Source organism: Neochlamydia sp. EPS4 (assembly GCF_000813665.1).
Taxonomy (GTDB): domain Bacteria; phylum Chlamydiota; class Chlamydiia; order Chlamydiales; family Parachlamydiaceae; genus Neochlamydia.
Window position 1 is genome coordinate 1 of sequence record NZ_JSDQ01000068.1, and the last position, 56769, is coordinate 56769.

Sequence of the window (56769 nt, forward strand, 5' to 3'; positions counted from 1 at the left end):
TAGCGCCTCCTTAGAAAACTCGCCTCCTTGCTTTGCCACTGTTCCTAAAGCATCGGCAGCATGCTCTTTGGCAATATAATCGCCCTCCTTGAGAACTTGGACAAGAGTATCTAGCGCCTCCTTAGAAAACTCGCCTCCTTGCTTTGCCACTGTTCCTAAAGCATCGGCAGCACTCTTTTGGGTACTATCATCGCCCTCCTTGAGAACTTGGACAAGAGCATCTACAGCTTCCTTAGGAAGCTTGCCTCCTTGCTCTGCCACCTCTGCTAGGAAAAAGTTAGCAAGCAACCTGACATGAGGGTCCTCATTGTCCTTAAGAACCTTGTCCTTAAGAACCTTAACAATCAATCTTACTATTTCTAAAGATAATCTTTTTCCTGTTGTTATGAGGTTTATTAAGTTTCTTAGCATATTTTTTATGGCGTGTGAGTCGGATAATAATCTTTCGATAGCATGCATTATTTTAGGATGATTAAGGAGATTTATATTTCTAAGCAACTCTTCAACGTTTAAACCTAACAATGATAGACCTATCATATAGTCTTTTACAAGCTCAATGAAGCCCTCGTACTGCTTCACCTGAGCAGGATTTTGACACTCTTCAAAACAATTCGCAATCAAATGGAGTTCGCTTCTGACAGCTAGGTCATGAGGTTCAGCAAAAAGATCATCAAAAAAAGATTGTAGCGGGTTTGTATTTAAATTCAAATAGAACCGATTATTGGTGATAGAAAGGGAAATATAGCCAGAAATCATGCGCAAAACTAGGCTATAACGCGGTTCAAATTTGTAATTCAGTAAAAAGCTTTGGCATGCTTGTCGATTTTCTCCTTGAAGATATTGATTGGCAACTTTTGAAGCTGTTAAAAATTCTTGAAAGGTTAAGTGAATAAAATACCCTTTTTCTTTGGGGATGCGGAGAAGTCCACAATCTGTAAGCTCGTTGGATGTGATGGCGTTACCTCTAAAGTGATCAATTTCTCTTATCTCCAAATAAAGGGTATTTTTTTTTATGGCAAAATCAGCCATTTCTTCAAAAGCTGTGGCTATTTTGGCTACTTCTTGATTATAACGCAGGTTGTTCTCTGTAAGAATTTTCTCCTTAGTTTGACTGGATCGGCCTTGATCAATTCTTCTTAAAAGAAACCATTTATACATCCAGTTAACAATGCGTTCGTAAATAGCCGTCATTGTAATGGATTGAGTAGAATCAAAAACCTCTGGATCTTCGTTAAAGAGGCAGCAAAGAAGAGTCAAGTTAATGGGAATTTGCGCAAGACTTAAGACCTGGGGAGAGCTTTGTAATAAGTGGGAAAGTTTTTGTTTTTTTTCTTCTGCTTGAACTTGTTTGAAAAATCTATCGATATAACGTTCGACCCCTTCTTTATCAAAGCCTAAAAGCTCTAGCTCACAAGAACGGTTAAAAGAGCAACTTCCAGGTCGTGAGGTAATTAGAATATGGGGAAATAACTCTTTTAGCTCCTTAAAGGCTGTAGCCAGGCTTGTATTTCCTTGAGCTTCTGCAGAAAGCTCATCATAACCATCTAAAACAAGAAGAGTTTTCTCTCGCAAAGTGGCATCGTTTATGCAAGCCTCACTTGCTCTTAAATCAATTTTGCCTGCATATTCCCTAGCAATAAGATCAGCGGGAGTATACTCTTTATCAGCAGGATATTTCTTTAAAGTAAGGTTTCTTAAGGGAATCCAAAAAAGATAAGAAAAAATGCCTTGCCAAAGCTCTTCTTTTGCCCAGCGATAGGCAATGTAGTGGCATAAAGTGCTCTTACCAATTCCTGCCGCGCCTTGAATGTAAATTCTTTTAGCGTTTTCTTTTTCAAGGCTTTTGTGCTCGAAAAGCTTTTCAATTTCAATATTCTCTTTAGACTCATAGATGGTTTCAGAAGTTGGGATGTGATCATCTTGTAATTGCTCAGAATGTTTATCAAGTGCTTGGTCACGCACTCTTCTTTCTTTGCTTTCAATGATCGCTAAACGTACATAAATCTCTTCTAAAGGAACTTTAAATTCCCACTCTTGCTCTGCTTTGATCCTAAAAATAGAAAGAGTTTTCTGAGAAAGGTAAAGGCTTTGAAGGGAGTTAATGAGAGTTTGTGGGTTTAGGGGTACTTGAGACAAGGGCTGCAAGGCATGGTATTGAATAATAGGTTTAGATTCTATATGCAGCGTTGCATATTGCTCTAAGTGGATTTGACTAGCGTTAGCCTGGACATTAAAATGTCCAGGCGTAGTTTGCAAAGCTGTAAGACTGTGCTCACAACCATCTAACCCATCAGCAGAGCGCTGTACTGATGGGCTGCTTACTTTGGGTAGTTTCCAAATACCCCCGCGGCTAGCAGTTGAGCCGTTTTGTCAGAAGGATTGGCCACTACTGCGGATTGAGAATGAGACTCTTGATCCATCTGGCTCACCCTTGCTTTTCCTCCTTTTATACCCATTACCAAGTTTTTTGCATGTGGGCCTATCCTATGATATTCATCTATAGCACTCCCTTCAGTGGCAGGTTCTAGAAGCTTGGGAGTTTGCAGAGGCACTGGAGGGGGAATAACGGATGGTGAATCTTTTATCTCTTCTTTTTGCTCAGCTTTAAAAAGGATGCGTAAGTTTTTTCCCCATAGATAGCCCTTTTGCTCTAATCTAGAAGCGCAAACCAGGCCGATTAATTTAGCGCTAATCGATAAATAAAGCTCTTTCTCCTGTTCAAAATAACGCGTTTTTTCTTCTTCGGTAGAAAGAGCACGTAATTGTTGTATTAATTCAAGTGTTTTTCTAGGTTTTTCAGCATCTAAAATCGTAGGGTTTGATTTAATACGTTGGATAATTTTTGCTTGATCATTTAGAAGAGCTAACTCTTTCTGTTTAAAAGTGCTATAAGCATTGTGTCTTACCTGTTTAGCTTTAAGATAGGTAAATTTAGGTAAATCCTTTCCTTTTTTACCTTGGGCTAAACGTTTTATGATCCCATCATCTAATTCTGCATTGCGTCCACTAAAAATAAGGTTAAAAAGTCGCTGTCCATACTTGGCTGTATAATAAGCGACTTCTTCAGAAGAATAACCTTTATGCATTAATTCTTTACTATGTAAAAGCTTAAAGCCTACCTGCTGCAGAGCTGAGCCTAGTAAAGTTTGTTGTGAGATAGGAAGGTCTGCGGCACCGCTTTGCCCATTAACGACATGATACACAGCGGACCGACACACATAAGCTTCATTAGCAAATGTGCTTGCTAGGATTTGATAACCTTGATGCTCTGTTTGCAGCTGAGCTGTTTTTATAATGTTTTGGCGTAGTGAATCTTTTAACTTACGGCAACTTTCTTCCAATACAGCGCAATTCTTTTGCTTTATTTCAATCAGCTCTTGGATATCTTCATCGTCACTATTATGGTCTAATTTTTTTAAGTCGGCCAATTTTTTATCTAATGCTTGCTTTTTTGCCTCTAATGTATTTATTAAATGCTTTCTTTCACTCTTTAAAACTAGAATTTTTTCATAGCACTCTGTACATTTCTCTAAATGTTCAACATAGAGTCTGTTAAGAGCTGCAATGGTAATGTCTTGTTCATGTACCAATAGGGGGCCTAATTGACGTAACTCGTGCTTTTTCTCATCAAGGACTTTCAAATGATGGCTGCGTATGTTTTCTACCCCTTGAAAAATGGTATCATAATCCTGTTGGCAAAGTGAGATGTGGGCTCCTTGGGCATCATTAGGCAATTCTATTTCAAGAATTTTACCTAACCTTTTTTTAACAAAATCTTTAAATACTTGCCATTCCTCTTGCTCCAAGCTAGCATGCAGAGAGAATAAACTTGCCGCCATTTCTTGAACATGTTTTTGATATTTATACTCTTTAAATATCTTGGTAAATTCTTCTTCAGAAAAAAGCCTCTCTCCTTGAATTAAGGGATTATTTTCTTCATCATGAAGAAATTTGGGATAGATTTCTTTATCTTTGGCTATAGTATCTGTATACGCATTAGAATCTCGTTGGGAAGCAGAGGTCATCTTGAATAGTTCTTCCGAAATGCTATAAAAACCATCAATAATAGCATTAGTGATCCGACCTTCCAAATCGAGCCCTTCCCTTTTAATCCTTGCTTCTACATGTTCAAAAAAAGAGTTTTCTCCTGTAAAGGTGGTTAGAATAGAAGTATCAATATCGGAGGTTAATTTGCGGCTGCCAGGAGCTTTAATAGCAATCTTGCACTTTTGCGACTTTTCTACACCTGTAGGCACATGAGCTGTTTTTTGGGTGACTATAAATTCATACCATTTCGCCGTAAAGGTATAGCCATCAGTAGGTGTTTTCGCTATCCTACCTGCTATTCCTGCTGCTAGATTAAAATAAGAAGAGGGAAATATTCTTAAAATTGCTTCTCGGTAGCTGGCATAGTCGACTATATCGCGGTCCTCTATGTGGGCTTGCATCTTCTGGGCGGCTTGCTCTTGAGCCCCCTCCTCTAGGCGTAAAGTTGTAACGTAGTGTTTTTTAAGGGTTTCCCAATCGGTGTCTCCTAGTTGTTGAAACCGCTGGATTGCAGAAAAATCTTGTTGAATAGACATAGACATAGTGACCTCTTTGGTTAATTTAATACTATGTTATGAAAAAATGAGTCTCCTAATAAACAGGGAAAAGGTAATTAATTTCCTCCCATTCTTTGATTTACTCATAACTAAATGGTAGTTAAGAGTTTTAGTTTCATGCAAGTTTTTTTTTTACTTGAGCATAATTCTTTAGCATTAAAAAATATCTTTATTAAAGACTTTGATGATCTACCCCACATTCGGTAAGTTAATTTCCATGAGTATATAATTTCTGAAAAAGGGTCCTCAAACTTGTAATATATGTTTTATATTAGAAGTTAAATTAAGGATTAACTCTTTCATACCTTCAGGGGTACATTTTATCAAGAGATAAACACCTTTAAGAACTCGGAAGATCCAACGCAGAATGGGCATCTTTGGGGAGGCTTTCCTAATTGATTAATAATAGAGGTAGATAATCATTGTAATTGTTGACGCAAGTGAAGTTAAGTAAAGATATAGACCAGCAAGCAAAGACACATAATTACGGCTAAAGCTATAATCCTTTGCTCATTTTTAAAGAATGCCAAATAGATCTAGTGACGAGCAGATGCCCTTGCTGCCATCTATAAACACGCCCTGAACTTACAGAAAATGAGCCATTCTTGCTCGGCCCTAGATTGGAAGTTTTTATTAATCTGCTGATGGGCTAATTTTTCTTTTAACTGGGCTTAAAAAATTAAAAACCATGATTGTTTAAATCATGGTTTTTAAAATTTCTGGATAGAAATAAGGGCGTCTATTAATCGTAATTTCTATCACGATTAGAACGCTGTCCTCCTCTAGAATAGGAATCTCCACCGTTGCCACGAGGGCTTCTACTATCACGGCCACCACCTGCACCTGGTTGGCGCTCTTGGGCGGGACTTAAATGAAGATTACGCTCTAAGAAAGGCTTTTCATTAAGTTCGTGGATGCATTTTGCAGCTTCATCATCAGCTTCCATTTCTACAAATCCAAAACCTTTAGATTTGCCTGTATACTGATCTTTAATAATTTTGATAGAGACAACAGTTCCAAAAGCTTCAAAAAGAGGCTTTAAAGTCTCTTCACTTGCTTTCCAGGATAAATTGCCTACAAAAATTTTCTTCATATGGACTCCGTTTGAAATATTATAATAATTTTTTACTGTATTTTTTTATGTTTAAAAGCAAGTATTTAAAGGTAAGAAGAGCTAGCATTAGGGTGGTAAGCAACCGCTCTCCTTTGCTAACTTTTACTTAAATGCTTAATTTATAAATTTTTAGATCCTTGTGGCTTACAATCGTAAGGATGTGAAAGAATATTAAAAAAATTTAGCATGAATTCTAGTAATTTAATAAAGTAAGATTATTTTATATAATTGATAATGCTTCTATTTACCTGTATTTCTAGCTTCTATACTTTATTTAATAACTAAATCTGCCTACATCGTTTTATTCAAGCTGCGAAGTTAAAAAATTGGAAAAACCATGGCTTAAACCATGGTTTTTAGAAATCGTTTAAGATCGATAATCTTATTACTCAGATGCAAAAGATCTATCTCGATTAGAACGTTGACCACCCCGGTGATAGGAGTCCCCACCGTTGCCGCGAGGGCTTCTATTATCACGACCACCACCTGCACCAGCTTGACGTTCTTGGGCGGGGCTCAAGCGCAAATTACGCTCTAAGAAAGGCTTTTCATTAAGCTCGTGGATGCATTTTGCAGCTTCATCATCAGTTTCCATCTCAACAAATCCAAAACCTTTAGATTTGCCTGTATACTGATCTTTAATAATTTTGATGGAGACAACAGTTCCAAAAGCTTCAAAAAGAGGCTTTAAAGTCTCTTCACTTGCTTTCCAGGATAAGTTGCCTACAAAAATTTTCTTCATATGGACTCCATTTTGGGTTGGTTAACAACTGCAATACTAAAGGAGAAAAAGAGAGATCTATAAAAAGCTCTTAAGCGCTAAGAAAGAATGATTTATAAGATAAAGGCTATTGGTACGAGCCCTTAGACTTTATAAGTAAACTCTGTTGGGAAATCTTGAAAATTTGACATCTAATGAAGCCCAAACATAGTCCAAGAGAAGATTAAAAGATTTAAAATTCTCTAGTTTCATAATTTTTCTTACGACTTTAAATACTTATTAGATACTAGCTCGCCTCATTAAATTGCAGATACTCAAATTATCAGCTTTTTTTAGATTAATGTCTACAGATTTGTAAAATTATAATTTTTAGCCTAGCTGATTCTTTTATAAAAGTTTTATCAGCCTACTGAACTTTATACTTTAATTTTTGAAAATAAAGAAATCTATTCACAAAATCTTCTGTTAAACCATTAAGAGTTTTAGTTAATAAATCGGAAAAATCTTTTTTTGGTGAAGTAATCAGCTCTTGTTTCTCCCAGGTAATTGCTTGATAAATAATTCCTTTTTCCAAAGAGACACGTTTTAGAATAACAGGTTCAAATAAACGACATGAACAACTAGCAGTATAGAACTGGTCGATAGAATCAACTAACACTAGGACATGAAACAGAGGTAAGAAAGGCTGGTTAGCTTCATGCAAAGTTGTTGAGCTAATCCCTATTCTGGCAAGTTTTTCTTGAATATGCCCTTTCAGTTCTTCTTCATTAATGTCAAAATTCTTATTCTCGCCCTTCACTAGCTCTAAAGTTATGCGAATATTTGGTTTTAAGTTATATAAATTATCGCTTCCCACCCACTGATTGTCTTTTAAACTTACGATCCCTGGCAAGGTAAAAGGGAAGCCCTCACTTGAAATAGGATTTAAAGGCTTTTTAAAGGAAATAAGAGGAGCTTTTAATGATCCAGAAGCTTGAGCAGTAGAAATAGCCGAAGGATGGTGATTAACTGAAGAAGAAGGTGGATCTGCACACACCATACTCGCCTTCAAATGCACCGCTAAAATAAAAGCATAAACTATTCTTATCATAGACTTCCTTAAAATATTAGTTTTTCGTAGAAAAAGACAACAGACTAGGAGAGCTATCTTTATTTATTGTAAAGGATTTAAAGAAGTATTCGAATTCTAAGCTAGGATCAGCTGCCGATTTAGACAATACGGATAAAACATAGAGTTTGTTTTTAGCTAAAAAGGCACGTCCTTTAATAGTATAAGACTCATTAGTAATTAAAAATTCTACATTTTTAATATCCTCTAGGCTTCCTTGCTGAAACTTTTCTAATCTGTTTCCTGGATTTGATACTACCATGTCATCGACAATATTTTTTAAAGCCTTTTCACTATCTCGTATTTTGTTTACGTCTAAAAAGGATATTACGCTAATCATAAAGACATGATCATTATTTTCTGAGACATACATCTCATATTGCTTAGATTCTTTAGTTTTACTATCTAAGGCCCGATCGGTAGCGTGCTGGGGTATACTAGGAAATTTTGAAGTAAAGCTTTTGGAAGCTGGTATATAATCTATCCACCCTTCAAGAACAGGCTCAGAAACGCTGCCATTTGCTTTATAGGAGTTCTTTGAAGCCAGAAACATGTCGTCTACAATATTTTTTCCGTATCCATACAAAGTAAAAGCTCCAATTAAACTTACAATAATACTACCCACTAGAAAACTTTTGAACATAGACCATCCCATCCACTTGTTGTATGATTAAATTTTTTTATAACGGATCCCTCATAATGCTACAACAAAAATAAGAAAGGAAAAATTTTTGCTATTTTTATCAGCAGAAAATGCTAGCTAAATTTACTTTACGTCTTTAAAAATAATTCATTTGCTTTGAGTGATAAATAGATAGATTTAAATAAATTAATTAATTGAAAAACAAGGCTTTTATCTTTATTTTTAAGCTTGCTGGAAAGAATAGCTGCTTGGCTTGTATTTGATTAATAGACCTTGCACACCGTCTGGTTTTGCAGGAGGAGGAGAATAGATATGAAAGAAAATTTTTCTTTACTCGCACTTATTATATTTTTGCTTTCAGCTTGCCAAAATGAAAAGGTGCCTAAAAAACAAGAAGCTATACTTAGATTGGCTTACGAGGAGTCTCCCTCCAGCATGGACCCACGCTATCCAGCTAATTTAATTACTAAAAATCTTTTGCATATGCTCTATGAGGGTTTGATGAAGATAGATCATCAAGGCAACGTTATCCCGGCAGTAGCCCTATCTGTAGAAGTATCTGCTGATTTAAAAACTTATACTTTTGTTCTCAGGGATACAAGATGGAGTGATGGCACTCCTTTAACAGCAAAAGATTTCGAACAATCATGGATGAGTGTTTTACTCCCTTCTTTTCCAAGCAAAAACCTTGATCTATTCTATATAATTAAAGGTGCCAAGGCATTTAAAGAAGGAAGTGGCTCTGCAGAAGCAGTAGGCATTAAAGCGTTAGATTCTAAGCATCTAATGATCCAGCTGGAAAAACCTACTCCTTATTTTTTAAAGGCTGTAACCACCCCTCTGTATTTTCCCGTTCATCCTTCTCTAGGATTCGTACAGAAAAAGGAAAATTATCCCTTAGCCACTAATGGCCCCTTTAAAGTTAGGGAATGGAAACCCTCAGAAAAAATTGTTCTCGTTAAAAATTCCAGTTATTGGGATGCAAAAGTGGTTGCTATCGACGCTGTTGTCTTGTCGGCAAAGGATGGAAACAAAGCTTACAAAATGTTTGAAAGAGGAAAGGTGGATTATGTGGGCTCCCCTTTAAGCCATTTACCCTTACAGGCTGTGCCGACCTTAAAACACCAAGAGCTATTAAAGATTAAGCCTGCAGCAATTATGCATGGGCTACACTTCAATACAAAAGCTAACTTCCTAAGCAATGTCAAAATACGTAAAGCTTTTAACATGGCCCTAAATAGAAAAGTTATTGCTGAGCTGGCTACCCAAGGAACTAACTTGCCTGCAACAGGGATAATTCCACCCCTAGCAGATTGGGAAGCTATAAACTACTCTCAAGACAATGATCTTCCAGCAGCTTGGCAATTATTTCAAGAGGCTTTGCAAGAAATGAAAATGGATAAAGATTCTCTCCCTCAGCTTACCTTAACTTATGCTAATACAGACATACAAGGAACAATTGCTCAAGCTGTGCAGCAGCAGTGGAATCATGCATTTGGCTTTACCATTCAGCTACAAAAGCAAGAACCTGAAGTTTTCGCCCAATCTATTGAAAAAGGAGATTACCAAATCACGTTGAATTCATGGGGTACAAGATTTAGTGATCCTCTAGGCTTTTTAGAAAACTTTAATTATAAAATTTACGATCTCACCCTTAGCCAGAACGAAAACGCAAAATATCTTGATTTATTAGCTTCTTCTTACTGGGAAAAAGATAGTGATAAACGTAGAAAATATTTAGAAAATGCTGAAAAGTTTCTTATGGACTCCCTGCCTATTGCTCCTTTGCTTTTTGGTTCTTTCCCTTATGTAGAAAGCGAAAATTTAGGAGGTATAGGACTATCAGACATAGGGATTTTAGACATTAAATATGCCTTTTTAAAAGATATAAATGAGGGTCCTCCTTAATCTTTTAAGCCTATTATTAACTTTAGCAATAAGCCTAAGAAGGCAGTCCTGATCAAAAGGAAAAGGCTTTTCAACCTACTCCCTCTCCATTTAAAGGAGTTGCTTCAAGATAACTACATAAGCGGCTGTTTAAAAACATTGGACGAGGTTCTCTAAATTTTATTTTTTTATTTAGAGATCTCCTTTTTGTCCTCAAAAAGCCTTTCCTTTACTTCAATTAAAATATATTTATCACTTTTTTCTGCTATTACGGCCTATTGCCTCCCCCCTCCTTGCCTAGTTTAGAATATCTTTATAAAAATCTTCTCATAAGCGTTAAAGCTTGCCTATCTGCTATTTTTTGTTCATTAGAGTAAAAGGCTTGCTATGGGTGATTTCTTCAGGGCCAAAAAACTGCATAGGGCCAGGATTGATATAATCATCATTTAAGCGCCATTTGACACTTTCTTGCTTAAAATAATTAAAGATAGGGCTTGTTAATTCGACTAATGCTTTTTTAATCACCGGCTTAGTTTTTCCATGGCGTTCTTCTAAATGAATCATAGAAACAAGAGGCACACCACAAAGTTCCCAATTTTCTATAGGCTCATTCAATTTTTGTATGCATGCCATATAGCCAGTTGCTCCCGCCTGAATCAATAATGTAGCTAGATGACCTAAGGTATAACAGTATTGGCTATCGAAATTAGAAGGTAAGCAAGCGCGACCTTCATAACCGCAAAATAGAGGCTGAGGATTAAATTTTACCACGGAATTTTGAGCTAATCGTTTTGTTAACTCTTGACGGACAGTTTCAATAAGAAGACGCTCGGTATCAATTTTAGCTACTTGTACATTGCCATGAGGGTCACGATCCAGCAATAACTGCATTTGAATATCTTCGGGTAAAGTTTGTAAGCTTTGCTGAGCTTTTAAAGAAAGAAAAGATTTAATATAATTAATTTTTTCTTGGTTAGGTATTAAAGATTCAATTTTTTCAGCATATATTGGCTTTGTGCTTAAGAGGGTATTTAATTCTTTGATGAGGATTTTGTATTCTGGAATAAATTCAATAAGCCCTTCAGGGATCAATATGGCGCCATAGTTTTTGCCACTTTTAGCACGTTCAATTATTAAGTCCGCTATTATATGGGTAATATCTTGAAGAGTCCATCCTTGCGCTTCAACTTCTTCTCCAATAAGAGCCAAATTGGGGTGGGTGTTCAGGGCCACTTCGAGCACAATATGAGAAGCTGTTCGCCCCATAAGCTTGATAAAAAATGTATATTTCTCTGCCGATAAAGCATCGACAAGAATATTTCCTACAAATTCAGAATATGTTTTTGTGGCCGAATCAAACCCAAAAGAAAGTTCAATAAATTCATTTTTTAAATCCCCATCAATTGTCTTGGGTACACCAATTACTTTAGTAGCCATTCCCTGGCTTAAAAAATACTCTGCAAGCAAAGCGGCATTTGTATTAGAGTCATCCCCACCCACGACAACCAAACCATCGAGCTTTAAATCTTTTACAGTTTGAGCAGCTGCTAAAAATTGCTGTGAGGTTTCTATCTTTGTCCTACCTGCTCCAATTAAATTAAAGCCCCCTTGATTTCGATAAGAAGCTAAAACTTCCGCATTAATTTCTATATATTTATTTTTAACGATACCATCTGGCCCTCCTAAAAACCCAAAGAGCTGGCTATCGACATGCAATTTTTTTAAAGAATCGAACAACCCAGAAGCAATATTGTGTCCCCCGGCTGCTTGACCTCCAGAGAACACAAAGCCTATACGCATAGGAAATTGTTCTTGAATTTGGCTCTTTGCGACTTTTAAGTGAGGTCGCTGATAAGTATGGGGAAAGAGATGTGCTAAGGCAGAATCTTTCACCACTAAATTGCCGGTAGGAATAAGAGCAAGTGAATGGATGTCATTTAATAAAGGAGGTAACAAAGGTTGATATTCCATGCGGATTTTCTGTAAGGTGCTAGGCATAAAAGCTCCTGCTCTATAAATTACTATTTATTTCTTCACAATGTGGCTTTAAACCAATTGACTGTTTCAGCAATAACTAACTCTTGATCATTCTTATGGGTAAAATGATGGTCCCCTTTTGGTATTTTTATAAATTTAGAGGTTGCTCGCGCAGTTGAGCGTTTATTTTCATATAGGTTTGCATGATCTACTTTAACCACGCTATCTTTTAGCCCGTGGATATGCAACAAAGGCACATCGGCTAAGGCTTCTAAAGTAGGTGCTAGATCAACATTGAAGAACTCCTCAAAAAATATAGGGCTACCTTGTTGTCCCTCAATGCTTAGCAATTGTTCGCGTACCTTTGCAGGTGTATGAACGTCATGGAAAATGCGCCAGGCCTCTTGCCACTGTGCTGTGTTATATAGAGGAGCCCATAAAGCAAGGCTTTTAATGTTCTTATGCGAGTGCGCTGCCATAAGAGCTATGGCCGCACCGAAAGAGCGGCCCATAACACCTAGACGATAAGGATCAATACGGGCATGCTTTTGCAAATAGCTTAAGCTGGCGCCGGCATCTTTTAACAATCCTTTCACACTTGCTTCGCAAAAATCTCCATCGCTATCGCCACAACCTCGAAAGTCTATACGAAGGGATGCTATTCCCCTCTTTGCTAATTCTTTAGCTAAAGTGACAGCAGTGCGAAAACGACCTATCTTATTTCCTGCTAAGCCATGGCACATTAAAATACCAGGAACTTTTTCTCCCTTTAAAGGAAGGTGTAAAACACCAAAGAGCTTGTATCCTTCCACTTCAAGAACGATAGCTTCTTTCTCCTCTACTCTTTCCATTGAAATCTTTCCTTTACATTCAGGCAGGTTAAAAGCTAAGCCTCTGAGAGCTACGGCTTATACTTCAATTAACTAATTACAGCGCATAGCTATCTAATAATTTCCTAGCGATATAGACAGGAAGAATGCAGATGCATGGCCTGCCTGGTTTAGCAAGACCACTAATATATTGCCCTTAATGCGTACAAGTACAATAAAAAGTAGATATGCTTTAGATGCAAAGCCTCTTTCTTCTTCTTAAGCAATCTGATTTACCTTTAATTGCACGCCTCAATCGTTAGTTTTTTCTTTTTTCTTCACTTTTGCAATTAAATTGTCTTCAAATGTTTTATATATTACGTCTATAGGCCCGGCTGTCAACAAAAAGATGCAATTATTATCTTTAGCGGATGAAACCAACGAGCTAGCAGCTCTATAAATAAACATTAAAAAACATTTTGCTAGGACTAAACTTCTTGATTTTAACTACCAATGAGGTCTTACCTCTAGCGAGGTAGAAATAGTAGTTGCTTTATTATTTTTACTGTCAATTGAACGCACTCATCTACAGATATCAGAAGAATACTATTTCCTAGCCACCTTGAAAAGGTGGTGCATTATTTATTAATTAATCGATTTAGTAAATCTTTGTTTAAAGGACCGGTCAAGTATATCCTTTGAAAGACCGTTAGCGCTATTAATACTTTTTACGACCTGATCAATATCCAGCATGGCTAGGTAAGCCTAATCTTCTTTCTTAAAGATTCAAAGGATTTTATGAGTAGTAGAAGAGGCATTTAAAAGCCGATCAAACAATTCTTTTTCAACAGCATAAATTTTTTCCACATTAGATAGCCTATCCAATCTGTTTTTTACACTTGTATCATGGCTAGAAGTTCTTTTATTGGCGCTACCTATGCTATTTTCCTTTGTATATTCCACACAGCCTTCCTATATTTTAACTTTTACTCACAGGAGGCAAATAAATGCCTACATAGTGACGTTTCCACCAATTGCCTGACTCTTTTTTCTCTTGAAGTGTTGTAAAATGGTATTCATAGAGATTAGCTCGCATATATGTAGGAGGCTTATCAGGAAAAGGATTATTTTTCATCAATTTTACAACTTCTGGCGAGTTTTCCATTAATCGATAGATAAAACGTGTAAACCAGGGATTGTGTTTAACTTCTCCAAGGGCAGCAAACCAAAGCTGCCAGTCTAATCGTGGCTGATAAGGCGCTGCCTGGCGAGGAGAAATTTTAAGATTCCCAGGCTTCCATTTAAATTCATATATTTTCCATGTCCTACCATCCTCACTTCCTTGCACTTCAATTTCATAACGCCGAGTAACCATACATGAAAACAGGCCATATTTATTGACAAGATAAAACGGACTTATTATAGCAAAAACCCGCTCTACCAAAGGTAAAGAGCGAAAAAGCTGGACAAGTTGGAAAAAATTTAGCACGATCAAAGATATGGCTGAGATAGAGACCCAAAGAGAAGTAGATAGTTCTCTTGGAGAATTAGAAAGTGGAAGGTAGGGTTGCAACCAGGGCAAATAATTATCTTCCAAAAGCATAAAACTAAGCGCAATCGTAAGCCCATTAAAAAAAGTAAAATTACCTGTTAAGATTAGGATCGATTGGAACAATACAAGGATAAGAAAGGTATAAACTCTGAAGTCTGGATTAGTAAAAATAAAGAAAGGTAAAATAATTTCAAAAAAGAAGACAGCAAGCGTGGATAGTTGAGATAACCATTTGGGTTGATGATGAAAGAAATAAGCTATTTTATTAGGAAGCGGCTGCGTTTCATAATGATATTGCATGGCAGATAGATTCCTCCATTCCTGGCTCCCTAATAGAAATTTCACTATCCCTGAAGAAAACATTAAACGAAAAAGGATAACCCACAATAAGAATACAGCAATAGGTAAAGGAGGCGATTGTAAAGATAAAAGGAAACCAGCAAACCCTACTTCTATCAATAAAACATCCCATTGAAAAGACAAAAAATAAAGAGAAGGAGAAACATAAGATAGATACAATAAACAAAGAATAAAGAGCATCCAGCTAACAGCAACCCCACAAAGCACTAGGCTTGCCCCTATTATTCCTACTAAGGCTACTCCCTTTAGCATTCTGTCACTCGTACTTATCCAAAATATAGAAGGTGTTTTTAAATAATGCGTATATGTTTTGCTCCTTCGCATGCCGCTAAAAATCTCCTTCATAGGAAGGATGCCTTTAGACCCATATAAACCTTTCACTTGAATAAATAAGGACCAGAAAGCAAGGAGGTAACATAAACCTAACAATTTGATAAATGCCCACTGCCCTGCTATAAAAGTAGCATTTGACTCTATAAAATCTTGCATATACCAGCTTAATGTGTTAATTGATAATTATTTATTAGCAAATTGCCTAAATAATCAGCTCAAATAAGTGAATTCTTTATTGAGTCTTTTTTATATTATTTCATCTCTTTAAAAATTTATTTTCCTTGCAGACTATGGCCCTGCTCTCACCTATTAAAGGAGATAATAATTTCAACTTTTTCTTCCCTAGTTAGGCCCATCATCCATATAAAATATAGAGGGCAAACATTTCAGTTTCCTGCTAAAAATTGATAGTAGCCTGCTGGGTTATATAAGTATTACTCTCCCCCTTTGAGCCCGCACTTATCACCTTTTAATTCATTTGCAATGATATAAGCATACTTTCTTATCCGTACTGACTTAAGAAAAATTCTGTAATCAAGCAAAGCTCCACATATTTAGTTTTCTATACACTATACTGCTTAATTGATTGAGTATAATTTTTCTTTATTCTTTGTCTAATTTTTGCATAGAGAAAATGAATAACATCTTAAGTGCTTTATCATAAGCATAATATTACTAATAAATGGCTTTTAAGCCTTGCCAGTAGAAAGCTGAGCTAAAACAAAAAATATTAAGCTAATCTTAATATTCAAAAATATTTCTCCATCTCTACAAAATTTTATATAAAAGTAGCCTAAGTGATAATAAGGAAAAATGGCGGAAAATCCCCAAATAAATTCAAATCTTGCCAGAACAAAACATTATTTAGACAATAAAATAGGATGAAGCGTTTGAGAGGAAAGTCCTTCAATACGAACGATTTTTAGGCGAGCAGTTTTTCCTTGCACAATCTGCAAAGAAGCTTTAGGGATACCTAAAGTATGGGAAAGAAGCCTAAGCAGCTCATCGTTCGCTAGCCCTTTTTCAGGAATAGCGGAAAGACGTATTCTGAGGCGATCATTTTCCCAGCCTGCTATTTCACTTTTTTTGGCTTTCAAAACGACTTTAATAGGCAGATAGATGGGAGCTAAATTGCTTTTAAACATATTAAATATATTTTACAGATTATGCGTTTATAAATTAAGCTTAAGGATAGCCATAAAATATCAATGAAGTTGATGAATAAGGAGGCTTTTCCCATGAATATTTTACAAAAGTATCGCATAGCTTTTATTGTGGAAAGCATTTTGTTAATTATTTTAGGAGGGATAGCTATTACTGCCCCTTTCATAGCGACCTTAAGTATTGAATTAATGGTAGGGAGTATTATTCTTTTAGGAGGGGGCGCTCAACTTTATAAATCTTTTAAAGCTATACATGAACCCGGGGGAGCCTTATCGTTGGCTTGTGCAATTATCTCTATGTTAGTAGGGGCTTGCATGCTTATCTATCCTATGGCAGGTATGCAAACTCTTACTCTATTAACTGCCCTCTTTTTTTTAGTTGAAGGCATCATTAAAATAAGCATTAGTCTTGAAATAAAAGGTACACCCAATTGGGGATGGCTGCTTTCTAGCGGAATTATTGCCCTTTTGATGTCAGGTATTATTCTTTCAGGTTGGCCCGAAACTTCTCGATGGATAATTGGCCCATTGGTAGGAATTAATATGACTTGGTTCGGGTTTTCACTCTTAGCGCTCGCTATCCACATTCCTACCACTAAGTGATAAAGCCGCTCTGCTTCTATATTGAGACGCATTAATGCAATAAAATTAATAAAGGGGGGATTAAAAGGAATTAAAAGAATTTCGCCTTAATACTAGCCAAGTGTGCTGGGCCAGCTTATAGTGTTAAATATAATAAAAAGGACTTCACGCCCTTTCATTAACCTATCTTTAAAAAAAATAATTTAACTTTCCTCCGGTTTAAAAAAAATTTTAAGTAAAATGCATCTATTCTTTATCCTTTGGCTTGTTTACCTGGCAAACAAGTAGTAATATTGATGACTAGGCAACTATTCAAAATTTGATATTATATTTATCCTTCCTTCATGAATGCTAAAAGTTTCCTTCCTCTTCTAGAGCTTTTACAAAACCTTGAGGCCTACGCTTACCATTTAGCTTACTTGCCTGTAAATACTCCCTTGCAATAAAAAAAGTTTGCCAGACTATTTAATCATCTAATATACTCATTTTTATCCACATCATTTTAGCTTATAGCTTAAATATGCCTGAGCTTCCAGAAGTAGAAACTATCGTACGAGAACTTATCGCGACTGGCTTAGTCGGTAAACAAATAGCAATCGCCTATGTACAGTGGCCTAAAATAATTGATACTTCGGATGATCAAGTATTTATACATCAAATCCAAGGTCAGTCTATTAATCACTTAGAAAGACGTGGAAAGTATTTGGTATTTACTTTGTCACAAAGTACTTTGTTCGTACACCTGCGTATGAGCGGTAAATTTGAATGGCTCGCCAACCCGTTGCCTATTAAAAAGCATGAACATGTACGCCTAGTTTTTACAGATGGAACAATCCTACGTTATGAAGATCCCAGAAAATTTGGACGGTGGTCTTTATATAGTGACCCCCTAGAGAAATTAAGCAGACTTGGTTTAGAACCCCTCTCTTCTAACTTTACCTGCTCAGCATTAACTTCTATGCTGCAAAAGTATGCTTCTCAAATTAAACCCTTTCTTCTTAATCAAAAGCATATTGTAGGGCTAGGAAATATATATGTTGACGAAGCTTTATGGGAAGCTAAAATAAATCCCCAACAATTAACTAATTCTCTGACTAAAAAAGAGATAAAAGCATTACACCAAGCCATTCGAAATGTGCTAAACAAAGGGATTGAAAACAAAGGAACAAGTTTAGGTGTAGGAGTAAGTAACTACTATAGCGTTAGCGGAAGAAGGGGGGGGCATCAGCATCATTTAAAAGTTTTTCGCCAGCAAGGATTAGCCTGCTCAAGATGTAGCACACTTATTATTAAAATTGTGGTAGCCCAGCGAGGGACTCATCTTTGCCCCACTTGCCAAAAGAGGGAGATCTTTAATGAAATCAAGCCTTTATAAACAAGTTATTTTTGATCTAGGAGGAGTGCTTTTTTATTGGAATCCTAAAGAAGTTTCACGTCTTCTTAAAGAAAAAGATCCTGATTTCCCTCTGCATATCGAGAAAATTATTTACACACAAACGTGGACTGATTTAGACGCAGGAATCCTTTCTTTAGAGGAAGCTGTGCAGCAGCTTAGCACGTGTTACCCCCGTCAATATATTGAACGTTTTGTTAGCCTTTCTTTAGAAAAGCTAGTGCCTCTAGAAAAAGGAATTAGTCTTTTAAAACAAGTTCAAGCACAGAAAAAGCAAACTTTCATTCTATCTAACATTTCGGGGGAGTTTTTTAAGAAGATATCTCTATACAAAAGCCTTTTAGATAGCTTTGATGGCGCCGTCTTCTCCTACGAAATTCATACCGTTAAGCCACACAAAAAAATCTACCAATTTCTCTTAGACAAATACTTTTTAAAGCCAGAGGAATGTCTATTTATTGATGATTCTTTAGCAAATGTAGCAACTGCCCAGAAGATGGGTATCGATGCAATTGTCTGCCAAGAGCACCAGCATGTACACGACGAGCTCCTAAGGTTAAAAATTATTTAAATAAAAACTCTACCGCTTGATTGTTTATCAACATTTTGTTAAGAGCAAACTTTTAACAACCATTTTACTAACTAAGATTGACAAAAGTTTCTAGCGCCTAGCTGTTAATGTCTCATTAACATTAGAAGCTCTAAAAAAATCTTGTATTAAACCTTGAGTTTCGTTAATTCTCTATTTTAACAGTCACCTAGGAGTAAAAGCTATGTTACGCGTCACCCCCGTTCTTCCCGAAAAAGCTGGACCTGAGCTTAAACCGTTATATGAGGCCCTAGAGAAAAAGATGGGTAGAGTTATTAATATTTTCCAGAATATGGGCAACTCCCCTTTAACCTTGAAAGCTTTTCTAGCTTTAAGCGAAGCTGCTGCTCATACTCATTTATCTGCAAAAGTTAGAGAGGAGATTGCTTTAACTATTGGCCAAGCTAATCAATGCGAGTATTGCGTATCTGCGCATACTCTTTCTGCTAAGGCGCACGGTATTCCTGAGCAAGAAATATTACTAGCGCGCAAGGGAGAGGCTCAAGAACCTAAAACAAAAGCCATTCTTAAATTTGTTAAAATAGTAGTAGAGAAACGCGGTAAGGTTTCTGAAGAAGATGTCGCCGCGTTAAAAAATGAAGGTGTTTCTGATCAAGAACTTATAGAAATTGTACTTAATATTGCTGTTAACATGTTTACCAATTACTTTAATAACATTATCGGCACTCAAGTAGATTTCCCAGAAGCTCCTCCTCTAACCTAAATATTAAAGGTCTTTCTAATGAAAATAATTTCTATGCATTAGAAAGACTATTTATATCTAGCTAAAACTCTTTAAGGCTTTAAAGCATAAGTATCTTAAGTCCTAACCTCTTTTTACTCTCCAAATCCTTCTTATATTTCTACTTCTACGATCTGCTTGTCAGTAGATACATAGAAATGTTACTCTGTTAAAAACGGAGTACTTTATGGATCAATCTTTTCTAAAAAATCTCAAACAGCAAATTGAAGAACTTAAAAATACGGGTCTATACAAAAAAGAATCTGAAATTATTTCTCCTCAGCAAGCTACCATTACCCTAGCTAATGGGAATAAGGTGCTAAATCTTTGTGCCAATAACTACCTTGGCCTAGCTAATAATCAACAAATCATTAAGGCTGCTCAAGAAAGTTATGATAAGTATGGATATGGGTTGTCATCGGTACGTTTTATCTGTGGCACGCAAAGCGTACATCATGCGCTGGAAAATAAAATTTCTCATTTTTTGAAAACTGAGGACACCATTCTTTATTCTTCATGCTTCGATGCCAATGGAGGCCTTTTTGAAACTCTTTTAGGTAGTGAAGATGCTGTTATTAGTGATGCTTTAAATCATGCTAGCATTATCGATGGAATAAGGCTTTGTAAAGCCAAGCGTTTGCGCTATCAGAATAATGATATAGAAGATCTAGAAAGACAATTAATAGAGGCTAAAGAGTGTCGATTTAAAATGATTGCTACCGATGGTGTATTTTCTATGGATGGCAGCATTGCTAACTTAAAAGCCATCTGTGATCTAGCAGACAAATATGAGGCGATTGTTATGGTGGATGATTCGCATGCTGTAGGCTTTTTAGGGGAAAAAGGAGGCGGCACACCAGAACATTGCGAGGTTATCGGACGGGTAGATATTATTACCGGTACTTTGGGAAAAGCGTTAGGTGGTGCCTCGGGAGGTTACACTTCAGGACGTAAAGAAATTGTAGAATGGTTAAGACAACGTTCAAGGCCTTATCTTTTTTCTAATACCTTAGCACCTGCAATCGCGTATGCTTCCATAAAATGTTTAGAAATAGTAGAAAATGGCCAGAATTTAAGAAAGAAATTAAAAGATAATAGTCTTTATTTCCGTGAAAAAATGATCCAATTAGGTTTTAAGCTCCTACCTGGTGAACATCCTATTATTCCTGTCATGATAGGTGATGCAGTCTTAGCTCAGCAAATGGCTGCTCGTATGTTAGAGCATGGAGTCTATGTGATAGGGTTTTGCTATCCTGTCGTTCCTCAAGGACAAGCACGTATACGTACGCAAATGTCAGCAGCCCACCATAAAGAAGAATTAGATATGGCCATACAAGCATTTGAAAATGTTGGCAAAGAATTTAAAATCATCTAACATCTTTGTCTTTTAAATTCATATATGTAAGGTCATCATGAAAGCTTTAGTTAAGAGTTACCGCAAAGAAGGCCTATGGATGGAAGATGTTCCCATCCCTTCCATTAAAGAAGATGAAGTTTTAATTAAAACACATAAAACTTCTATCTGTGGCACAGATATTCATATTTATAAGTGGGATGCCTGGGCACAAAAGACGATTCCTGTACCTATGGTAGTGGGGCATGAATACATGGGAGAAATCGCTGAGATAGGTAAAAATGTTAAAGGCCTTAAAGTAGGCGATCGCGTGAGCGGCGAGGGGCACATTACCTGTGGCAGCTGCATTTCCTGCCTTAAAGGCCAAAAGCATCTATGTATAAACACTTTAGGTGTAGGCGTTCATCGGCATGGCTGTTTTGCTGAATACTTTAATATCCCCGCCGAAAACGTCTTTCCCCTCCCTCCTTCCATTAAAGATAATGTCGCATCCATCTTTGATCCTTATGGAAATGCTGTACATACTGCTCTTACCTTTGATCTTACAGGGGAAGATGTTCTTATTACCGGTGCGGGACCTATAGGCATCATGGCAGCCGCCATAGCTGCTAAAGCGGGAGCTCATCAAGTAGTCATTACCGATGTGAATGAATACCGGTTACAGCTAGCTAAAAAGCTAGGTGCACAAACAATAGTCAATGTAGCTAATACTTCTTTAAAAGAGGTTATGAAAACTCTCGATATTCAGAATGGCTTTACTGTGGGCATGGAAATGTCCGGACATCCGGATGGTTTAAGAACGCTTTTAGAAAATGCTCATCATGGTGGGAAGATTGCTTTGCTGGGTATTTTACCTGCCGAATGCTTAATTGATTGGGACCTTGTTATCTTTAAAATGCTGACTATTAAAGGCATTTACGGAAGAGAAATTTTCTCTAGCTGGTTTAAAATGGTTAATTTATTGGAAAGTGGCCTTGAAATAGAGCCGTTAATTACCCACCACTATCCTATTGACAAATTTGAAACTGGGTTTGAAGTGATGATGTCAGGTCAATCAGGAAAAGTTATTTTAGACTGGCTAGAGGGCACCTGAAAAAATAAGCTTCCATAACATTTAGGCAAAAAAGGGTTCAGCTAGATATAGCTTAACAATAGCAATTTAGAGCAACCCTTTTTAAAACTGTGAAAATTTTCAACAATAATTTTTAAAGCTCCTGGATAAAATACGTAGCTTTATAAGTGACCAGGATTCTATAAGGACCGTTCCAGGGATCTTTCAACACGGCCTCTAAATATAGGGCGTTAGCTTTATAAAGGCATGGATAGAAAGCTTTTTTAATGTTAATTGAAGAAAAAGGTGAGGGTATGTAATCCCTTACCTTTTGCCTCCCCTCATTCTAGTTAAAGCATAAAATTTTATTTCATAGCTTCTTAATCCTATCGATAATGTTCGCTGAATTCTCAGGAAATTTAGCAAAAAGAATATTTGCCTTATGGAATAACATACAAGCTTTTCCTTACCAACCTGCATATAGTCTAATTCAGCTGCTCCAACAAAGCTAAAACGTTATTAGTTTTTCTGCAGCTTGTGAAGCTTTAAATGCATATCCATAGATTTTTATACGTTTTGAAAAAAACTTAGTCTACATAATCACCCTCTGAAACATGTCTCTCTACTTAGTTCGAGAGGTTTTTATAAAGTACGAGGCTGCATAAGGAGTATCTCAAAAGAGTATTATAACCTGCTTAATATCTAGCTTAAGAATCCTGTTAAGTTTGATTACCCAGATATTTTTAAATTGAAAATGCTTTAATGACAGCTTTAGAGGGGTTTCCTTCGTTGCAAAAAATGAAGTTTGGTAAGATGTAGCCCTAATTATTCCTAAATTTCTTTTCAAAAGCATTTTGAGAAATATATAACAGTTTCTATGCTAGATAAAATCTTTATTATTTTCCATAAACCTTTATAGTTATTCCATAAATATTTCTACAACGATCTATATAGGTATCTTAGCTACCTAAGATTGCTTATAGAAAGGATGATAGCTTGATTTGCTTTCATACGTTCCATGAAAGCCAGAGAATTTGAAAATGAGATGTTTATAGAGGAGACAAGCTACATCTTATCTTAGAGCTGCAGGCCAGTATAATTAACTAAGAATAATATAATCGGGAAAGTCTGGTGGATAGAAGTAAATGATGTAGCGGCAGCCGGATTTGAACCGACGACACACGGATTATGATTCCGTTGCTCTACCGACTGAGCTATACCGCCATAAAATAGCGGGGGAAGGATTCGAACCTCCGACCTTTGGGTTATGAGCCCAACGAGCTAACCCCTGCTCCACCCCGCGTCACTGAATAAGTAGATAAGTTAACAAAATCGTTATTTTAAAGCAAGGCTTTATTAAATAAATTGCACAAATAATGAAAAAGCCTTTCCTAAGCTCTCATCAGGCATTTTTTTTGATAAGAGGTTCAATAAAATTCCAAGTTTTTTGGGTAGCTCCTTTAATATCTTTAAACATGCGCACACCATTGGCTCCTATAGATTGCCGCAATTGAGAATCTTTTAGTAGTACTATCATTTCGTGGCTGAGATGATTAATATCTACTTGACGGCCCGCTTTATAATCCTCCATTAATTCTACCAACTCGGGTTGAGAATGCATATAAGGCCCATAGAGTACTGGAACGCCATACCAAGAAGGTTCTAAGATATTATGCCCACCTACCCTTGCGGTATAGCTTCCTGCCACAATCGCTAAATCAGCAAGTTGATAGCATTTGCGTAATAACCCCATAGCATCAATTAAGATGACTTTAGCATTATTAACAGGCTGATCGATTTGGCTAAAACGCACGTAGGAAATAAATTCTTTTTCCAAAAGCCTAGCCACCTCATTAAATCGCTCTGGATGCCTTGGTACAATAATTAACTTTACATGAGGGAGTTCTTCCCAAACAATTTTCATTTGTTCCAGTATCATTTTTTCTTCGGGATCATGAGAGGAACCTAACACAACGATTTGATTTATTTCCTCAATTTGAAATCGTTTTTTCCAAGCGGCATGTTGCTCAGCCGTGAAACGAGGATACTCATCATCAAATTTTAAATTACCCGTAATCTGCATTTTATGCGGGTCTACGCCAAGAGCTTTAAAACGTTCATAGTAATGCTTGCTTTGCAAGCAAAACAGGTCAATAAACGAGAAAAGCTTATGAGTGAAATAAGGAATTTTTAAAAATCGCTGGAAAGAACGTTCGGATATTTTACCATTGACTACTACAATTAAAGACCCTAAGTCTTTAGCAGCTTTAAGGAAATTATACCAGAAATCTGTTTCAACCAGGATAACCAAATCAGGAGCTGCTCGTTTCATAATAGGACGAATAATAAAAGCAAGATCGACAGGCAAATAGATATGATAATCGGCTTGGGGGATACTCCGCTTAGCTTCAGCATGCCCTGCCTCAGTGACGCTTGAGATAACAATTACAGGATCATGAAGCTGTGTTCTTAGGGTTTTAACCAGTGAAGTAGCTGCCTTAGCTTCACCTACTGAGACAGCATGGATCCATACCAACCTACGCTCCCCTTTTGTAATTAAGGGAAAATTAAATCCTAACCTTCTTGCTAGGCTTTGCTGATATTTTTTTTTGATGAAATAGTCATAGGACACTTTAGGTAGAGAAAGTAGGGCTAAGAGGCATAACATGGAGTCATATAAGAAAGATAGAATCATAATATCCTAATTATAAATTTTAAATGTATCTTAATCTATTAGGATTAAAGGATGAAGGAGAAAATCGCAAGAAGATGGGTATAAGCTAGATTCAAAGCAAAATGCAAAAGAAGCTCTTATCAAATGAATAAAAAACTATCTTTTAATTTAGCCCCTATCTTGGTTACACAAATGCTCTATAGGTTTGCTATAGCTAATCAAAGAAATTTTATGCCGTAATTAAGCCTATAAGCGGGAAGGAAGAAGGCAAAAAAAATTAAACCCATCCTTTTTAAGAGAGAAACAACTTTATTACGCTACGAGCTTAAGTTTCGGTTTAACACTTAAAAATGATGTTTTACACATTATAGCAAACGGGGCACACACTAACAAGCGAGGCATTTTAAAGCCAAGATGCACCTTAAGACAAACAATAGAGCCTTTTTAATTTCTTAATCCCCAAACTTCAAAAGCTTAAATTTATAGATTAGCGAAAGGACTGGCACTAAAACCTTTTTTTTCCTTCTTCACTGGGCCTTTTTCTTTTTTAGCTTTATTAGCTTCTACGGTACGAGCCGTTAAAGAAATACGTTTTCGGTCCACCTCAACTGCTAAGACTCGAACTTTAAGTCGCTTGCCAACATGCACTACTTCTGAAGGCTCTTTAACATATCGATCGGCTAGCTCTGATATATGTATAAAGCCATCCTGATGAACGCCAATGTCTATAAATACACCAAAAGCAGCTACATTAGTAACAATCCCTTCTAAAATCATGCCCTCTTTAAGATCTTGGATAGCATTAACGTCATGCCGAAACTGCAATTTTTCAAAGCTCTGCCGTGGATCACGCCCGGGCTTTTGTAATTCAGCTATGATATCTTTAAGAGTAGGCTCCCCTAGAGACCCTGAAATGTAACGTTTGATTTCAATTTTATGAATGTAGTTTTCATTTCCTATCAAAGCATTTAAGGGTACACCCATATCCTTGGCAATATGCTCTACTACTTCATATCGTTCGGGGTGTACAGCTGACCCATCTAAAGGATGCTCTCCTGCCCTGACACGCAAAAAGCCGGCAGACTGCTCAAAAGTACGAGCTCCGAACCCAGGAACATTTTTAAGGTCTTTACGCCCTTTAAAGGGTCCTTGTGCTTCACGATGTTTAACAATTTTTAAAGCCATCTGAGGTCCAATGCCGGCCACATAGCTTAATAAAGCTGCACTGGCGGTATTTAGCTCTACTCCTACATGATTTACACAACTTTCAACAACTTCGTGTAGTTTATCTTTGAGCAAAGGTTGATGGACATCGTGTTGATACTGCCCCACGCCGATAGCTTGAGGATCAACTTTAACTAGCTCAGCAAGAGGATCTTGGAGCCTTCTGGCTATAGAAATAGCTCCTCGTATAGTTACATCAAGCTCAGGAAATTCCTCCCGCGCAATATCAGAGGCGCTGTAAACACTGGCCCCTGCTTCGTTAACGGCAAGCAAGATAATTCTCGATAAATTATTTTTGGTAAGCACCTCTTGTACAAAAGCTTCTGTTTCTCGACCTGCCGTACCATTTCCCACACCAATAGCATAAGGTGGATAACTGCTAATCATTTGCAATAAAATTTTTTGTGCTTGTTCCTTAGCTGTACTCGATTGAAAGGGATAAATGGTTTTATAATCGATAAATTTGCCCGTCTCATCAATCACTACGCATTTACATCCCGTGCGAAAGCCTGGATCAATTCCAATCACGACCTTAGAACCTAAGGGAGCATCTAATAATCGATGGCGCAAATTTTCGGCAAAAACCTCTATGGCGGCACGATCTGATTGCATTTTAAGCTGTACTCTAATTTCTGTCTCCACACTAGGAGAAAGATAGCGTTTAAAAGCTTGCGCCACGCCTTTCTCTAAGAATTCAGCAAAAGGTGAACGAGGATTATATTTTATGATAGATTTGATTGAATTTCGTATATTTTCTTCAGGCACTTCTATATGAAAATTTAATATTTCTTCTTTTTCTCCGCGACGAATGGCTAAATAGCGATGAGAAGGAATTTTAGAGACTTTTTCTTGAAAAGAATAATAAGCTTCATACTTGCTGGCTACGCTTTCTTTACCTTCCACCACTTTAGACACCACAACACCGTCGTTTTCAAAGCACTCGCGTACATAAGCTCTTACTTCAGGGGTTGTTGCTATACTATCAGCCACAATATCTAAAGCGCCTGCTAAAACCTCTTCAATACTACTTACCCCTTTTTTAGCATCAATATAAACTGCAGCCTCCTCAAATGGATGACCTGTTATAGGTTGCTCCATGATACGTAAAGCAAAAGGCTCTAAACCTTTTTCTTTAGCTATGGCAGCTTTAGTACGTTTTTTAAGCTTATAAGGTAAATAAAGATCTTCCAGAACAGCTTTAGAGATGCAATTTTGAATCTGGATTTTTAAAGAATCTGTCATCTTACCTTGTAGCTCTATAGATTCTATTATGGATTTTTTTCGCTCTTCAAGCTCGAGCAAGTAATTATATCGCTCTTGAATAGCTCGAATTTGCACTTCATTTAAATTTCCCGTCGCTTCTTTCCTATATCTAGAAATAAAAGGAATAGTATTACCTTCAGTCAATAACTTAATGACCGCTTGTATACTTTCTGCTGGTAATTCGAGTTCTTCTACCAAAAATTTAAAAGGATCTATAGCCATACTTAATTTACCCGTATTAATGCCTCTATAAGAGGCGCGAAGTTGTGATATTTTTCAGAGATTTATTCATTTACTTTTTCTTATCCATAAGAATTTATAGCTATTTTTTTTACCCTTTGCTCTTATTGAAAATCGCTCATTTAATGGGCCCAATAACCCTTGGATTTCCTCTTTCATATTTAAGTCATTTGCTATCCTAAGGATAAAGAAGAAAGGACTAGAAAAACCTATTTAGGTAGTTATGAGCCTACCTAAGATTCAAACATTTGAAAAAAGAGGGTTTTGCTCTTCTATTCTAACTACTGCTTTTTATGAACAGCGTTGGACAAACAAAAAATCTATATTAAGCCGCACAAGTATTTAAGTTTTTTCATTAACCATCCAACTTGAAAATTTATCCAAAAAATTCAAAAATCCTGCCATATGTTGCATAGGAAAATTAAATTTTTTGTCCGCGCTTTGCAAAATCTTATGAAAACAACTTAACCACACTTGACGAGCTGTCTCATCGATAGGAAAAGCTAGATGCCTTTTACGCATCATAGGAGCACCAAAGCGCTGTTGATACAACGGTGGGCCCCCACAAAGGAATACAAAAAATGCTCCTGATTTTTTTGAAGCTTCTTTCATGTCTGCTGGGAACATCTTTCGAATAGGACTTTTATCCAGCTCTAAGTAAAATTCTTCCAACATTTTGAAAATGTTATGTTCCCCCATTAAATGATAAATCTCATGGCTAGGCGTAGCGCTGGGAGGGCCTCCTGGCGGAACATATACACTTAATTTATTCCCCTTATCTTCCATAATAATCACTTTAATTATTTATTCCTCGAACTTATAGCATATTTGCCTTACTCAGAGCAACAATTTGAATAAGCCAAGAATTATAAAAAATTTTAGGTTAAGTATCTTTTAAATTCCATTTCTTAAAGCCAATATGTTCTGCCAATTCCCTTAAAGGCTTTTATGTATGTATGTTTTTAAATTACCCTCTAAAAAAGTTAAACGTTATGGCATAATTAACTATAATATATTCCTTTTTCGCTCTCTTTTTGCTTATTATTTCTAGTTCAAGAATCACTTTTCTTTATTGCATCAATCAAAAAGTAAGCTTTCCTACCATTTCTTGAGCAAACATTAATAGTGATAAAAACCTTTCTTGGCAAGCCTTCCAAAGCAGTTTAATCGCTACCATTCTATATTAAATGTAAATTTTTTTAGCTACAAAATAAGGATACTTAAAAAAAAGAAGTTTTTTATATTAAGAAATTAGACAATCAAGTAATTTAGATTTTAAACATTGAAAAAAAGCATTAGGAAAGAAATGAATGTCTCCTATCAAGCTGACGGCCTTTGTTGCGAAGGCTACCTAGTCAATCCCAAAGAAATGCGGCATGCCCAACCAGCGGTCCTTATTGCCCATGCTTGGTATGGTCAGGATGAGTTTGCACGCAAAAAAGCACATGAGCTAGCTAATCTTGGTTATATTGCTTTGGCTATTGATATGTTTGGCCACCGAAAGAATGCTACGTGTGATGAAGAAGCATCTTCCTTAATTCAACCTCTTTACTTGGATCGTAAGCTTTTGCAAGTTAGAATCAGCGCAGCATTTGAAACTCTACTTAAGCAGCCTGGGGTGGATGGCACACGAGTTGGCGCGATTGGGTTCTGTTTTGGTGGATTAGCAGTCATCGAGTTACTGAGAAGTGGAGCACCGGTAAAAAGCGTAGTAAGCTTTCATGCTGTAATTAATTATTCAGGTGTTAATTCTTTCCCTATTGCTAAAAATATTAAAGGATCTATCCTGCTTTTACATGGTTATGAAGATCCATTATGCCCTTTAAAAGAAATTCAATATCTTCAAAGAGAGCTCAATGACGCTCGTGTGGATTGGCAAATGGATATTTATGGCATGACGTCCCATGCCTTTACTAACCCACTCGTCAACGATAAAAAGAAAGGTCTAATATATAATGAAAAAGCGAGCACAAGAGCTTGGCTAGCGATGAAGAATTTTTTTCACGAAACATTGGGGAGATAGAAAAGATGAAATGGTCTGCATGGATAACCCTTACTTACGCTTTAATCGTTATGTCAGGAGGAATAGTGGGATTTATACAGGCCCATAGCTATCCTTCATTGATTGCAGCAACTTTATCAGCCACCTTATTATTTATAGGTGCTATAGGAATGCTTAGAAAAAGTATTTTAGCTTATACATTAGTGGTGTTCGTACACTTATTATTAACTTTATTTTTTACTTATCGTTATGCTATTACCACCAAGTTTATGCCGGCAGGCCTAATGATCATCCTGAGCGCCAGCTCTCTTATATTTATTCTTACTAAAGGCAAAAAGAAAGCTAGATTAATTTAATGTCTTGAGCTATAGGCTAAAAAGGATTTCTACCCTATAGTTCGGCCGGTTCCAAACGCTATTTATTAGATAAGATTATCTTATTGAGTCCCCTTATTAAATCAACCTTATGCCTTTGACTCTCAATATCTAACATTTAAATTTCCTAGATTGTATATATAGTCTTTAATTATTTATTCTAGATAAGGCATAATTTGCTCTCTTTTAATATGACCTTAAAGGTTAAAAACAGATGTTTGATCCCACTTCTTTAAAAGTCCGTAAACAAATCATGGGTTTACTGCTCAATCGCTGGGGATTAACCTGTATGGGAATTTTAACCTTTCAGCAAATTCTCGAAGCTTCTTCTACCCTCTGGCTTGTCAAATTGGTAGAAACTATTGCCTCCCACCAAAATTTTTTACCTTACATGCTGCTTTACTTAACCTCTTTAGCACTCCCCTACATTCCTGGCTGCATAGCGCTAATAGTCAAAACCCATTGGAAACAAGAAGCTCAGCGTCATTTTATTCACGCGTTTGTTACCTCTAACAGAAATAATATTGGAGAATGGAACAATAAAGCCATTAAAGAAGAAAAGCTATCTATATTAACTTCTGAGGGGCCTTCAGCCCTTCAAGATTTGATTGATTATGTTTGGGAGCTCTCAGGTTATGTATTAAGTGTAATATTAAATATTTTAGCCCTTTCCATCGTCGTTGAACCCCTTTTTGCTTTAGCTTATAGCATTTCTGTACTATGTGTCATCGCTATTATGAAAGGACAACGCCGCACTCAACGCCAACTTACTCGAAAAGCTTTAACAGCCCGCGTAGATCTTTCGCAACAATTATTGGCCGCATGGGATAACGTTTTATTAGGCAATGGCTACAATTTTAAGCTTTGGGACGAAAAAACTTCGCAACGTTTGAAGCGGTGTTTACAACGTAACATTGATCTTGAAAGATTTGATCAAGTTTTAGCTATATTTGTTGCTTTAATAACTTCTATTCCTTCTCTAGGAGTAGTTATCTACTCAGCTATTCAACATGCGCACGATCCTGTTAAGCTTTCTGCCTTTGTAGTTATCCTTCCTCTTCTTTTCCAAATTCTTTCCTACACTTATCAAACCTTGTCTTTAGCTTTTCGATGGGGAATGCATCGCAGCAAGCTTACAGCTATTTATCGATCTATACAAGCATCTAAAGATTCCCCTTCATCTCTTGAAAAGAAAGTTAATTGGTCTAAAATTAGCGCTAACCACCATTCGACAGGAGCAGAGCATACTCCTATGTCGATAACCTCGCCTCCTTCTATCGAATCGCATAGCAATCTTATACGTTTGACCCAGCGTAAAGGCCGCCTAACCTTGCGAGGTGAAAATGGCTGTGGCAAATCGACTGCGCTTATTCTCATAAAAGATGCATTGGCTAGCAAAGCTTTTCTTCTTCCCACTCACAATCAATTATCTTTTACTTCTGAAACTAATAAGCACTCGACGGGAGAAGCTTTACGTAAGCGACTTCAGGAAATTGCCGATAAAGTGGATGTAGAGGTTTTACTGTTAGATGAATGGGATGCTAATTTGGATAAAGGAAATCAAGAAATTTTATCAGGACTCATTGATCTTTTGGCAGAAAAAAAGTGCGTGATCGAAGTTCGACACCGTTAACTATAACTAATATAAGGACTTAATAATGAATGCAAAAAAAAATCCTATCGTATTACTTACTACCTCTATGGGAAATATAAAGCTGGAGCTTTATCCGGAAAAAGCCCCTCTTACTGTGAAAAACTTTTTAGATTATGTAGAGAGCGGCCATTTTAACCAGACAATATTCCACCGGGTTATCAACGGTTTTATGATCCAAGGAGGCGGATTTAATCAAGCATTTGATCAAAAACCTACAAACGCAGCGATTAAAAATGAAGCTCACAATGGATTAAAAAATATTCGAGGTTCCATAGCTATGGCAAGGACCAATGAAATTCATAGCGCTTCCTCTCAATTCTTTATCAATCTCGTAGATAATGATTTTCTTAATTTTAAGAGTCCCGCGGCTCATGAGTATGGTTATTGCGTATTTGGTCAAGTCATAGAAGGGCTAGAAGTGGTCGACAAGATAGGTAAAGTTAAAACTGGTTCTAAAGGACCTCACCGTGATGTGCCTTTAGAAACGGTCGAAATCTTATCTGCTACGCAACAGATTTAACATTATTGTTGCTTACCAGCAGCTCTTTAGCTAAATTTAAGCGTTCTATTGAGAGGATCATAAAAGGGGAAAACGTTAATGCTTTTCCCCTTACTCTTTATACTGCCTTTAAGGTTTGCTTGTCTATTTTGCTTTTTATAGATTCCAGCAACCGCAACTAAAAGCATGCATAAGACTTGAAAAACTTATATGAATAAATCTTAGCTATTTTATCGCGCTCGAACACTTGCCTGATGATACTTACCTTCTATTTTAGAGTATTGCTCTATATCTGCCTAGACCAAGGCGTGTACCAGATAACGCCGTCCTCAACAACGATAAACAAGGAAAGACTAGCATAATCTTTAAAATAGAGGCTGCAGGGTGATAAAAAGGCTGGGATTTATCCGTAGAGCTCTTTTAAATTTTTATGCATATTTTTAGTCGTTTTTTAAGACAAGAAATAAGAAAAAAACGCAAAACATACAAAAAATGTTAAAAAGATTTCTAGTGCTTAAATTTAAAAATATATGAATATAAAAGCTGTTAGAAATTTTTCCCCTCCCTTCTATTAGTAGATAAGACTTTAGATGTTAATGTCTCTTGATAGGTCGGGAAGTTCTCTATATCCTTAATACTTTTTGAAAGCATACCCTTTCGTTTCTTTAACTTATTGGGTGATGGAGATACAAACTTTTTTAGCTACAGCCGAAAACGCTGCTTTATTTCATCTGGAATGCTTCGCAGCGGATTTCCCTTTAAATTAAGATATAACCTTTCAGGTAACTGCCCTATCTCTGCAGGAAGGGAGGTAAGCTGGTTATTGTATAAGGGAAGGTATTGTAGCTGCGATAACTGCCCTATCTCTGCAGGAAGAGTGGTGAGCTGGTTGTTGCCTAACCAAAGATCTTGCAGCTGAGATAGCTGCTCTATCTCTGCAGGAAGAGTGGTGAGCTGATTGTTGTATAAGTCAAGCCTTTGCAGCTGCGATAGCTGCCCTATCTCTGCCGGAAGAGCGGTTAGCTGGTTGTTGCCTAACCAAAGATCTTGCAGCTGAGATAGCTGCTCTATCTCTGCAGGAAGAGTGGTGAGCTGGTTATCATTTAAGTAAAGCGCTTCCAGCGGCGATAGCTGCCATATCTCTGATGGAAGTATAGCGAGCTGGTTGCTGTTTAATTCAAGCCTTTGCAGGTGCGATAGCTGCCCTATCTCTGCGGGAAGAGTGGTAAGTTGGTTGCCGTCTAAGTAAAGGTGTTGCAGCCGAGACAGCTGCCCTATTTCTGCGGGAAGGAAGGTTAGCTGGTTATTATTTAAGTAAAGCATTTCCAGCTGCGATAGCTGTCCTATCTCTGCAGGTAAAAAGGTCAAACCAATTTCTGTTAAATTTAAGCTCGTAATAACTTTGCCATGCCTTTCAATCCAATTTCTAAAAAGCTCTCCTTTTTTTCTAAAGGCGAATACTTGATTGCTTCTTGGTCTAAGTATTCCTTTCCCCCAGAAATTTCTTTCCAAATTAAGAGGCGATTAATATTTATAAGATAAGAGGAGTAGTTATCCAGGGTATGATATATCTTTTCCTCGGTTTTCCATTTAAATTCTAATTCTAACGGAGAGAGATCTAGCTTGAGCAAAGGTTTGCTTAAAGATTGCTATGGCTTTTTCTACCTCAGGAAGCTCAGCTTCTAGCTTATAAAGATTATCTAAAATAAGGGTTTGCTCGCTAACATCTCCTTGAGGAACATGCATTCTACCTATTTGCTAATAAAGAGAAGGCATGACTTCAGTAGCTAGCAGATGACGCCATCTTGTACACACGCTAGATAAGGAAAGGCTAGCGCAAGCCTTTAAAATAGGGACTAGTATCCCACTAGGTAGATGTTCAATGGTGATAGAAAAACTAGAATTCATTGCATGACCTTTTTTAATTATTGATATTTTCAGTTGTTTTTTTAGGATATTATATACATAAACTATCCAAAACGTAAAAAGAATTTTAGAGGCAAATTCTTAGCCTTTAAACTTAAAGATAGAGGGCTATAAAAAGCTTTTGGAAATTTTTCGTCTTCTTTAGCAAGGAAGATACAATTTCAGATGTGGATGTGTCTGAAGGGCCCCGGAGGTTTATCTATATTCTTAAAGCCTTCTAACTAAGCATACCGATTCGTTCCTATAACACATTAGGTGATGAAGAAACAAACTTTTCAGCTACAGGCAAAAACGCTGCTTTATTTCATCGGGTATGCTTTGCAGCGGATTTCCTTTCACCTGAAAAATTTTCAGAGTAGGTAGTTGCCCTATCTCTACAGGAAGGGAGTTAAGCTGGTTGCTGCTTAAGATAAGCGTCTGCAGCTGCGATAACTGCCCTACCTCTATAGGAAGAGCAGTAAGCTGGTTGCTGCTTAAGCCAAGCCTTTGCAGCTGTCCCAGCTGCCCTATCTCTGCAGGAAGAATGGTAAGCTGATTGTTATTTAAGTAAAGCATTTGCAACTGCGATAATTGCCCTATCTCTGCAGGAAGAATGGTAAGCTGATTGTCATCTAAGTAAAGCCATTGCAGCTGAGACAGCTGTCCTATCTCTGCGGGAAGGCATGTGAGCTGGTTACCGTCTAGGTAAAGCTCTTGCAGCTGAGATAGTTGTCCTATCTCTATAGAAAGGGAAATAAGGTGGTTGTTGTTTAAGAAAAGGTTTCGCAGCTGAGAGAGCTGCCCTATCTCTGCAGAAAGGGTGACAAGCTGGTTGTTGCTTAAGTAAAGCGCTTCAAGCTTAGAAAGCCCTCCTATTTCTGCAGGAAGAGAGGTAAGTTGGTTACTATTTAAGTAAAGGTATTGCAGCTGAGATAGCTGCCCTATCTCTGCTGGAAGTGAGGTGAGCTGGTTATTTCTTACATTAAGCGTTTTCAGCTGCAAAAGCTGCCCTATCTCTGCAGGAAGGAAGGTAAGCTGGTTACTGTTTAAGGAAAGCCATTGCAACTGCGATAGCTGTCCTATCTCTGGAGGAAGGCTTGCTAGCTGGTTGTTATTTAAGTAAAGCCATAGCAGACGAGAAAGATTCCTTATTTCTGTAGGAAGGGAGGTAAGCTGGTTATTGTTTAAGTCAAGGTGCTCCAGCTGAGAAAGTTGCCCTATATCGGTAGGAAGAGAAGCAAGCTGGTTGCTATTTAATTTAAGGGTTTGCAGCTGCGATAGCTGCCCTATCTCCGCAGGAAGGGTGGTGAGCTGGTTGCCGCTTAAATCAAGCCATTCCAGCTGGAAAAGTTGTCCTATCTCTGCAGGTAAGAAGGTCAAGCCGACTTCTGTTATCTCTAGCCTCGTAATATCTTTACCATGCCTTTCAATCCACTCTCTAAACAGCTCTCCTTTTTTTTCTAAAGGCAAATACTTGATTTCTTCTTGATCTAAGTGTTCCTTTCCACCAGGGATTTTATTCCAAATTAAGAGGCGATTAATATTTACAAAATATGAGAAATAATTGGACAGAGTAAAATATTGCTTTTCCCCGATTATCCATTTAAATTCTAATTTTAAAGGAGAAAGAGAGCTAACTAGAGCAAAGGTTTGCTTAAAGATTGCTTTGACTTTTTCTACCTCAGGAAGCTCAGATTCTAGCTTATAAAGCTTATCTAAAATAATGGCTTGCTCGCTAACATCTCCTTGAGGAACATGTATTTCACCTATTTGCTTATAAAGAGAAGGCATGACTTCAGTAGCTAGCAGATGGCGCCATCTAGTACATACTCTAAGTAAGGCAGGCGTAGGACAATACTCCAAAATCGAGGTGAGTACCTCATTAGGTAAATGCTCAATGCTGATAGAAGAGCCAGGATTCATTATATGTCCTTCTTTAAATTATTCATATTTTCAGCCGTTTTTTAGGACATTATATACATGAACAATCTAAAATGTACAAAAAAATTTTAGAGACAAATTCTTAGGCTTTAAACTTAAAAATAGAGGGCTATAAAAAGCTTTTGGAAATTCTTCCTCTTCTTTAGCAGGAAAGATACAATTTCAGATATGGATGTCTCTGAATGCGCCCAGAAGTTTATCTATATTCTTAAAAGCTTCTAAGGATATCCATTAGTTTCTTTAACCTATTGGATGATGAAGGAACAAACTTTTTCAGCTAAAAGCGCAGACGCTGCTTTAGCTCATCTGGATGCTTTACAACGGATTCTCATTCAGTAAAGCCTACTTAGAGCAAGTAGATTTTCTATCTCTGCAGGAAGGGTGGTTAATTGATTATTTTCTAAGTTAAGCCGTTGAAGCGCATTCAGCTGCCCTAGCTCTGCAGGAAGGCAAGTAAGCTGGTTGTTATTTAAGTCAAGGTCTTGCAGCTGAGAGAGCTGCCCTATTTCTGCAGGAAGGGAGTTAAGCTGGTTGCTGCTTAAGATAAGAGCTTCTAGCTGAGATAGCTGCCCTATCTCTGCAGGAAGAGCGGCAAGCTGGTTGCTGCTTAAGCCAAGCCTTCGCAGCTGAGAGAGCTGCCCTATTTCCGCTGGAAGGCAAGTAAGCTGGTTGTTATTTAAGTAAAGAATTTGCAACTGCGATAATTGCCCTAGCTCTGCAGGGAGGGTGGTAAGCTGATTGTCGTCTAAATAAAGCCATTGCAGCTGAGATAGCTGTCCTATCCCTGTGGGAAGACATGTGAGCTGGTTACCGTCCAAGTAAAGCTCTTGCAGCTGAAACAGTTGTCCTATCTTTATAGGAAGAGAGATAAGCTGGTTGTGATTTAAGTAAAGCATTTGCAGCTGAGATAGCTGCCCTATCTCTGCGGGAAGGCATGTGAGCTGGTTGTTATGTAAGTGAAACCATTGCAGCTTAGCCAACTGCCCTATCTCTGCAGGAAGAGAAGTAAGCTGGTTGCGATTTAAGTAAAGCATTTGCAGCTGAGATAGCTGCCCTATTTTTACAGGAAGGAAGTTAAGCTGGTTGTCGTCTAAATCAAGCATTTGCAGCTGAGATAGGTGCTCTATCTTTTTGGGAACAGACGTAAGCTGATTGTCGTTTACTTTAAGTTCTTGCAAATGAGATAGCTGCTCTATCTCTGGAGGTAAAAAGGTCAAGCCAATTTCTGTTAAATTTAAGCTCGTAATATCTTTGCTATGCCTTTCAATCCAATCTCTAAAAAGCTCTCCTTTTTTTTCTAATGGCAAATACTTGATTTCTTCTTGGTCTAAGTATTCCTTTCCACCAGATATTTTGTTCCAAATTAAGAGGCGATTAATATTTATAAGATATGAGGAATAATTAGACAGGGTAAAATATTTTTTTTCTTCGGTCTCCGATTTAAATTCTAAGGGAGAAAGAGTACTAGCTAAAGCAAAGATTTGTTTAAAGATTGCTTTGACTTTTTCTACCTCAGGAAGCTCAGCTTCTAGCTTATAAAGCTTATCTAAAATAAGGGCTTGCTCGCTAACATCTCCTTGAGGAACATGCGTTTTACCTATTTGCTTATAAAGAGAAGGCATGACTTCAGTAGCTAGCAGATGACGCCATCTAGTACAAACTCTAAGTAAGGCAGGCCTAGGGCAATACTCCAAAATAGAGGTGAGCACTTCGTTAGGTAAATGCTTCATGCTGATAGAAGAGCTATAATTCATTACGTGACCTCCTTTTAATTATTCATATTTTCAGCCGTTTTTTAGGACATTCTATACATGAACAATCCAGAACGTATCAGAAAATTTTAGAGACAAATTCTTAGCCATTAAACTTAAAAATAAAGCACTATAAAAAGCTTTTGAAAATTCTTTCCCCCTCTTTTATCAGGCGTTAATGTTTCTTGATGATCCAGGAGGTTTATCTATATCCTTAAAACCTTTTGAACATACCCCTTCGTTCCTTTAACATATTAGGTGATGAAGATACAAACTTTCCAGCTACAGCCGAAAACGCTGCTTTATTTCATCTGGAATGCTTCGCAGCGGGTTTTCCTTTAAATTAAGATTTAACCTTTCAGGTAACTGCCTTATCTCTGCAGGAAGGAAGGTTAGCTGGTTATTATTTAAGTAAAGCACTTCCAGCTGCAATAGCTGCCTTACCTCTGCAGGAAGGAAGGCTAGCTGGTTGTTGCTTAAGTCAAGTCCTTGCAGATGAGATAGCTGCCCTATCTCTGCAGGAAGGGAGATAAGTTGGTTGTTGCTTAAGTCAAGTCCTTGCAGCTGAGAAAGCTGCCATATCTCTGCGGGAAGGCAAGTAAGCTGGTTGTCATTTAAGTAAAGCACTTCCAGCTGCGATAATTGCTGTATCTCTGCTGGAATAGAGATAAGCTGGTTATTGTTTAAGTCAAGCTCTTGCAGCTGAGAAAGCTGCCCTATTTCCGCTGGAAGGGAGGTAAGTTGGTTGTTGCTGAAGAAAAGGTCTTGCAGCTGAGATAACTGCCCTATCTCTGCAGGAAGGAAGGTAAGCTGGTTACTGTTTAAGGAAAGCCATTGCAGCTGAAAAAGTTGTCCTATCTCTGCAGGAAGGAAGGTAAGCTGGTTACTGTTTAAGGAAAGCCATTGCAGCTGAAAAAGTTGTCCTATCTCTGCTGGAAGGGAAGTAAGTTGATTATTTTCTAAGTTAAGCGTTTGCAGCTGGGGTAACTGCCCTATCTCTGCGGGGATGAAAGTAAGCTGATTGTTCTGCAAGTAAAGCCCTTGAAGCTTAGAAAGCTGCCCTATTCCTACGGGAAGGAAAGTAAGTTGGTTATTTTCTAAGCTAAGCGTTTGCAACTGAGATAGCTGCCCTATCTCTGCTGGAAGGGAAGTAAGTTGATTATTTTCTAAGTTAAGCGTTTGCAGCTGGGGTAACTGCCCTATCTCTGCAGGGATTAAAGTAAGCTGATTGTTCTGCAAGTAAAGCCCTTGAAGCTTAGAAAGCTGCCCTATTCCTACGGGAAGGGAAGTAAGCTGGTTATTTTTTAAGTTAAGCGTTTGCAACTGAGATAGCTGACCTATATCTGCGCGAATAGAGATAAGCTGGTTTCTGCTTAAACCAAGATTTCTCAGCCGAGACAGCTGCCCTATTTCTAGGGGAAGGGAAGTAAGCTGGTTATTGTCTAAACCAAGCGTTTGCAGCTGAGGTAACTGCCCTATCTCTGCTGGAAGGAAAGCTAGTTGGTTATTTTCTAAGTTAAGCGTTTGCAGCTGAGGTAACTGCCCTATCTCTGCAGGGATGGAAGTAAGCTGATTATTCTGCAAGTAAAGCCCTTGAAGCTGAGAAAGCCGTCCTATTCCTACGGGAAGGGAAGTAAGCTGGTTATTTTCTAAGCTAAGCGTTTGCAGGTGAGATAGCTGACCTATCTCTGCAGGAAGGGAAGTAAGCCGGTTATTGTTTAAGTAAAGGTATTGCAGCTGAGATAGCTGCCCTATTTCTAGGGGAAGGGAAGTAAGTTGGTTATTGTCTAAGCCAAGCGTTTGCAGCTGAGGTAACTGCCTTATCTTTGCGGGAATAGAGATAAGCTGGTTTCTGCTTAAACCAAGATTTCTCAGCCGAGACAGCTGCCCTATCTCTGCGGGAAGGCAAGTAAGCTGGTTGTCGCTTAAGAAAAGCGTTCGCAGCTGCGATAGCTGCCCTATCTCTGCAGGAAGGGAGGTTAGCGGGTTATTGTTTAAGTAAAGGTATTGCAGCTGAGACAGCTGCCCTATCTCCACGGGAAGGGAAGTAAGCTGGTTATCATTTAAGTAAAGCACTTCCAGCTGCGATAGCTGCCCTATCTCTGCAGGTAAAAAGGTCAAACCAATTTCTGTTAAATTTAAGCTCGTAATAACTTTGCCATGCCTTTCAATCCAATCTCTAAAAAGCTCTCCTTTTTTTGCTAAAGGCAAATACTTGATTTCTTCTTGGTCTAAGTATTCCTTTCCACCAGGAATTTCTTTCCAAATTAAGAGGCGATTAATATTTACAAGATAAGAGGAGTAGTTAGCCAGGGTAAGATATCTCTTTTCCTCGGTTTTCCATTTAAATTCTAATTCTAACGGAGAGAGAGAACTAGCTAAAGTAAAGATTTGCTTAAAGATTGCTATGACTTTTTCTACCACAGGAAGCTCAGCTTCTAGCTTATAAAGCTTATCTAAAATAAGGGCTTGCTCGCTAATATCTCCTTGAGGAACATGTATTTCACCTATTTGCTTATAAAAAGAAGGCATGACTTCAGTAGCTAGCAGATGGCGCCATCTAGTACATACTCTAAGTAAGCCAGGCGTAGGACAATACTCCAAAATCGAGGAGAGTACCTCATTAGGTAAATGCTCAATGCTGATAGAAGAGCTAGGATTCATTATATGTCCTTCTTTTAATTATTCATATTTTCAGCCGTTTTTTTAGGACATTATATACATGAACAATCCAAAATGTACAAAAAGATTTTAGAGACAAATTCTTAGCCTTTAAACTTAAAAATAGAGGGCTATAAAAAGCTTTTGGAAATTCTTCGTCTTCTTTTATTAGACGTTAATATTTTTTGATGATCTAAGAAGTTTATCATATCCTTAAAGTCTTCTAAACATGCCGCTTCTTTTCTTTAACCTATTAGATGAAGTAGAAGCAAACTTTTTAACGAGAGGTGAAAACTTTGCTTTATTTTACTTGGAATGCTTAGCAGCGGATTTCCGTCCAAATTAAGAGGCAGATAATCATGCAACTGACTTATATCCTTAGAAAGATTAGTAAGCTGGTTATCGTTTGAGCCAAGCGTTTGCAGCTGCTATACTTCTGAAAGAAAAATTAAGCTATAATTATTTAAATTCTATTTTTCTGTGAATATATGTATAATCAATTGGCATGGTATATTCACACAATTTAAGAAAAAAAGCTTTGAAGTATATAGAGAATGGCGGCACAATCGCCACAGCTAGTGTGGTGTTTGGCGTAGCAGCTCGTACGTTAACAAACTGGATTAAGCGGAAAAAACAAGGTAATCTAGCTCCTAAAAAAAGACGGCAGAGCCCCACTAAAATAGATAGTGAAAAGCTAAAACTATATATAAAACAAACTCCCGATGCATACCTTAGGGAAATAGCTGAGGAATTCGGAGTGACAACAGCTGCAGTTTTTTATGCCTGTAAAAGACTGAAAATCACTTTGAAAAAAATACACCCTTCTATAAGGAAAGAGATGAGGGTAAGCGAGAGGAATTTAGACAAAAGCTAGAAAATATTTCGGAAGAAAATAGAATTTACATAGATGAAAGCGGGATGAATGCCTACTTACAGCGCCAGCATGCAAGATCACCTCTAGGAGAAAAGATTTATGGTGCTCTAGCAGGTCGTTCATTTGCTACAGAAAGCTTTATAGCAGCTAAATGGAACTCCTAGATGGTAGCTCCTTTTTGTTATACAAGTACCTGTAATTGTCTTTTATTTAACTTCTGGCTAGAAAAAACATTGATACCCGAACTTAAAGCGGGGCAAGTTCTAATTAGGGGTAATGCTACCTTCCATAGATCGCAAACCACTCATGAGCCTATCAAAAAGGCAGGGTGTGAGATTTTATTTTTGTCGCCTTATTTTCCAGATTTAAGCCCTATTGAAACCTTTTGAGCTAATTTTAAGAAGATCGTAGTAGCAAGCTTCAGTAAGTTTTCTACTCTTGCTCAAACCATTGATTACTCTTTCTCAAGTATATGTCGATGATAAAAAATATAAAATTTAAATCAATAAAGCCCCTGCAGCTGCGATAGTTGCCTTATCTCATGGGGATAAAGAAATTAACCTAACTTCTCTTAAATCTTACCTCATAACATTTTTGCCATGCCTTTCACTCCATTCGCTGAAAAACTTTCTTCTTATTTTAAAGTCAGAACTTGATTTCTTTTTGTGACTAAATATTTCTTTCCACCAATTTTTTTAGGTCAAAAGATGACTAATCTTTACAAGATATAAGGAGTAATTAGCCCATCTGAAACATCTATTTTTTTTTGCTTTAACATGTTGCCAATTAGGTGCTGAACCAGGCTGTTTTTTCTTTCTTAAGTAGTCAACAATTTTACATTTAGCTAGCCCGGATTGTTAGAGCAAATTTTTCAGGAAGTGATATATTGAATGTCTTTAGGTATAAATTATTGCAGCCGCAAACTCTGCTTTGCTTCGTTCGCAGCTTGGTTTGCTTTTAGAAATAAGATATAAGCTTAATTTTCTTATTATTTAGATAGGTTTTTTGCCCGCCCTGAGAGGCTTCATGAAAACTTTGCCTTACCCAAATAATTCTCCACAGCCATTCGAAAAGTTTGCTCACCAGCTAAAGATCCATTCATATTCTACTCTTCTGTGAAAAGACAAGACAAGTTTGTCAAAAAATATAATTATTATTCACATAAAAAGCCCATTTAAAAAAAAACTAAGGTACTCTTTAGGGCTAACCGATAGTTATAATCGCATTGATTTATCCCTATATCTTTTAAAATAAATCACGCACTCCCCTATAATTTTCTTAATCTAAGGTAATTATCCTGTTCATTCCTCCTTTTCCTCTAAATATTTATCCTCTTAACAAAAAGCGCCCCCCCTCCCCCCAATTATTACAGTGTATGTGTGCTAGGAGAGCATGTTTATCATGTTAAGGTCAGATTTTTTAATAAAATAAGCTAGGGATATGCATAGATTATAAAAAATTACTTCACGCTTGGTAGCTCTTTTGGTATATTTACAACCTTAATATTTTTAGGACATTATATGCATAACAATAAAACATTAGCCCCTGTAGAGACCTTTTATCATGATAAACGCAAATTTACTCCTCCTCAGTCATTTGTGAATCAGGCGCATATGAAGGATCTGTCTCAATATACAGAAATGTATCAAAAGTCTATTCATCATCCCAATGAATTTTGGCTTGAACAGGCAAATACATTGGATTGGTTTAAAAAGCCTACCCTTGCGGCCCGTTATAGTTGGGAATCCAACAGTAACCTTATCCATCATACCTGGTTTGAAGATGGTATCCTCAATCTTTGCTATAATTGCTTAGATAGGCATTTAGAAGGGCATCGAAAGTTAAAGCCTGCGATCATCTGGCAAGGAGACAATGAAGAGGAAACGAAAATTTGGGATTATCAGACGCTGCATATCCAAGTCTGCCGTTTTGCTAATGTTCTTAAGAAATGGGGCGTTAATAAAGGTGACCGAGTATGCATTTACCTACCCATGATTCCAGAAATCGCGGTCGCCGTACTAGCTTGTGCTCGTATAGGTGCTATTCACTCGGTAGTTTTTGGAGGCTTTAGCGCTGAAGCCCTAAGTCATCGCATGAATGACTGTTCTTGTAAATTGCTAGTAACTGCAAATGCTAGCCTGCGTGGAGGTAAGCCAATCTACTTAAAATCTATTGCCGATGAAGCGCTAGCCTCCACTCCATCTATTGAAACGGTAATTGTGGTTCAAAGAACGCATGAGCTTTGCTCAATGCAAGCAGGACGCGACATTTGGTATGAAGAGGAAATGGAAAATGCTTCTCAATTTTGCCCTGCAGAACCGATGAATGCTGAAGATCCTTTGTTTATTCTATACACCTCCGGTTCTACTGGTAAACCCAAAGGAGTGGTTCATACTCAAGCTGGCTATTTACTGTATGCCTCTTTAAGCCATAAATATATTTTTGATATTAAAGATTCGGATGTTTATTGGTGTTCTGCAGATTTGGGGTGGATTACTGGTCATAGTTATGTGCTTTATGGTCCTTTGGCAAATGGTGCTACCACGCTTATGTTTGAAGGCACCCCTTATTACCCTGATGCAGGAAGATTTTGGAAAATTATTGAAAAATTTCAAGTAAATATTTTTTATACCGCTCCGACAGTCATTAGAGCCTTAATTCGTTATGGAAAATCTTATCTAAAAGGTTATGATCTTAGTTGCTTAAGGCTTTTAGGTACTGTAGGAGAGCCCATTAATCCAGAAGCATGGATGTGGTATTATGAAAATATTGGACAAGAAAATTGCCCCGTAATAGATACTTGGTGGCAAACAGAAACGGGTGGCATCATGCTCTCCCCTCTACCGGGTTGTCATGAAGCCAAGCCTGGAAGCGCTTCCAAACCTTTCTTCGGTATCGATCCTATTATTTTACGTGATGATGGAACTCCTTGCGATGTCGATGAAGGAGGATGCTTATGTATTCAGCAACCATGGCCAGGAATGATGCGCACTACTTGGGGAGATCATCAACAATTTATTAATACTTACTTTAAAACTTTCCAAAATGTCTATTTTAGTGGAGATGGGTGTTCGATAGACGAGGAGGGCGATTATTGGCTCTTAGGAAGAATTGATGATGTGGTCAATGTTTCTGGGCATCGTATGGGTACAGCAGAAGTCGAAAGTTCTTTAGTGAGCCATCCAGCTGTAGCGGAAGCTGCTGTAGTCCCTAAACCCGATGAGGTCAAAGGACAGTGCTTATATGCCTTTGTCATCCTTAAAGACAATGTAGAGAGCCATTCTGATTTACAGAAAGAATTGGCGCAGCATGTACGCCAAGAGATTGGCCCTATTGCTGTTCCTGACTACATTCGATTTATTGATGCTTTACCTAAAACTCGCTCCGGCAAGATTATGCGTCGGATCTTAAGAAAAGTGGTAGAAGGTAATGTAGATGAACTGGGAGATATAAGCACTTTAGCTGATCCTTCAGTTCTTGAATTTTTATTGAAAAGCGACTAGAAAGGAGTAAAGCATAAAGTTAAAGAGCGTTTAACTTTATGCTTTACTTTTTACTTATTCATTTAGGCGAAGAACGCTTTTTCTTTTTATTCTCAACAACTTGATTCACTTTTTTAGTCCGCCTTGGAGGCGCTGGAGTGAGGTCAGAAGAAGGAATAAAATCAGGCTTTTTAGTTAGCATACGCTGACATTTATTCCTTAGTTCTTTACGTAGTTGCCGGCCACTTTGGGGCGTTAACAGCACAGCACAGCTAATGCCTAGCACTAGGCCTATAACCGTTCCTTCCGCAAAGGCCTTAACAGTGGAGGGGATAGCTACCGCTGTAAAAGGAGAAACTTTGTTTAAAAAAGTTTCTTTAGCATAGGGCTTTCCTTTTATGTTCCCCTCTTTTGTTTGATGATTAAGCTTTTTCTTTACTTGCTGTCGAAAAGGGAGAAGAGCACATGCACTAGCAAGCCCTGCGCCCACCAAAGCACCTAAAACTATGCCGGGGGTGTTACGCACAAGCTACCTCCTTTTTTTCATCTCCTGCCAGATATTAAGACCGGTCATTGCCCAATCCATCATCCGATGAACAGGGTGATAGTGCTCTTCATTGTCTTCGGAGTCATCCTCCTCCTGGCTTTTACCAGAAAATTTGTCGGCAACAAATTTGGCTACATCTAACCAATTGCACGCTTTTATTTTATCTACCAGCCCTTCTTCCTCTTCTGAAGACTGTTGGGATAAAGCATATACGGCTGAGGCTCCGATCAATCCTGCTCCAATAATGCCAAGCACAATGTTTCTATTAGTACTATAGCTTGAAAAAGCATCGGAAGCAGCATGGCAAATATGATCGATGGAATCTTTAGCATTATCATAAATTTTATGCCCTTTTTCCATTGCTTCATGAGCATACTCTTGAGCCGTATCACTGACTTGATCATACATAGAATCAAGCGCTCTTGTAAACTTATGACCCTTAGGCTTTGGAGCAAAGAATAAAGCAGCAGCTGCACCAATGAGGCATCCTGCGGCAGCTCCTAAAGCAATGTTAGAGACGTGCTCATTTGTAGAAGGTTCTGGAGGGGTTAAGGGCTTTTTATTGCGGGGTTTAACTTTAACCATAATTATCTCCCTTTTTTTATTTTTTGCCAGGTTTTGACTCCTATTGTAGACAATTTTATCAAATCACCTACAATTTCATTCCAATCATTTTTTTTCTCAATGTGATAAAGATTACATGATTTTTCATCTTCATTGTCATTAAATGATTGAGTGACTTTATTGACTGCTGCGCTCACATGGTTGATAGAATCTAAAATGGGATTTAAGTCAGAGAGCTTATCTTGAGTTGCTATTGCAATCTTATTAGAGTTTTCTAAGAGTCGTAAGGTTTCTTGAACCAGGGGCTCGATTTTATTTTCCATTCGAAATAGGCTGGAATTAACATGTTGAACGGATTCGAGCACGGCTTTAAGAGCTTTAACTAAGAAAAAAGCTATAATACTAAATATTAACGTAGCTGACACGGCACAAACTGCATAAATCACATGACTATCCATTTTTTATTCCTTGATTTCTTTGGAAAAAATGCTGCTAGTTCAAGCCTAACTTTCCCTAGCAGCATACACTCATTATTTGCTGTTTGCAATTACAAGGTTATTTGACACACTTTTCACGCCAGGAACCTGACGAGCTATTGAAGCGATATGATTTTTCTCATCTTCGCTATTTACAGAGCCTGCTATAATCACATTCCCATTGTTTACACTAACTTCTGCAGTTTTAGCATAGGAGGAAAGTTTCTTATCATCTTTAATCGCCCAACGAATTTTTTGGGAAATATCTCCATCTGTCCAAGCAGCAGTTTTTTTTGTTTCACTATAACTAATCTTAGCGTCCGAGTGTCTTGGAAGATTAGATGGTTGTGTATAAGTTTGGCCAGCAGAATGTCCTGGAGTTTGAACACCGCTTGTATTCACAGAAGAATTTTTTATTTCTGTCTGGGAAGGAGCAGAGTTAAGATAAGAGGATTTTTCTAGGTTAGAAAGCCCCTCCTGTGAAGTTACAGCTTGCGCATGCAGCATAGAAGCGCCAGCTAGAACAGTCATAGTAGCTAAAGATAGTTTGAAAAGATTTTTCATCGAGGTTCTCCTTGATTTATTTAGATTGACATTCATGTTTAATTTGATCTGTATATTAAATGTTAAAAAATATACAGCTCTTTTGCAAATATTATTTAAAAGCACACCTAAATGGATAATATCCATTCGTTTAAGCTAAACAGCCATTTTTTCGGCTATATTTCTTTCCCAAAGGTCTATACTCAGCGTTTTGAGGATAGCATAGAGTGGCACAATAAAAAAAAGGCTCCAAAAGCCAAACAATGAAGCACTTGTAGCTAAAAGGATAATAATTGTAATAGGATGGATATTCAAACGCTTTCCTACAATCCGTGGCGAGATAAAGTTTAAATCTATTAAATGGACAATCAAAACGATTGCTAGCACTTTTAAGCCCATAAAAGGAGTGGAGGTTAATCCTACAAGTAAAGCGGGTAATGTCGAAATAAGAGTTCCAAAAAAAGGAATTAAATTAAAAAGGCCTGCGATTAGGGCAAGTAAAAATGCATAATCTAACCCAATTCCCCAATAGCCGATAAAAACTAAAACACCTACTATAAAAGCAATGATTATCTGCCCGCTGATATAGCTAGATAATATTTCATCTATATCATTTAACGCCTTTGTGACTCTTTCTCTATAGACAAAAGGCACATGGCTTATAAATTTCTCGGAAGCATGCTGATCATCTTTTAAAAAATAATACAAAATAAAAGGAGTGATAATGAAATAAGAGGCGACCGTGGTTAAAGAGCTTATACTGCTCACGATTCCTCCGCTAGCCCATTGCGTGATTTCTTGAAGATAATGATAAAATAAATTTCTTAGCTGCTCGGGAGAGAGAGAATAAAAGTTAAATACATTCATTAGGTCTACAGTTTTGTTTTCTACTTCCTTAAGCTTTTGTTGAGGAAAAGATCTAAAAGCTGTGATTTGTTTCTCAATGTAAGGCCAAACAATACTAATCAACAGGCTACCGGCTACCATCACGAACAAGTAAATAAAAATGATAATCAAATAACGAGGGATCTTAGTTTGGTCAAGATATCTGACAATAGGGCGGAAGATATAATAAAATAAGCCGGCAATAATTACAGGCAGCAAAAGGGTGGTAACAAACTGAAAAACTAATTTAAAGAAAGGGAAAAGCTGAAAGCCTATAAATAATGTTAGCAGGATCACTAAACTTGATAGAGCATTACTGAAAAATTTTTGATTATACCACATAGTCAACTGTTCTGTCCTGTCTGATTGCAGTGCGGATTAATAGAAGTAATTTTTCTTATGGTCTCATTATCTACATTGATGGATATCCCAGCAAGAGTAGAATTACTTATACTTTAAAAACTCTTCTAGTAAAACTCTTAAAAGTTCACCTCTTAAAGCCCCCTGAATACCACTTGGCATGAATGAAACAAAGTTTAAAGGAACTTTCAGGCTCTTAATGTACAAAAATGAATTATTCCTAGCAGCTTATAAACGCTCTTGAGACCAGCATGTCATTAATAAAAGCTATTGATCTTAGGAAATTATAAGGATTTTCATTCGCCAAATTTTAAATTTAATAGATTGCTTAATAAAACATAAGCTTACTGCCGCTTGTTATCTCTCCTCTAAAGCTTTTATATTTGGCTAAATAAGTTTTATTCTACATATAGCCACAGGCTTTTTAGATAATCTCCTTCTGGATGATAAATATTAAGAGGATGATCGATCCCTAAGCGGTGTCTGCCAATAATACGCACTTGGCGCCTGGCTTCAACTGCCGCTTGAAAAACAACTTTTTGAAAGAGCTGATCGTTAACATAATAGGAACAGGATGATGTTAACAATAAGCTTTGAGAAGGCATTTTTTGTAAGGCTATACGATTGATATCTTTATACCCTCTGCAAGCGGGAATAATATCTTTGCGATGTTTGGCAAAGGCGGGAGGATCCAAGATAATCAAATTGTAATCCAAAGAGGACTCTCTTAAAAATTGAAAAACGTCTTTAGGATAAAAGTGCATGTAAGAAGAAACACCATTCAACTCTGCATTCTTGTGGGCAAGGTTTAAAGCTACCTTAGAAATATCGACAGAATCTACTTGAGTAGCTCCGCCTGCAGCTGCATAGATACTAAATCCACCCGTATAAGCAAAACAATTTAAAACACGTTTATCTTTGGACAGGTTCTTAACCTGTGCACGCATCTCACGATGATCTAAAAAAAAGCCTGTTTTTTGCCCTTGCACAGGATTGACTAAGAATTTTATTCCATTCTCGCGAATGCTTACTTCCTCTTCTAATTTTCCATACAGCAACTGCTCTGTGGCTTTCATGCCTTCTTCTTTTCGAGAAAGCAGTAAAGATTTTTCATAAATAAATGTGGGTTGAAAGGTCTCTATAAGATAATCCAATAAGTAAGGCTTAAGATTTTCCATTCCTAAAGTCGATATCTGCACCACAAATCCTTTCTCATACCGATCGATGATGAGTCCTGGTAGAAAATCACCTTCACCATTGATTAAACGATAGGCCGTGGTGTCAGAAGAGAAAAACTTGGTGCGCAAAGCGGTAGCTAATTCTAAATTATTTCTAAAAGCTTCTAAGGGAGGCTGACTTCCAAAAGAGAGCATCCGCCCAAAAATTTTTGCTTTTGAATTGAAATAAGCACTGCCTAGTAAATCACCATGATGGGAATAAACAGGAAGAATCTCTCCACATAAATTTTGAGGCAGATGAGCGACAGCTCCTGAAAAAATCCATGGATGGCGATTTAAAATAGCTTTTTCTTTACCGACTTTCAACGTAACTTTTTTAACGAGCATAAATTAAACTACTAAGGAGAGAGGATTAACTTTTTAAAGGTGCATAACAGACACAAAACCAGGCTATAATCCAAATCAAGCCGCCAAGAGGAGTTATCCGCCCTGCTAATGCATTGCCGGATAAAGCCATATAATACAAACTTCCGGAAAATACAATAATGCCGACGGTAAATAACCAACCAGCCGTTTCAAGTAAAACCCCTGAAAGATGCTGAGGCGCTAAGGCTAATAGAATTAATCCTAAAGCATGGTACATTTGATAACGAACGCCTACTTCAAAAGTAACCAGCCTTTCTTTAGAAATTTTCTGCTTTAAAGCATGAGCCCCGAAAGCACCTAAAATGACTGCAGTCATTGCAAAAAATGCACCTATAGAAAAGAATAAATAAGAAAATGCCATACTATAAAGGCTCCAAACAAAAAGAGCTTAGCTTGGATGGCTACTAAATATCAATTGGATTTAGATAACTTTTTCAACTTAGCTTTTATCTCTGCTAAAAGCCCTTTAAATATCTTTTAAGAGACTTGTTTTGATTGATATCGATAGAAAAAAGCCAAAATATTTTTTCCTGGGAAGTAGTTATCCTGTGCTGTTTGAATAAAAACAACAAGGCTTGTATAGGTGGTCATGCATAAAGTTGAAATAATTCTTAGAAGACTACCCGCTGGTGCTTTAAAACCTTATCTACATTCTTAAGCTATCGTAGAAAAGGAGCTGATTAAGAAATAAGATATTGGGCTAATTCCTTGCAATTGCTTACAATTTTTTGCGCATCCTCAGAAATATAGCCTAAGCCTATTTTACCTAACTATACGCTTGTGAGCAGCTCCTTATGCAAATATATCTTTAATAAAAAACTTTGTTCTTAAGGAAAGAGCCAGCTTTTAAGGGTTACTTCCCTTTTTAAACTATCCATAGAGCTTATTTGGATGGTATGACCCAAGGCTTAAAATTTTAGAATAATTTTGAAGAGATAAAAAAACAATTACTGTTGAAATTTTTATATAGGAAAATAGGGATGGAAATGACCTGTAGGGTGAAATGCACAACAGGAAAGGTTTAAACATCCTTTCATCTTATCTGCGAAATCACCAACCGTGTTTACTTTTTTGCTAATGCATAGCATAACCTAAGGCATCCATAGCAGCTTCCTTGATAGCCTCTGTTAAAGTTGGATGGGAATGAGATAAGCGAGCAATATCTTCTAAGGTAACTTTCTTTTGGATTGCCAGAGCTCCTTCTTCAATCATTTCTGAGGCATGCGAGCCTAATATGTGCAACCCAACCACCCTTTCTGATTTCTTATCGCCAATGATCTTTACTATTCCTTCACTCTCGCCCATGCAGCGTGCTCTAGCGTTTCCTTTAAAAAAAGCAGTACCTACCATCACCTCTAATCCAGCTTCTCGTGCTTCTGTCTCGTTGAGCCCCACGGCCGCAGCTTCGGGATGAGTATAAACCACATGAGGAAGAGCCATATAATTAACATAGGCTGCCTTTCCAGCTATGATCTCAGCAACGGCTATGCCTTCATCTGAAGCCTTATGAGCTAGCATAGGGCCATCCACAATGTCACCAATGGCAAAAATATGCGGTAGGCTGGTCCTGAAAAACTTATCAATATTTAATGTTCCTCTGCTTGATTTTTTTATACCCATTTGCTCTAAGCCGAGTCCTTCTGTATGAGGCTTTCTTCCCACAGCTACTAGCAAGAGATCGGTATGTAAATTTTTCCTTTCGTCCCCCTCTTCAAATTCAATAGTTACTCCTTCTCTTTCATATTTTGCGGATTGAAGTTGAGCCGAAAGATGAAATTTTATTCCTTGTTGTTTTAATCCCCTTAACAAAAGTTTTCTAATCGTTGGATCCATAGCTAGGCATATTTCTTCTGCCCTTTCAATGATATGAACTTGAGTACCTAGGCGGCGATAAATTGAGGCCATCTCCACTCCAATCGCCCCTGCCCCAATTACTGCCATTTGTTTGGGCACTTTTTCCAAGCTTAGGGCCCCTGTAGAGGAGATAATTTTCTTTTCATCAAAAGCTAAAAAAGGCAATGCTACGGCTTCTGATCCTGTGGCTAGAATAAAATAGTTACCTTTTATCTTCTCTATGCGGCCATTATCTGTTACTTCAACCAGATGGGAATCCACAAATTTGGCTGTACCTCTGATGCTTTCCACCTTATTTTTTTTAAATAGGCCCGTTATCCCCTCTGTAAGGCTAAATACCACCTTTGCTTTACGTTGCATCATCGTTTCAAAATTAACTTTTATTTCATTATATTCTATTCCTAGGCCTTTACTCTCTTTTTCAAGCCATTCCCAATATCTTGTAGACTGTAGTAAGGTTTTAGAAGGAATACAGCCCACATTTAAACAAGTACCTCCTAGCGTTTGGGCCTTTTCTATACAGGCTACCTTCATTCCTAATTGAGCTGCACGTATGGCTGCCACGTAACCGCCTGGTCCAGCCCCTATTACTACTACATCGAATTGTTTCATGCCAGCCGCCTGTTTTTTTTCTTTTACTTTTATTTCAATAATAGACTTTTTTGCAATAAAAAGGGCCTTATCAGGAAAAGCAGCAGTTGCTAGCTTGCCTGCTAAATCTCCGCCAATTTTTATTGGTTGCTTTTATAGCTCTTCTACTGTTTTAGTAGAGATCTAATGAGAGTTTTACAAAAGCTACCAATCCTTTACCCTTAATTCTTCCTTACTCTCTCTTTAAAATCCTAAATTATTTGCTTATAGCCCAAGGAGCATAACCGCAGGGCATTCTAAAATACCTTTTAAATAAGCTAGGAAAGCAGCAGCTTCTTTACCTCTAACAAAGCGAGAATCATAGCTTAAAGCTAAATGCATGATAGGTCGGATGGTAATTTGATCGTCAACAACAATAGGACGTTTAATAATATTGTGTAGGGCTAAAATAGCTCTTTGGTTACCGGTACGAAGAGGAGTAGAAAACATAGAGCCATAGAGGCCAGCATCAGTGATGGCAAAGCTGCCTGTATGAAGGTCTCCTACAGAAAGAGAGCCTTCATAAGCCTGATGGGTAAGCTTTTCGATAGTCCTTTCAATCTCTGCGTAAGAAAGCTTATCGCCCTGGCAAAGGAGTGGTACCACGACACCCTGCTCGGTTTCCACAGCTATACCCATTTCGTAAGAGGAGTCCTGAACGCTTTGCTCTTCTTTAAGATACGAATGAATAGAGGGAAATTGAGGCAAGGCAGCCACGCAAGCTTTAACAAAGAAAGAGATTAAACCTAGCTCAATTTCATATTTTTTAATAAAAGATTTTTGGTATCTGTCACGTAGGTGGATAATCTGTGACAGATCTACTTCATTAAATATTGTCAGCATTGTGGCTGTATTTTCTACCTGGGCGACCTGAGAAACTGAGGCTTTTTGGGTAAAGTCCTTATTGCCATGCGATTGCTGCGGATGGAAAGACCAAGCAAGAGATTCCTGCTCAGAAAGAGAAGGAAGAGATCTTTTTTGACCTTCTTCTTTAAGCTCTTTAATAAAATCCTCTTTTTGGTAACGCATGCTTTTAAAGGATTCTTTAGGGTTTACTACCGTAGCTGGTAAAGAAGGTAAAAATTGCTGGGGTGGGGCGCCAAGCTCTAAAGATTCAATGGAAGCTTCAGTATCAATATATCCTAAAACCTGCCCGATGCTAACTTTATCGTGGAGTTGTATGTTAAAATGGATTACCCCCCTTTGAGGAGCATATACCATCTGATTGACTTTATCAGTCTCTAACTCAAGGATTTCATCCTCAATTCCTACATGTGAACCAGAGGGTCTAATGATATTAACTACAGTTGCTTCAGAAATAGACTCTCCCATTGAAGGAACTTTAAATTCAATTTTCATTATTAATCTCATTCATTTTAAGGTTAGTCGCTAGTCTAAAATTAGGAAGTTTTCTATCTAGAAAAATAAAATTAGCATGATGACAGTGTGCTTCATTTTATGCAAAACATAACCCTCCCTAACAGAAAATGCACTAATTATTTCATTCCTCTATTTGGCAAGGAAAGGGCGTTAAAAAAATCCTTAGCAACAACTAACGAGGAAAAATTTTGGCTATTGCTCTTTTTAGACTCCTCCGGCACTTTTTCTAGCCAATTTTAAAGCTTTTATTAAATTTTTTTAATTTTTTGTAACTTAAGAACTCTGATGAAGTCCTTCTAGACTATCGTTTCTCCCCTTCGCTAGCATTTTTAGCCTCATGCCTACAAAAATTTCCTTTGCCCTTCACCCATGCTTTAATGATTGTTTCTAAAATAGAAGATAAAGTTTCCTTTTTCTTTTAGCCATTTCCATTAAGACTTGCCCAAATTGCTTTTAATGCTAGGACTTTTAACCCATTTTTAATATTGCTAAATAAATTTCAAAGGAAAAAATTGATGATTTAGGGGCCTTGTTGCGTAAATGATCTAATAGCTCCTCTAAAGATATATCACATAAGTTAGCACCCATTGCCTTGGGCATTTCAAGTTTTGTCCTCTTGTTCATAACCAAGGATTTGGCATATAATTCTGCTTGTTGATAGGCTAATTTCCTAGGGGGAAAGTCTCCTCCAAAGCTTCTTTTAAAGCGGTACATCGCCGTTTCGGCAAGCAATCTTCTGTGATAGCCGCAAAGCTTCTTCCAGAGCTGCCTGGCCTCCTCATCGTCTCCTCCTAAGCCTTGAATGATTTTTAAAGCATCCTTTCTTTTTTTTCATCGAGGGTTTGTCCGCCTCTCGACTTAGCCTTCCTCCTCTTCTTGGAGGCACCAAAGGATCTATACCCGCACATAAGATGATAGGAAGGATGGTAAGCAGGTTGCCACTTAAGTGGAGCTTTTGCAGCTTGGATATCTGCCCGATTTCTGCTGGCAGAATGGAGAGCTGGTTTTGATTTAAGTGCGGATTACTTGTTTAAAGATAAGATGGCCAAAAGTTTTTTATTTCATTTTAGCTCACCCCCATTTAAAAATTACTTACGGCCACTCTGCAAGTGAAAACGCTGCCTTATTTTTTCTGCAATATCTTTCAAAGGATTTCCCGCTAATTCAAGCTTGGTAAGCTGAGACAGCTGCCCGACTTCTGTAGACAGAGCGGTGATCTGGTTTTGATTTAAGTTAAGCACTCCCAGCTTAGGCAGCTGCCCGATTTCTGCAGGCAGGCTGGTGAGCTGGTTTTTATTTAATTCAAGCCTTTGCAGCTGAGACAATTGCCCGATTTCTACAGGCAGAGTGGTGAGCTGGTTTTGATTTAAGTAAAGCTCTTGCAGCTGAGACAGCTGCCCGATTTCTACAGGCAGACTGGTGAGCTGGTTTTGATTTAATTCAAGCGTTTGCAGCTGAGACAATTGCCCGATTTCTGCAGGAAGGCTGGTGAGCTGGTTTTGGCTTAAACCAAGCCCTTGGAGCTGAGATAGCTGCCCGATTTCTGCAGGCAGGCTGGTGAGCTGGTTTTGGCTTAAATCAAGCCCTCGGAGCTGAGATAGCTGCCCGATTTCTTCAGGCAGGCTGGAGAGCTGGTTTTTATTTAATTCAAGCCTTTGCAGCTGAGACAATTGCCCGATTTCTACAGGCAGAGTGGTGAGCTGGTTTTGATTTAAGTAAAGCTCTTGCAGCTGAGACAGCTGCCCGATTTCTACAGGCAGAGCGGTGAGCTGGTTTTGATTTAAGTCAAGCCTTCGCAGCTGAGATAGCTGCCCGATTTCTGTAGGTAGAGCGGTGAGCTGGTTTTGATTTAAGTCAAGCCTTCGCAGCTGAGATAGCTGCCCGATTTCTGTAGGCAGGCTGGTGAGCTGGTTTTGGTTTAAGTCAAGCGCTTGCAGCTTAGATAACTGGCATATTTCTGGGGGTAAACAAGTCAAGCCTACTCCAGATAAAGCTAAGGACGTGATGTTTTTACAATTTTCTTCAATCCAATCTCTGAATAGCTCTCCTTTCTTTTCTAGAGGCAAGTGCTTAATTTCTTCTCGGCTCAAGTATTCTTCCCCATCAGGAAGTCTTTTCCAAAGTAAAAGGCGATTAATATTTAAGAGATAAGAAGAGTAATTATCCAGTGTTAAGCCTCTTTTTTCTTCTGTGTTCTCTTTAAATTCTAAAGGAGAAAAAGACTTGGCTAAAGTAAAGATTTGCTTAAAGATTGCCTTAGCTTTTTCTCCTTCAGAAAGCCTATCATCCAGCTTATAAATCATATCTAAAATAAAAGCCTGCTTGCTAATATCCCCTGGGGAAACATGTACTTTACCTATTTTTTTATAAAGAGAAGGCATCACTTCAGAGGCCAGCAGATGACGCCATCTTTTACAGACGCTAAATAAGGAAGGAACTGCGCAAGCCTCTAAGATAGGGAGCAGCAACTCATTAGGCAAGCTTTCAATAGAGGCCGAAGAGAGAGAATGCATTTTATTTCCTTGGGTAGTGACAACGTTTTCAGCATTTTTTTTAAAGACAATATAAAAAAATTAAAAAAGCAAGTCAAACGAATTCGTATCCTTATCAAGGAATACCACTCACCGATAATCTACCCGCGCTTTAATCCAAGATAGATTTAAGGAAAGAGGGGGCACCTTCCAAGCATTTAAAAGCAGCCACAGGTTTTGGGGATTAAGTGACGCGGCAATTTTGGTTTGGCTAAAAGAATGAGATTGATTCTTTGCCTTATTTGAGAAAAACGGCTCTTTTTGGTGCCTTGTTTTAATTCTTCTACCGCATGATGGAATACAATACGCCTAGCTTCTTCCTACCAAAGAAAGTTGTTCTCCAAGCCTAGCAATCTGCAGAAAAAGAGAGAAACTTCTTGTCATTATAAATGTGTAGGTTATAAATGTGTAGCTTAGCTTAAGCTTACTTATTTGCGGGAAGGAAAGCGGATGACTTGTTTAAAGATAAGATGGCTAAAAATTTTTTATTTCATTCTAGCTCACCCCAATTTAAAAAGTACTTAAGGCCATTCTACAATTGAAAACGCTGCCTTATCTTTTCTGCAATATCTTTCAAAGGATTTTCCGCTAATTCAAGCTTGGTAAGATAAAACAGTTGTCCTATTCCTACAGGCAGACTGGTGAGCTTGTTTTGATTTAATTTAAGCGCATGCAGATTAAACAGCTGCCCGATTTCTGCAGGAAGGCTGGTGAGCTTGTTTTGATTTAATTTAAGCGCATGCAGATTAGACAGCTGCCCAATTTCTGCAGGCAAAGCGGTGAGCTGGTTTTGATTTAAGCTAAGCCGTGCCAGCTCGGACATCTGCCCAATTTCTGCAGGCAGAGCGGTGAGCTGGTTTTGGTTTAAG

General features: G+C 37.7%; 46 protein-coding genes and 2 tRNA genes. 14 read left to right on the top strand and 34 right to left on the bottom strand.

The genetic code is table 11. The features are described 5' to 3' along the window. The 6 genes from DB42_RS07270 to DB42_RS07295 form a co-directional block, all read right to left on the bottom strand. The coding region (locus DB42_RS07270) for an NACHT domain-containing NTPase (protein WP_044882389.1) at positions 1–2256 on the bottom strand (2256 nt) is incomplete at its 3' end. Positions 2257–2318: 62 nt separating this feature from the next. Beyond that, positions 2319–4589 carry a hypothetical protein gene (locus DB42_RS07275; protein ID WP_044882390.1) on the bottom strand — a complete coding sequence of 757 codons (2271 nt, stop codon included), beginning with the start codon at positions 4587–4589 and terminating at the stop codon, positions 2319–2321. Positions 4590–5346: 757 nt separating this feature from the next. Then, the gene (locus DB42_RS07280) at positions 5347–5697 is read right to left on the bottom strand and encodes an RNA-binding protein (RefSeq protein ID WP_039384536.1); all 351 of its coding nucleotides are present in this window, start codon (positions 5695–5697) and stop codon (positions 5347–5349) included. Positions 5698–6103: 406 nt separating this feature from the next. After that, positions 6104–6460 (bottom strand): RNA-binding protein, encoded by a 357-nt coding sequence (locus DB42_RS07285; RefSeq protein ID WP_039384534.1) that lies wholly within the window; start codon positions 6458–6460, stop codon positions 6104–6106. Positions 6461–6845: 385 nt separating this feature from the next. Beyond that, positions 6846–7529, bottom strand: a complete 684-nt coding sequence (locus DB42_RS07290) for a hypothetical protein (RefSeq protein ID WP_044882391.1) — start codon at positions 7527–7529, stop codon at positions 6846–6848. Positions 7530–7545: 16 nt separating this feature from the next. Continuing rightward, positions 7546–8190, bottom strand: coding sequence for a hypothetical protein (locus DB42_RS07295; RefSeq protein ID WP_044882392.1), 645 nt, complete (start codon positions 8188–8190; stop codon positions 7546–7548). Between the two features lie 312 nt (positions 8191–8502). Between DB42_RS07295 and DB42_RS07300 the strand changes: the two genes are divergently transcribed. Next, positions 8503–10098, top strand: coding sequence for a peptide ABC transporter substrate-binding protein (locus tag DB42_RS07300; protein WP_044882393.1), 1596 nt, complete (start codon positions 8503–8505; stop codon positions 10096–10098). 333 nt (positions 10099–10431) lie between these two features. Here the strand turns inward: DB42_RS07300 and DB42_RS07305 are convergent, their stop codons facing one another. The 5 genes from DB42_RS07305 to DB42_RS07320 all read right to left on the bottom strand — a co-directional run bounded on the left by DB42_RS07305 (position 10432) and on the right by DB42_RS07320 (position 16253). Continuing rightward, a complete protein-coding gene (locus DB42_RS07305; RefSeq protein WP_044882394.1) occupies positions 10432–12075 on the bottom strand; it encodes a diphosphate--fructose-6-phosphate 1-phosphotransferase in 1644 nt (547 codons plus the stop codon). A gap of 35 nt (positions 12076–12110) precedes the next feature. Further along, positions 12111–12905, bottom strand: a complete 795-nt coding sequence (locus tag DB42_RS07310) for a S9 family peptidase (RefSeq protein ID WP_042244227.1) — start codon at positions 12903–12905, stop codon at positions 12111–12113. Between the two features lie 744 nt (positions 12906–13649). Further along, on the bottom strand, positions 13650–13826 hold the full coding sequence (locus tag DB42_RS11290) for a hypothetical protein (protein WP_155117466.1): 177 nt from the start codon (positions 13824–13826) through the stop codon (positions 13650–13652). 16 nt (positions 13827–13842) lie between these two features. Beyond that, positions 13843–15264: a lipase maturation factor family protein gene (locus tag DB42_RS07315; protein ID WP_052436057.1), complete on the bottom strand. Its 1422-nt coding sequence runs from the start codon at positions 15262–15264 to the stop codon at positions 13843–13845. A 704-nt stretch (positions 15265–15968) separates the two neighbouring features. Beyond that, entirely contained in the window at positions 15969–16253 is a 285-nt protein-coding gene (locus DB42_RS07320) for a DUF167 domain-containing protein (RefSeq protein ID WP_044882395.1), read from the bottom strand. A 93-nt stretch (positions 16254–16346) separates the two neighbouring features. Here DB42_RS07320 and DB42_RS07325 point away from each other — a divergent pair, with 93 nt between their 5' ends. The 6 genes from DB42_RS07325 to tdh all read left to right on the top strand — a co-directional run bounded on the left by DB42_RS07325 (position 16347) and on the right by tdh (position 22024). After that, positions 16347–16874 (top strand): HdeD family acid-resistance protein, encoded by a 528-nt coding sequence (locus DB42_RS07325; protein ID WP_162180768.1) that lies wholly within the window; start codon positions 16347–16349, stop codon positions 16872–16874. Positions 16875–17373: 499 nt separating this feature from the next. Next, complete coding sequence (gene mutM / locus DB42_RS07330) at positions 17374–18228, top strand: DNA-formamidopyrimidine glycosylase (RefSeq protein ID WP_044882397.1); 855 nt, start codon at positions 17374–17376, stop codon at positions 18226–18228. Continuing rightward, the gene (locus DB42_RS07335; protein ID WP_044882398.1) at positions 18209–18817 is read left to right on the top strand and encodes an HAD family phosphatase; all 609 of its coding nucleotides are present in this window, start codon (positions 18209–18211) and stop codon (positions 18815–18817) included. The genes mutM and DB42_RS07335 overlap by 20 nt, the downstream gene beginning before the upstream one ends. Before the next feature lie 202 nt (positions 18818–19019). Beyond that, positions 19020–19559, top strand: coding sequence for a carboxymuconolactone decarboxylase family protein (locus DB42_RS07340; RefSeq protein ID WP_044882399.1), 540 nt, complete (start codon positions 19020–19022; stop codon positions 19557–19559). A gap of 205 nt (positions 19560–19764) precedes the next feature. Then, the gene (locus DB42_RS07345) at positions 19765–20952 is read left to right on the top strand and encodes a glycine C-acetyltransferase (RefSeq protein ID WP_044882400.1); all 1188 of its coding nucleotides are present in this window, start codon (positions 19765–19767) and stop codon (positions 20950–20952) included. Between the two features lie 37 nt (positions 20953–20989). After that, positions 20990–22024 (top strand): L-threonine 3-dehydrogenase, encoded by a 1035-nt coding sequence (tdh, locus tag DB42_RS07350; protein ID WP_044882401.1) that lies wholly within the window; start codon positions 20990–20992, stop codon positions 22022–22024. A 1109-nt stretch (positions 22025–23133) separates the two neighbouring features. Here tdh and DB42_RS07355 read toward each other — a convergent pair. The 5 genes from DB42_RS07355 to DB42_RS07375 form a co-directional block, all read right to left on the bottom strand. Then, positions 23134–23206: transfer RNA gene (locus tag DB42_RS07355), tRNA-Met, on the bottom strand. A 6-nt stretch (positions 23207–23212) separates the two neighbouring features. Then, positions 23213–23285, bottom strand: a tRNA-Met gene (locus DB42_RS07360). A gap of 99 nt (positions 23286–23384) precedes the next feature. Then, complete coding sequence (locus DB42_RS07365) at positions 23385–24677, bottom strand: 3-deoxy-D-manno-octulosonic acid transferase (RefSeq protein ID WP_039384509.1); 1293 nt, start codon at positions 24675–24677, stop codon at positions 23385–23387. A gap of 459 nt (positions 24678–25136) precedes the next feature. After that, positions 25137–27365 carry a Tex family protein gene (locus DB42_RS07370; RefSeq protein WP_044882402.1) on the bottom strand — a complete coding sequence of 743 codons (2229 nt, stop codon included), beginning with the start codon at positions 27363–27365 and terminating at the stop codon, positions 25137–25139. Between the two features lie 360 nt (positions 27366–27725). After that, positions 27726–28169, bottom strand: a complete 444-nt coding sequence (locus DB42_RS07375; protein ID WP_044882403.1) for a hypothetical protein — start codon at positions 28167–28169, stop codon at positions 27726–27728. Between the two features lie 520 nt (positions 28170–28689). On the opposite strand from DB42_RS07375, the gene DB42_RS07380 reads away from it, so the two are divergent. The 4 genes from DB42_RS07380 (at position 28690) to DB42_RS07395 (ending at position 31933) form a co-directional block, all read left to right on the top strand. After that, positions 28690–29406 (top strand): dienelactone hydrolase family protein, encoded by a 717-nt coding sequence (locus tag DB42_RS07380; protein WP_044882404.1) that lies wholly within the window; start codon positions 28690–28692, stop codon positions 29404–29406. 5 nt (positions 29407–29411) lie between these two features. After that, positions 29412–29741 carry a TMEM14 family protein gene (locus DB42_RS07385; protein WP_044882405.1) on the top strand — a complete coding sequence of 110 codons (330 nt, stop codon included), beginning with the start codon at positions 29412–29414 and terminating at the stop codon, positions 29739–29741. A 232-nt stretch (positions 29742–29973) separates the two neighbouring features. Further along, complete coding sequence (locus tag DB42_RS07390) at positions 29974–31392, top strand: ABC transporter ATP-binding protein (RefSeq protein ID WP_044882406.1); 1419 nt, start codon at positions 29974–29976, stop codon at positions 31390–31392. Between the two features lie 46 nt (positions 31393–31438). Continuing rightward, positions 31439–31933 carry a peptidylprolyl isomerase gene (locus DB42_RS07395; protein WP_044882419.1) on the top strand — a complete coding sequence of 165 codons (495 nt, stop codon included), beginning with the start codon at positions 31439–31441 and terminating at the stop codon, positions 31931–31933. A 681-nt stretch (positions 31934–32614) separates the two neighbouring features. On the opposite strand, the gene DB42_RS07400 is transcribed toward DB42_RS07395, so the two are convergent. The 7 genes from DB42_RS07400 to DB42_RS07415 all read right to left on the bottom strand — a co-directional run bounded on the left by DB42_RS07400 (position 32615) and on the right by DB42_RS07415 (position 40173). Next, on the bottom strand, positions 32615–33280 hold the full coding sequence (locus DB42_RS07400) for a leucine-rich repeat domain-containing protein (protein ID WP_052436059.1): 666 nt from the start codon (positions 33278–33280) through the stop codon (positions 32615–32617). A 17-nt stretch (positions 33281–33297) separates the two neighbouring features. Then, positions 33298–33543: a hypothetical protein gene (locus DB42_RS11545; protein WP_052436060.1), complete on the bottom strand. Its 246-nt coding sequence runs from the start codon at positions 33541–33543 to the stop codon at positions 33298–33300. After that, entirely contained in the window at positions 33503–33658 is a 156-nt protein-coding gene (locus DB42_RS11295) for a hypothetical protein (RefSeq protein ID WP_155117467.1), read from the bottom strand. The genes DB42_RS11545 and DB42_RS11295 overlap by 41 nt, the downstream gene beginning before the upstream one ends. Positions 33659–33670: 12 nt before the next feature. Next, the gene (locus DB42_RS11300; protein ID WP_155117468.1) at positions 33671–33820 is read right to left on the bottom strand and encodes a hypothetical protein; all 150 of its coding nucleotides are present in this window, start codon (positions 33818–33820) and stop codon (positions 33671–33673) included. Between the two features lie 297 nt (positions 33821–34117). Beyond that, a complete protein-coding gene (locus DB42_RS07405) occupies positions 34118–35740 on the bottom strand; it encodes a leucine-rich repeat domain-containing protein (protein WP_052436061.1) in 1623 nt (540 codons plus the stop codon). A 350-nt stretch (positions 35741–36090) separates the two neighbouring features. After that, positions 36091–37512, bottom strand: a complete 1422-nt coding sequence (locus tag DB42_RS07410; RefSeq protein WP_052436062.1) for a leucine-rich repeat domain-containing protein — start codon at positions 37510–37512, stop codon at positions 36091–36093. A 279-nt stretch (positions 37513–37791) separates the two neighbouring features. Further along, on the bottom strand, positions 37792–40173 hold the full coding sequence (locus DB42_RS07415) for a leucine-rich repeat domain-containing protein (RefSeq protein ID WP_155117469.1): 2382 nt from the start codon (positions 40171–40173) through the stop codon (positions 37792–37794). A 502-nt stretch (positions 40174–40675) separates the two neighbouring features. Here DB42_RS07415 and DB42_RS07420 point away from each other — a divergent pair. The 3 genes from DB42_RS07420 (at position 40676) to acs (ending at position 44547) form a co-directional block, all read left to right on the top strand. Further along, positions 40676–41044, top strand: a complete 369-nt coding sequence (locus DB42_RS07420; RefSeq protein WP_044882407.1) for an IS630 transposase-related protein — start codon at positions 40676–40678, stop codon at positions 41042–41044. Positions 41045–41208: 164 nt separating this feature from the next. Beyond that, on the top strand, positions 41209–41433 hold the full coding sequence (locus DB42_RS11880; RefSeq protein ID WP_052436064.1) for a transposase: 225 nt from the start codon (positions 41209–41211) through the stop codon (positions 41431–41433). Between the two features lie 1131 nt (positions 41434–42564). Then, on the top strand, positions 42565–44547 hold the full coding sequence (acs, locus tag DB42_RS07430; protein WP_044882408.1) for an acetate--CoA ligase: 1983 nt from the start codon (positions 42565–42567) through the stop codon (positions 44545–44547). A 58-nt stretch (positions 44548–44605) separates the two neighbouring features. On the opposite strand, the gene DB42_RS07435 is transcribed toward acs, so the two are convergent. The 11 genes from DB42_RS07435 to DB42_RS07490 all read right to left on the bottom strand — a co-directional run. Beyond that, complete coding sequence (locus tag DB42_RS07435; protein WP_044882409.1) at positions 44606–45052, bottom strand: YtxH domain-containing protein; 447 nt, start codon at positions 45050–45052, stop codon at positions 44606–44608. Between the two features lie 3 nt (positions 45053–45055). Continuing rightward, complete coding sequence (locus tag DB42_RS07440) at positions 45056–45658, bottom strand: YtxH domain-containing protein (RefSeq protein ID WP_044882410.1); 603 nt, start codon at positions 45656–45658, stop codon at positions 45056–45058. A 2-nt stretch (positions 45659–45660) separates the two neighbouring features. After that, positions 45661–46095, bottom strand: coding sequence for a DUF948 domain-containing protein (locus DB42_RS07445; protein WP_044882411.1), 435 nt, complete (start codon positions 46093–46095; stop codon positions 45661–45663). Positions 46096–46167: 72 nt separating this feature from the next. Further along, on the bottom strand, positions 46168–46677 hold the full coding sequence (locus tag DB42_RS10555; RefSeq protein WP_052436065.1) for a BON domain-containing protein: 510 nt from the start codon (positions 46675–46677) through the stop codon (positions 46168–46170). A 135-nt stretch (positions 46678–46812) separates the two neighbouring features. After that, positions 46813–47883, bottom strand: a complete 1071-nt coding sequence (locus DB42_RS07455) for an AI-2E family transporter (protein ID WP_044882412.1) — start codon at positions 47881–47883, stop codon at positions 46813–46815. 416 nt (positions 47884–48299) lie between these two features. Further along, positions 48300–49466: a class I SAM-dependent rRNA methyltransferase gene (locus DB42_RS07460; RefSeq protein WP_044882413.1), complete on the bottom strand. Its 1167-nt coding sequence runs from the start codon at positions 49464–49466 to the stop codon at positions 48300–48302. Positions 49467–49491: 25 nt separating this feature from the next. After that, on the bottom strand, positions 49492–49866 hold the full coding sequence (locus DB42_RS07465) for a DUF423 domain-containing protein (protein ID WP_044882414.1): 375 nt from the start codon (positions 49864–49866) through the stop codon (positions 49492–49494). Positions 49867–50579: 713 nt separating this feature from the next. Continuing rightward, a complete protein-coding gene (gene lpdA / locus DB42_RS07470) occupies positions 50580–51971 on the bottom strand; it encodes a dihydrolipoyl dehydrogenase (RefSeq protein WP_044882415.1) in 1392 nt (463 codons plus the stop codon). Between the two features lie 243 nt (positions 51972–52214). Beyond that, the gene (locus DB42_RS07475; RefSeq protein WP_044882416.1) at positions 52215–53348 is read right to left on the bottom strand and encodes a 2-oxo acid dehydrogenase subunit E2; all 1134 of its coding nucleotides are present in this window, start codon (positions 53346–53348) and stop codon (positions 52215–52217) included. A gap of 1109 nt (positions 53349–54457) precedes the next feature. Then, entirely contained in the window at positions 54458–55882 is a 1425-nt protein-coding gene (locus tag DB42_RS07485; protein WP_202965078.1) for a leucine-rich repeat domain-containing protein, read from the bottom strand. A 550-nt stretch (positions 55883–56432) separates the two neighbouring features. After that, a partial coding sequence (locus tag DB42_RS07490) for a leucine-rich repeat domain-containing protein (RefSeq protein WP_368665349.1) occupies positions 56433–56769 on the bottom strand: 337 nt, incomplete at its 5' end.

Excerpts from the sequence above, each read along its gene's own strand:
- DB42_RS07275 (WP_044882390.1), bottom strand. The coding sequence starts at position 4,589 with ATGTCTATGTCTATTCAACAAGATTTTTCTGCAATCCAGCGGTTTCAA.
- DB42_RS07280 (WP_039384536.1), bottom strand. The coding sequence starts at position 5,697 with ATGAAGAAAATTTTTGTAGGCAATTTATCCTGGAAAGCAAGTGAAGAG.
- DB42_RS07285 (WP_039384534.1), bottom strand. The coding sequence starts at position 6,460 with ATGAAGAAAATTTTTGTAGGCAACTTATCCTGGAAAGCAAGTGAAGAG.
- DB42_RS07290 (WP_044882391.1), bottom strand. The coding sequence starts at position 7,529 with ATGATAAGAATAGTTTATGCTTTTATTTTAGCGGTGCATTTGAAGGCG.
- DB42_RS07295 (WP_044882392.1), bottom strand. The coding sequence starts at position 8,190 with ATGTTCAAAAGTTTTCTAGTGGGTAGTATTATTGTAAGTTTAATTGGA.
- DB42_RS07300 (WP_044882393.1), top strand. The coding sequence starts at position 8,503 with ATGAAAGAAAATTTTTCTTTACTCGCACTTATTATATTTTTGCTTTCA.
- DB42_RS07305 (WP_044882394.1), bottom strand. The coding sequence starts at position 12,075 with ATGCCTAGCACCTTACAGAAAATCCGCATGGAATATCAACCTTTGTTA.
- DB42_RS07310 (WP_042244227.1), bottom strand. The coding sequence starts at position 12,905 with ATGGAAAGAGTAGAGGAGAAAGAAGCTATCGTTCTTGAAGTGGAAGGA.
- DB42_RS07315 (WP_052436057.1), bottom strand. The coding sequence starts at position 15,264 with ATGCAAGATTTTATAGAGTCAAATGCTACTTTTATAGCAGGGCAGTGG.
- DB42_RS07320 (WP_044882395.1), bottom strand. The coding sequence starts at position 16,253 with ATGTTTAAAAGCAATTTAGCTCCCATCTATCTGCCTATTAAAGTCGTT.
- DB42_RS07325 (WP_162180768.1), top strand. The coding sequence starts at position 16,347 with ATGAATATTTTACAAAAGTATCGCATAGCTTTTATTGTGGAAAGCATT.
- mutM (WP_044882397.1), top strand. The coding sequence starts at position 17,374 with ATGCCTGAGCTTCCAGAAGTAGAAACTATCGTACGAGAACTTATCGCG.
- DB42_RS07335 (WP_044882398.1), top strand. The coding sequence starts at position 18,209 with ATGAAATCAAGCCTTTATAAACAAGTTATTTTTGATCTAGGAGGAGTG.
- DB42_RS07340 (WP_044882399.1), top strand. The coding sequence starts at position 19,020 with ATGTTACGCGTCACCCCCGTTCTTCCCGAAAAAGCTGGACCTGAGCTT.
- DB42_RS07345 (WP_044882400.1), top strand. The coding sequence starts at position 19,765 with ATGGATCAATCTTTTCTAAAAAATCTCAAACAGCAAATTGAAGAACTT.
- tdh (WP_044882401.1), top strand. The coding sequence starts at position 20,990 with ATGAAAGCTTTAGTTAAGAGTTACCGCAAAGAAGGCCTATGGATGGAA.
- DB42_RS07365 (WP_039384509.1), bottom strand. The coding sequence starts at position 24,677 with ATGATTCTATCTTTCTTATATGACTCCATGTTATGCCTCTTAGCCCTA.
- DB42_RS07370 (WP_044882402.1), bottom strand. The coding sequence starts at position 27,365 with ATGGCTATAGATCCTTTTAAATTTTTGGTAGAAGAACTCGAATTACCA.
- DB42_RS07375 (WP_044882403.1), bottom strand. The coding sequence starts at position 28,169 with ATGGAAGATAAGGGGAATAAATTAAGTGTATATGTTCCGCCAGGAGGC.
- DB42_RS07380 (WP_044882404.1), top strand. The coding sequence starts at position 28,690 with ATGAATGTCTCCTATCAAGCTGACGGCCTTTGTTGCGAAGGCTACCTA.
- DB42_RS07385 (WP_044882405.1), top strand. The coding sequence starts at position 29,412 with ATGAAATGGTCTGCATGGATAACCCTTACTTACGCTTTAATCGTTATG.
- DB42_RS07390 (WP_044882406.1), top strand. The coding sequence starts at position 29,974 with ATGTTTGATCCCACTTCTTTAAAAGTCCGTAAACAAATCATGGGTTTA.
- DB42_RS11295 (WP_155117467.1), bottom strand. The coding sequence starts at position 33,658 with ATGCATGTTCCTCAAGGAGATGTTAGCGAGCAAACCCTTATTTTAGAT.
- DB42_RS11300 (WP_155117468.1), bottom strand. The coding sequence starts at position 33,820 with ATGAATTCTAGTTTTTCTATCACCATTGAACATCTACCTAGTGGGATA.
- DB42_RS07405 (WP_052436061.1), bottom strand. The coding sequence starts at position 35,740 with ATGAATCCTGGCTCTTCTATCAGCATTGAGCATTTACCTAATGAGGTA.
- DB42_RS07410 (WP_052436062.1), bottom strand. The coding sequence starts at position 37,512 with ATGAATTATAGCTCTTCTATCAGCATGAAGCATTTACCTAACGAAGTG.
- DB42_RS07415 (WP_155117469.1), bottom strand. The coding sequence starts at position 40,173 with ATGAATCCTAGCTCTTCTATCAGCATTGAGCATTTACCTAATGAGGTA.
- DB42_RS07420 (WP_044882407.1), top strand. The coding sequence starts at position 40,676 with ATGGTATATTCACACAATTTAAGAAAAAAAGCTTTGAAGTATATAGAG.
- DB42_RS11880 (WP_052436064.1), top strand. The coding sequence starts at position 41,209 with ATGGTAGCTCCTTTTTGTTATACAAGTACCTGTAATTGTCTTTTATTT.
- acs (WP_044882408.1), top strand. The coding sequence starts at position 42,565 with ATGCATAACAATAAAACATTAGCCCCTGTAGAGACCTTTTATCATGAT.
- DB42_RS07440 (WP_044882410.1), bottom strand. The coding sequence starts at position 45,658 with ATGGTTAAAGTTAAACCCCGCAATAAAAAGCCCTTAACCCCTCCAGAA.
- DB42_RS07445 (WP_044882411.1), bottom strand. The coding sequence starts at position 46,095 with ATGGATAGTCATGTGATTTATGCAGTTTGTGCCGTGTCAGCTACGTTA.
- DB42_RS10555 (WP_052436065.1), bottom strand. The coding sequence starts at position 46,677 with ATGAAAAATCTTTTCAAACTATCTTTAGCTACTATGACTGTTCTAGCT.
- DB42_RS07455 (WP_044882412.1), bottom strand. The coding sequence starts at position 47,883 with ATGTGGTATAATCAAAAATTTTTCAGTAATGCTCTATCAAGTTTAGTG.
- DB42_RS07460 (WP_044882413.1), bottom strand. The coding sequence starts at position 49,466 with ATGCTCGTTAAAAAAGTTACGTTGAAAGTCGGTAAAGAAAAAGCTATT.
- DB42_RS07465 (WP_044882414.1), bottom strand. The coding sequence starts at position 49,866 with ATGGCATTTTCTTATTTATTCTTTTCTATAGGTGCATTTTTTGCAATG.
- lpdA (WP_044882415.1), bottom strand. The coding sequence starts at position 51,971 with ATGAAACAATTCGATGTAGTAGTAATAGGGGCTGGACCAGGCGGTTAC.
- DB42_RS07475 (WP_044882416.1), bottom strand. The coding sequence starts at position 53,348 with ATGAAAATTGAATTTAAAGTTCCTTCAATGGGAGAGTCTATTTCTGAA.
- DB42_RS07485 (WP_202965078.1), bottom strand. The coding sequence starts at position 55,882 with ATGCATTCTCTCTCTTCGGCCTCTATTGAAAGCTTGCCTAATGAGTTG.